This window comes from Streptomyces solicamelliae, assembly GCF_045348655.1.
In the GTDB taxonomy this organism is placed as follows: Bacteria; Actinomycetota; Actinomycetes; order Streptomycetales; family Streptomycetaceae; genus Streptomyces; species Streptomyces solicamelliae.
In genome coordinates this window covers 7,197,624-7,252,121 of sequence record NZ_CP160404.1, presented here as the reverse complement: position 1 = coordinate 7,252,121, position 54,498 = coordinate 7,197,624, and the positions used below count along the sequence as shown (strand labels likewise).

At 72.5% G+C, this 54,498-nt stretch carries 61 protein-coding genes (2 of these 61 running past the window's edge); 41 read left to right on the top strand and 20 right to left on the bottom strand.

Annotated elements, in window-relative coordinates; all coding sequences use genetic code 11:
- The 10 genes from ABZO31_RS33520 to ABZO31_RS33475 form a co-directional block, all read left to right on the top strand.
- A protein-coding gene (locus ABZO31_RS33520; protein WP_406865110.1) for a DUF1269 domain-containing protein crosses the window boundary here: on the top strand, positions 1-429 show its 3' portion. Its footprint begins 72 nt before the window's first position; 429 of the gene's 501 nt are visible here — the last part of the coding sequence; its start codon lies beyond the left edge, outside the window; its stop codon occupies positions 427-429.
- Between the two features lie 235 nt (positions 430-664).
- On the top strand, positions 665-1,021 hold the full coding sequence (locus ABZO31_RS33515; RefSeq protein WP_406865108.1) for an NADH-quinone oxidoreductase subunit A: 357 nt from the start codon (positions 665-667) through the stop codon (positions 1,019-1,021).
- Entirely contained in the window at positions 1,012-2,301 is a 1,290-nt protein-coding gene (locus tag ABZO31_RS33510) for a hypothetical protein (protein WP_406865106.1), read from the top strand. The genes ABZO31_RS33515 and ABZO31_RS33510 overlap by 10 nt, the downstream gene beginning before the upstream one ends.
- Positions 2,294-3,181 (top strand): NADH-quinone oxidoreductase subunit H, encoded by an 888-nt coding sequence (locus ABZO31_RS33505; protein WP_406865105.1) that lies wholly within the window; start codon positions 2,294-2,296, stop codon positions 3,179-3,181. Before ABZO31_RS33510 ends, ABZO31_RS33505 begins: the two co-directional genes overlap by 8 nt.
- Before the next feature lie 50 nt (positions 3,182-3,231).
- Positions 3,232-3,738, top strand: coding sequence for an NADH-quinone oxidoreductase subunit J (locus ABZO31_RS33500; RefSeq protein ID WP_406865566.1), 507 nt, complete (start codon positions 3,232-3,234; stop codon positions 3,736-3,738).
- Positions 3,735-4,040: an NADH-quinone oxidoreductase subunit NuoK gene (nuoK, locus tag ABZO31_RS33495; RefSeq protein ID WP_406865103.1), complete on the top strand. Its 306-nt coding sequence runs from the start codon at positions 3,735-3,737 to the stop codon at positions 4,038-4,040. Before ABZO31_RS33500 ends, nuoK begins: the two co-directional genes overlap by 4 nt.
- Positions 4,037-5,890: an NADH-quinone oxidoreductase subunit L gene (locus tag ABZO31_RS33490; protein WP_406865101.1), complete on the top strand. Its 1,854-nt coding sequence runs from the start codon at positions 4,037-4,039 to the stop codon at positions 5,888-5,890. The genes nuoK and ABZO31_RS33490 overlap by 4 nt, the downstream gene beginning before the upstream one ends.
- Before the next feature lie 3 nt (positions 5,891-5,893).
- Entirely contained in the window at positions 5,894-7,399 is a 1,506-nt protein-coding gene (locus ABZO31_RS33485; protein ID WP_406865100.1) for a complex I subunit 4 family protein, read from the top strand.
- On the top strand, positions 7,396-8,811 hold the full coding sequence (locus ABZO31_RS33480; protein ID WP_406865099.1) for an NADH-quinone oxidoreductase subunit N: 1,416 nt from the start codon (positions 7,396-7,398) through the stop codon (positions 8,809-8,811). Before ABZO31_RS33485 ends, ABZO31_RS33480 begins: the two co-directional genes overlap by 4 nt.
- Positions 8,812-9,179: 368 nt before the next feature.
- The gene (locus ABZO31_RS33475; protein WP_406865098.1) at positions 9,180-9,326 is read left to right on the top strand and encodes a hypothetical protein; all 147 of its coding nucleotides are present in this window, start codon (positions 9,180-9,182) and stop codon (positions 9,324-9,326) included.
- Here the strand turns inward: ABZO31_RS33475 and ABZO31_RS33470 are convergent.
- From ABZO31_RS33470 to ABZO31_RS33460, 3 genes are all read right to left on the bottom strand, one after another.
- The gene (locus ABZO31_RS33470) at positions 9,299-10,438 is read right to left on the bottom strand and encodes a serine hydrolase domain-containing protein (protein ID WP_406865097.1); all 1,140 of its coding nucleotides are present in this window, start codon (positions 10,436-10,438) and stop codon (positions 9,299-9,301) included. The genes ABZO31_RS33475 and ABZO31_RS33470 overlap by 28 nt on opposite strands.
- Before the next feature lie 293 nt (positions 10,439-10,731).
- Positions 10,732-11,352 (bottom strand): L-threonylcarbamoyladenylate synthase, encoded by a 621-nt coding sequence (locus tag ABZO31_RS33465; RefSeq protein WP_406865096.1) that lies wholly within the window; start codon positions 11,350-11,352, stop codon positions 10,732-10,734.
- A gap of 183 nt (positions 11,353-11,535) precedes the next feature.
- A complete protein-coding gene (locus ABZO31_RS33460; protein WP_406865095.1) occupies positions 11,536-12,456 on the bottom strand; it encodes a S1 family peptidase in 921 nt (306 codons plus the stop codon).
- A gap of 685 nt (positions 12,457-13,141) precedes the next feature.
- On the opposite strand from ABZO31_RS33460, the gene ABZO31_RS33455 reads away from it, so the two are divergent.
- Complete coding sequence (locus tag ABZO31_RS33455; protein WP_406865094.1) at positions 13,142-13,588, top strand: hypothetical protein; 447 nt, start codon at positions 13,142-13,144, stop codon at positions 13,586-13,588.
- Positions 13,589-13,715: 127 nt separating this feature from the next.
- On the opposite strand, the gene ABZO31_RS33450 is transcribed toward ABZO31_RS33455, so the two are convergent.
- Positions 13,716-14,171: a VOC family protein gene (locus ABZO31_RS33450; RefSeq protein WP_406865093.1), complete on the bottom strand. Its 456-nt coding sequence runs from the start codon at positions 14,169-14,171 to the stop codon at positions 13,716-13,718.
- A 130-nt stretch (positions 14,172-14,301) separates the two neighbouring features.
- Between ABZO31_RS33450 and ABZO31_RS33445 the strand changes: the two genes are divergently transcribed.
- Positions 14,302-14,568, top strand: coding sequence for a hypothetical protein (locus ABZO31_RS33445; RefSeq protein WP_406865092.1), 267 nt, complete (start codon positions 14,302-14,304; stop codon positions 14,566-14,568).
- Between the two features lie 57 nt (positions 14,569-14,625).
- Positions 14,626-15,129 carry a hypothetical protein gene (locus tag ABZO31_RS33440; RefSeq protein WP_406865091.1) on the top strand — a complete coding sequence of 168 codons (504 nt, stop codon included), beginning with the start codon at positions 14,626-14,628 and terminating at the stop codon, positions 15,127-15,129.
- A gap of 44 nt (positions 15,130-15,173) precedes the next feature.
- Here ABZO31_RS33440 and ABZO31_RS33435 read toward each other — a convergent pair whose 3' ends face one another.
- On the bottom strand, positions 15,174-15,419 hold the full coding sequence (locus ABZO31_RS33435; RefSeq protein ID WP_406865090.1) for a hypothetical protein: 246 nt from the start codon (positions 15,417-15,419) through the stop codon (positions 15,174-15,176).
- The gene (locus ABZO31_RS33430; protein ID WP_406865089.1) at positions 15,416-15,772 is read right to left on the bottom strand and encodes a hypothetical protein; all 357 of its coding nucleotides are present in this window, start codon (positions 15,770-15,772) and stop codon (positions 15,416-15,418) included. The genes ABZO31_RS33435 and ABZO31_RS33430 overlap by 4 nt, the downstream gene beginning before the upstream one ends.
- Before the next feature lie 66 nt (positions 15,773-15,838).
- Here ABZO31_RS33430 and ABZO31_RS33425 point away from each other — a divergent pair, with 66 nt between their 5' ends.
- The 13 genes from ABZO31_RS33425 (at position 15,839) to ABZO31_RS33365 (ending at position 24,345) form a co-directional block, all read left to right on the top strand.
- Positions 15,839-16,582: a class I SAM-dependent DNA methyltransferase gene (locus ABZO31_RS33425; RefSeq protein ID WP_406865088.1), complete on the top strand. Its 744-nt coding sequence runs from the start codon at positions 15,839-15,841 to the stop codon at positions 16,580-16,582.
- An 87-nt stretch (positions 16,583-16,669) separates the two neighbouring features.
- Complete coding sequence (locus tag ABZO31_RS33420) at positions 16,670-16,792, top strand: hypothetical protein (RefSeq protein WP_406865087.1); 123 nt, start codon at positions 16,670-16,672, stop codon at positions 16,790-16,792.
- A 15-nt stretch (positions 16,793-16,807) separates the two neighbouring features.
- Entirely contained in the window at positions 16,808-17,899 is a 1,092-nt protein-coding gene (locus ABZO31_RS33415; RefSeq protein ID WP_406865086.1) for a serine hydrolase domain-containing protein, read from the top strand.
- 56 nt (positions 17,900-17,955) lie between these two features.
- The gene (locus tag ABZO31_RS33410) at positions 17,956-18,312 is read left to right on the top strand and encodes a zinc ribbon domain-containing protein YjdM (protein ID WP_406865085.1); all 357 of its coding nucleotides are present in this window, start codon (positions 17,956-17,958) and stop codon (positions 18,310-18,312) included.
- Positions 18,313-18,482: 170 nt separating this feature from the next.
- A complete protein-coding gene (locus ABZO31_RS33405) occupies positions 18,483-18,824 on the top strand; it encodes an ArsR/SmtB family transcription factor (protein WP_406865084.1) in 342 nt (113 codons plus the stop codon).
- 56 nt (positions 18,825-18,880) lie between these two features.
- Positions 18,881-20,593 carry a SulP family inorganic anion transporter gene (locus tag ABZO31_RS33400; protein WP_406865565.1) on the top strand — a complete coding sequence of 571 codons (1,713 nt, stop codon included), beginning with the start codon at positions 18,881-18,883 and terminating at the stop codon, positions 20,591-20,593.
- Complete coding sequence (locus ABZO31_RS33395; RefSeq protein ID WP_406865083.1) at positions 20,590-21,003, top strand: pyridoxamine 5'-phosphate oxidase family protein; 414 nt, start codon at positions 20,590-20,592, stop codon at positions 21,001-21,003. The genes ABZO31_RS33400 and ABZO31_RS33395 overlap by 4 nt, the downstream gene beginning before the upstream one ends.
- Positions 21,000-21,422, top strand: coding sequence for an ATP-binding protein (locus ABZO31_RS33390; RefSeq protein WP_406865082.1), 423 nt, complete (start codon positions 21,000-21,002; stop codon positions 21,420-21,422). The genes ABZO31_RS33395 and ABZO31_RS33390 overlap by 4 nt, the downstream gene beginning before the upstream one ends.
- Positions 21,423-21,505: 83 nt before the next feature.
- Complete coding sequence (locus ABZO31_RS33385) at positions 21,506-21,919, top strand: STAS domain-containing protein (RefSeq protein ID WP_406865081.1); 414 nt, start codon at positions 21,506-21,508, stop codon at positions 21,917-21,919.
- A 148-nt stretch (positions 21,920-22,067) separates the two neighbouring features.
- Complete coding sequence (locus tag ABZO31_RS33380) at positions 22,068-22,418, top strand: ArsR/SmtB family transcription factor (RefSeq protein WP_406865080.1); 351 nt, start codon at positions 22,068-22,070, stop codon at positions 22,416-22,418.
- Positions 22,419-22,509: 91 nt separating this feature from the next.
- Positions 22,510-22,905: a hypothetical protein gene (locus ABZO31_RS33375; protein WP_406865079.1), complete on the top strand. Its 396-nt coding sequence runs from the start codon at positions 22,510-22,512 to the stop codon at positions 22,903-22,905.
- Positions 22,906-22,978: 73 nt separating this feature from the next.
- Complete coding sequence (locus ABZO31_RS33370) at positions 22,979-23,506, top strand: NUDIX hydrolase family protein (protein ID WP_406865564.1); 528 nt, start codon at positions 22,979-22,981, stop codon at positions 23,504-23,506.
- Between the two features lie 122 nt (positions 23,507-23,628).
- Positions 23,629-24,345, top strand: a complete 717-nt coding sequence (locus ABZO31_RS33365; RefSeq protein WP_406865078.1) for a carbonic anhydrase — start codon at positions 23,629-23,631, stop codon at positions 24,343-24,345.
- A gap of 18 nt (positions 24,346-24,363) precedes the next feature.
- On the opposite strand, the gene ABZO31_RS33360 is transcribed toward ABZO31_RS33365, so the two are convergent.
- On the bottom strand, positions 24,364-25,428 hold the full coding sequence (locus ABZO31_RS33360; protein WP_406865077.1) for a DUF2235 domain-containing protein: 1,065 nt from the start codon (positions 25,426-25,428) through the stop codon (positions 24,364-24,366).
- Between the two features lie 111 nt (positions 25,429-25,539).
- Between ABZO31_RS33360 and ABZO31_RS33355 the strand changes: the two genes are divergently transcribed.
- The 3 genes from ABZO31_RS33355 to ABZO31_RS33345 are packed head-to-tail and all read left to right on the top strand — an operon-like array spanning position 25,540 to position 29,119.
- A complete protein-coding gene (locus ABZO31_RS33355) occupies positions 25,540-26,751 on the top strand; it encodes a caspase family protein (protein ID WP_406865076.1) in 1,212 nt (403 codons plus the stop codon).
- Positions 26,748-28,079 carry a hypothetical protein gene (locus ABZO31_RS33350; RefSeq protein WP_406865075.1) on the top strand — a complete coding sequence of 444 codons (1,332 nt, stop codon included), beginning with the start codon at positions 26,748-26,750 and terminating at the stop codon, positions 28,077-28,079. Before ABZO31_RS33355 ends, ABZO31_RS33350 begins: the two co-directional genes overlap by 4 nt.
- The gene (locus ABZO31_RS33345) at positions 28,079-29,119 is read left to right on the top strand and encodes a ComEC/Rec2 family competence protein (protein ID WP_406865074.1); all 1,041 of its coding nucleotides are present in this window, start codon (positions 28,079-28,081) and stop codon (positions 29,117-29,119) included. Before ABZO31_RS33350 ends, ABZO31_RS33345 begins: the two co-directional genes overlap by 1 nt.
- A gap of 24 nt (positions 29,120-29,143) precedes the next feature.
- On the opposite strand, the gene ABZO31_RS33340 is transcribed toward ABZO31_RS33345, so the two are convergent.
- Together ABZO31_RS33340 and ABZO31_RS33335 are read right to left on the bottom strand one after the other, a co-directional pair.
- Positions 29,144-30,775: an ADP-ribosyltransferase domain-containing protein gene (locus ABZO31_RS33340; protein WP_406865073.1), complete on the bottom strand. Its 1,632-nt coding sequence runs from the start codon at positions 30,773-30,775 to the stop codon at positions 29,144-29,146.
- Positions 30,776-30,830: 55 nt separating this feature from the next.
- A complete protein-coding gene (locus tag ABZO31_RS33335) occupies positions 30,831-31,508 on the bottom strand; it encodes a macro domain-containing protein (protein ID WP_406865072.1) in 678 nt (225 codons plus the stop codon).
- Between the two features lie 137 nt (positions 31,509-31,645).
- Between ABZO31_RS33335 and ABZO31_RS33330 the strand changes: the two genes are divergently transcribed.
- Positions 31,646-32,392, top strand: a complete 747-nt coding sequence (locus tag ABZO31_RS33330) for a hypothetical protein (RefSeq protein WP_406865563.1) — start codon at positions 31,646-31,648, stop codon at positions 32,390-32,392.
- Positions 32,393-32,401: 9 nt separating this feature from the next.
- On the opposite strand, the gene ABZO31_RS33325 is transcribed toward ABZO31_RS33330, so the two are convergent.
- On the bottom strand, positions 32,402-32,740 hold the full coding sequence (locus tag ABZO31_RS33325; RefSeq protein ID WP_406865071.1) for a hypothetical protein: 339 nt from the start codon (positions 32,738-32,740) through the stop codon (positions 32,402-32,404).
- An 80-nt stretch (positions 32,741-32,820) separates the two neighbouring features.
- On the opposite strand from ABZO31_RS33325, the gene ABZO31_RS33320 reads away from it, so the two are divergent.
- A complete protein-coding gene (locus tag ABZO31_RS33320; protein ID WP_406865069.1) occupies positions 32,821-33,558 on the top strand; it encodes a transporter substrate-binding domain-containing protein in 738 nt (245 codons plus the stop codon).
- Positions 33,559-33,726: 168 nt separating this feature from the next.
- Here the strand turns inward: ABZO31_RS33320 and ABZO31_RS33315 are convergent, their stop codons facing one another.
- On the bottom strand, positions 33,727-34,077 hold the full coding sequence (locus tag ABZO31_RS33315; RefSeq protein WP_406865067.1) for a hypothetical protein: 351 nt from the start codon (positions 34,075-34,077) through the stop codon (positions 33,727-33,729).
- Positions 34,074-34,625 carry a GNAT family N-acetyltransferase gene (locus ABZO31_RS33310; protein ID WP_406865065.1) on the bottom strand — a complete coding sequence of 184 codons (552 nt, stop codon included), beginning with the start codon at positions 34,623-34,625 and terminating at the stop codon, positions 34,074-34,076. Before ABZO31_RS33310 ends, ABZO31_RS33315 begins: the two co-directional genes overlap by 4 nt.
- Before the next feature lie 95 nt (positions 34,626-34,720).
- On the opposite strand from ABZO31_RS33310, the gene ABZO31_RS33305 reads away from it, so the two are divergent.
- Complete coding sequence (locus ABZO31_RS33305) at positions 34,721-35,320, top strand: dihydrofolate reductase family protein (protein WP_406865063.1); 600 nt, start codon at positions 34,721-34,723, stop codon at positions 35,318-35,320.
- 17 nt (positions 35,321-35,337) lie between these two features.
- On the opposite strand, the gene ABZO31_RS33300 is transcribed toward ABZO31_RS33305, so the two are convergent.
- From ABZO31_RS33300 to ABZO31_RS33290, 3 genes are all read right to left on the bottom strand, one after another.
- Complete coding sequence (locus ABZO31_RS33300) at positions 35,338-36,603, bottom strand: serine/threonine-protein kinase (RefSeq protein WP_406865062.1); 1,266 nt, start codon at positions 36,601-36,603, stop codon at positions 35,338-35,340.
- Positions 36,604-36,675: 72 nt separating this feature from the next.
- Entirely contained in the window at positions 36,676-37,107 is a 432-nt protein-coding gene (locus tag ABZO31_RS33295) for a PaaI family thioesterase (RefSeq protein WP_406865061.1), read from the bottom strand.
- A gap of 99 nt (positions 37,108-37,206) precedes the next feature.
- Positions 37,207-37,836 (bottom strand): TetR/AcrR family transcriptional regulator, encoded by a 630-nt coding sequence (locus ABZO31_RS33290; protein WP_406865060.1) that lies wholly within the window; start codon positions 37,834-37,836, stop codon positions 37,207-37,209.
- Between the two features lie 103 nt (positions 37,837-37,939).
- Here ABZO31_RS33290 and rox point away from each other — a divergent pair, with 103 nt between their 5' ends.
- The 3 genes from rox (at position 37,940) to ABZO31_RS33275 (ending at position 42,035) form a co-directional block, all read left to right on the top strand.
- Entirely contained in the window at positions 37,940-39,370 is a 1,431-nt protein-coding gene (gene rox, locus ABZO31_RS33285; protein ID WP_406865562.1) for a rifampin monooxygenase, read from the top strand.
- Positions 39,371-39,453: 83 nt separating this feature from the next.
- A complete protein-coding gene (locus tag ABZO31_RS33280; RefSeq protein WP_406865059.1) occupies positions 39,454-40,791 on the top strand; it encodes a GH1 family beta-glucosidase in 1,338 nt (445 codons plus the stop codon).
- A complete protein-coding gene (locus ABZO31_RS33275) occupies positions 40,788-42,035 on the top strand; it encodes an MFS transporter (RefSeq protein WP_406865058.1) in 1,248 nt (415 codons plus the stop codon). The genes ABZO31_RS33280 and ABZO31_RS33275 overlap by 4 nt, the downstream gene beginning before the upstream one ends.
- Positions 42,036-42,088: 53 nt before the next feature.
- Here ABZO31_RS33275 and ABZO31_RS33270 read toward each other — a convergent pair whose 3' ends face one another.
- Positions 42,089-42,454, bottom strand: coding sequence for an MmcQ/YjbR family DNA-binding protein (locus ABZO31_RS33270; RefSeq protein WP_406865057.1), 366 nt, complete (start codon positions 42,452-42,454; stop codon positions 42,089-42,091).
- 109 nt (positions 42,455-42,563) lie between these two features.
- Between ABZO31_RS33270 and ABZO31_RS33265 the strand changes: the two genes are divergently transcribed.
- From ABZO31_RS33265 to katG, 3 genes are all read left to right on the top strand, one after another.
- Positions 42,564-44,618, top strand: a complete 2,055-nt coding sequence (locus tag ABZO31_RS33265; protein WP_406865056.1) for a DUF4139 domain-containing protein — start codon at positions 42,564-42,566, stop codon at positions 44,616-44,618.
- An 8-nt stretch (positions 44,619-44,626) separates the two neighbouring features.
- A complete protein-coding gene (locus tag ABZO31_RS33260) occupies positions 44,627-46,210 on the top strand; it encodes a DUF4139 domain-containing protein (RefSeq protein ID WP_406865055.1) in 1,584 nt (527 codons plus the stop codon).
- A 184-nt stretch (positions 46,211-46,394) separates the two neighbouring features.
- Complete coding sequence (gene katG, locus ABZO31_RS33255) at positions 46,395-48,587, top strand: catalase/peroxidase HPI (protein WP_406865054.1); 2,193 nt, start codon at positions 46,395-46,397, stop codon at positions 48,585-48,587.
- 46 nt (positions 48,588-48,633) lie between these two features.
- Here the strand turns inward: katG and ABZO31_RS33250 are convergent, their stop codons facing one another.
- The 4 genes from ABZO31_RS33250 to tap all read right to left on the bottom strand — a co-directional run bounded on the left by ABZO31_RS33250 (position 48,634) and on the right by tap (position 53,488).
- Positions 48,634-49,638: a Gfo/Idh/MocA family protein gene (locus tag ABZO31_RS33250; RefSeq protein ID WP_406865053.1), complete on the bottom strand. Its 1,005-nt coding sequence runs from the start codon at positions 49,636-49,638 to the stop codon at positions 48,634-48,636.
- A gap of 95 nt (positions 49,639-49,733) precedes the next feature.
- The gene (locus tag ABZO31_RS33245) at positions 49,734-50,702 is read right to left on the bottom strand and encodes a hypothetical protein (protein WP_406865052.1); all 969 of its coding nucleotides are present in this window, start codon (positions 50,700-50,702) and stop codon (positions 49,734-49,736) included.
- Between the two features lie 23 nt (positions 50,703-50,725).
- The gene (gene tpg / locus ABZO31_RS33240) at positions 50,726-51,280 is read right to left on the bottom strand and encodes a telomere-protecting terminal protein Tpg (RefSeq protein WP_406865051.1); all 555 of its coding nucleotides are present in this window, start codon (positions 51,278-51,280) and stop codon (positions 50,726-50,728) included.
- Between the two features lie 15 nt (positions 51,281-51,295).
- The gene (gene tap / locus ABZO31_RS33235; RefSeq protein ID WP_406865050.1) at positions 51,296-53,488 is read right to left on the bottom strand and encodes a telomere-associated protein Tap; all 2,193 of its coding nucleotides are present in this window, start codon (positions 53,486-53,488) and stop codon (positions 51,296-51,298) included.
- A gap of 192 nt (positions 53,489-53,680) precedes the next feature.
- On the opposite strand from tap, the gene ABZO31_RS33230 reads away from it, so the two are divergent.
- From ABZO31_RS33230 to ABZO31_RS33220, 3 genes are all read left to right on the top strand, one after another.
- Entirely contained in the window at positions 53,681-53,974 is a 294-nt protein-coding gene (locus ABZO31_RS33230; protein ID WP_406865049.1) for an ArsR/SmtB family transcription factor, read from the top strand.
- Positions 53,971-54,360: a VOC family protein gene (locus ABZO31_RS33225; RefSeq protein WP_406865048.1), complete on the top strand. Its 390-nt coding sequence runs from the start codon at positions 53,971-53,973 to the stop codon at positions 54,358-54,360. The genes ABZO31_RS33230 and ABZO31_RS33225 overlap by 4 nt, the downstream gene beginning before the upstream one ends.
- 80 nt (positions 54,361-54,440) lie before the next feature.
- Positions 54,441-54,498 carry the 5' end (the start) of a DUF6882 domain-containing protein gene (locus tag ABZO31_RS33220; protein WP_406865047.1) on the top strand. Its footprint extends 428 nt past the window's final position, so the window shows 58 of its 486 coding nt (coding positions 1-58); it begins with the start codon at positions 54,441-54,443; the stop codon falls past the right edge of the window.

Sequence of the window (54,498 nt, the reverse complement as noted above, 5' to 3'; positions counted from 1 at the left end):
CTCAAGAACGACCATGTCGTCGATCTGACCGGGCTGGCCGTCGTCTCGGTGGACGAGGACGGCAAGACCCATGTGGACACGCCGTCCAGGCTCGAGGAGGTCGCCCTGTCGGCGACCGCGGGTGCCCTGTGGGGCATGGTGCTCGGCATCATCATCCTCACTCCGGGCATCGGCGTGGTGGGCGCCGCCGTCGGCGGCCTGATCGGCAAGCTGAACCAGATGGGCGTCGACAACAAGTTCCGGGGCAAGGTGCAGGAGATGCTGAAGCCGGGTTCGGCGGCCGTCGTCATCATGGCGTCGAAGATCACGGAGGATCGGTTCGGCGCGGCGATGGGGCCCCTCGGCGGCACCGTGCTCAAGACCTCGCTCTCCGAGGAGAGCGAGCGCGAGCTCGCGGAGCAGCTGGCCGGTCCCGCAGAGGCGGCGTGATCCCCGGATCCGGACGACGGCAGCCCGAAAGATCCGCGCGACCGCAGTCCGAACGAGCGGCGCACGCGACGCCGCCGACTCCCCGCAGGAGTCGGCGGCGTCCTCCGTGCCGTCCCCTGCCGCCGGACTTCCTGCACGAGATCCCCGCGTTGCGGCTTTTGTCCCTGCTTTCGCGCTGACATGCTGCGTGCCCAGGACGGCCGATTCCTCGAGGGCCGTCGAGGAAGGGGATCACGTGCGGGGCGCGTCCTGGGAGCCGGTCGCGGTGCTCCTGGCGGTCGTCGTGGCAGGCGTTCTCCTTCTCCACGCCCTGGGATTCGCCGCCCGGTCCGAGCGTGAGCCGCTCGCCACGGGGCCCTTCAGCGGCGGGCTCGAGCCGCGCGAGCATCCGGTCTCACGGTTCCATGTGCGCTGGTACCCGGTGACGATGATCTTCCTGGCCTTCGACATGGAAATGCTCTTCATGTACCCGTGGACGAAGGTCGTCGGCGAGGTCGGCGCCCCGGCCGTCGTCGAGATGTTCCTCTTCCTGGGCATCCTGCTCGCCGGCGTCGGATACGCCTGGCGCGAGGGGGCGTTCCGGTGGACCTGAGGGCCCGGTTCGCCGGAGTGGCGCTGAGTCGGCCGGCCGTCCTGCTGGTGGCCGCTCCCGGCGCGACGCGCGAACGGCTCGCCGTCGAGGCCGAACTCGTACGGCGGGGCTGGCCCCGGGCGGCCGGGCCGGCGGCGGCCGACCTCGTCGTCTTCGCGGGCCGGCCGCTCCCCCTGGCAGGGGACGACTGGGCGGAACGCGTGTGGGGTGGCGTACCGGCACCGAGGGCGCGGACGGCCGTGACGGATGCCGGACACGCCGCCCACGCGCTGGATGGCGCGCATGCCGCGCTCCTGCGAGGAGGCGAGGGCGCCGCGCAGCACGACAGTACGCACGAGAGCCACAGCCACGGTTCCCTGCCGGGCGGCATGGAGCACGGCTCCTCGCCCGGCGGCATGGACCACGGGCACGGACACGACCGCGGGCACGGACGCGACCACGGGCACGGGCAGGGGCACAATCACGGGCACCACATCGGGTCCGTCGCCGGGTTCCCGATGGCCGAACGAGCTGACGACCGCGACGGGTTGAGGCTCGACCGGCTGCATGTCCCGTTCGGTCCCGTGCTGCCGGACTGGCCCGCCGGGCTCGTGCTGCGGACGGAGCTCCAGGGCGACGTCGTCCGGCGCGCCGCGGTCGAGACGGTGCCCGCGCCGCCCGGATCCCGGCCCGCCTTCTGGAGCGAGCCGTGGGTCGGGGCGGCGGCCGGGCAGGCGGTGACGGTCGGCGAGGCGGCCCGTCGGCGGTGCGCGGCGCATCTCGACAGCGTCGGCAGGTTCCTGGCCGTGGCGGGCTGGCCCGCGCCGGCGGCCGAGGTCCGCCGCGCCCGCGACAGGGCGCTCGACGGTGCGCCGGTCGCCGAACTCCGCACCCTTCTGCGTCGGCCGGTGCGGCAGGTGCGCCGGTCGTGGACTCTGCGGTGGCTCATGGCGGGTGTGGGCGTCCTGACCGTGGAGCAGGCGGACCGGCACGGGGTCGGGGGGCCTGCGCGGCTCGCCGGTGGCGACGCGTACAGCCGGCTGCTCGTGTGGCTGGACGAGATCGAGCGCGCCCTCGACGCGTGCGACGACCCCGGCCCGCTCCTCTCCGCCACGCTCGACGGCCCCCGGGGCCGCGTCGACCCTGATCGTCCGGCGTCCGCCGGGCTCCTCGACGTGCTGCCCGGGCTGCTCGAAGGCGTCGAGCTCGCGTGCGCGCGGCTCATCGTGGCGAGCCTCGATCCCGATCTCGACGAGCCGGTGTCGCGGCCCGCCGTGCGAGGAGGCCACGCGCATGGCTGAGGACACTCCGCTGTGGGCCGTCGCCGTACTGCCGGCCCTCCTGCCGGCGGCGGCGTGGGCGGCGGCGAGCCTCGGCGCAGGACCTCCCGGCCCGGGCCGGGAGGTCCTGCGGCTGCTGGTGCAGCAGCGGCGGGTCACGCGGGCCTCCGACATGCTGCTCGTCCGAGTGGGGACGGCGCTGCTCCCGGTCGCCGCGGTCCTGGCCGCCGCGGTGCTTCCCCTCGGCTTCCGGCCGGTGTCCGATCTGCCGGACGGGATCGTGTGGTTCAACGCCCTGGAGGCGCTGGCCTGGGCCGCCGTGTGGCTGTCGGGCTGGGGGCCGAACTCCACGTTGTCGCTGGTGGGCGGGTACCGCTTCCTCGCACAGGGGCTGGCGTACGAGCTGCCGCACATGCTGGCCATCACGACGGCGGCGCTCGGCGGAGAGTCGCTGCGGGTGGGGGCGGTCGTCGACGCCCAGGCGGGGCTGTGGTTCGCGGTGTGGATGCCGGTCGCGTGCGGGATCTATCTGCTGAGCGCCCTGGCCATGGCCTTCTGGGGGCCGTTCGACCAGCCGGTGGGGGCCGATGTGGCGGGCGGGGCGGCGGCCGAGTTGTCCGGCGTGGACCGGTTGCTGTTCCTCGGCGGGCGGTGGCTGCTGCTCGTGGTCGCCGCGGCCTTCTCCGTACCGCTGTTCCTCGGCGGCGGGCACGGTCCGCTGCTTCCGCCCTGGGCGTGGACGCTGGTGAAGACGGCGGCCGTGCTCGGGCTGCTCCTGTGGGCGCGGCGACGGCTGCCGACCGTGCGCATGGAGCGGTACGTGGAGTCGGCGTGGGTCGTTCTGACGCCGCTGGCGATCGCGCAGGCGCTGGTGGTGGCTCTGGTGGTGCTGGGACGGTGACGACGGCGGCGTTCTGGGTCCTGTCCGTGCTCGCGGTGGCGGGCGGGGTGATGGTGTTCCGCTTCGACTCGATGGCGCGGGCCACGTTCTCGCTGCTCACCTCGCTGCTGTGCGTGGGCGGGCTGTTGATCGTGCTGGGGCTCGAATACCTGGGGATCGTCACCGTGCTGATGATGACGATCGAGATGGCCCTGATGGCCGTGTTCATGATCATGTTCATGATGAATCCGGCTGGACTCGTCCCGATGAGCATGGTGCACAACAAGCGGGGAGCGGCGGTCGTCTGCGGTGCGGCGTTCGTGCTGCTCGTCGCGGGGATCCTGCTGGTCCGCCTGCCGACGCGGCGGGGCCGGGCGCCGGCCGATCCGACCATGGACCTCGGGATGTCCCTGATGGGGCCGCAGATGCTCACCATGATGACGCTGGGGATGGCGCTGTTCGCCACGATCGTGGCCACCGTCGTGCTCGCCACGCGCCGCGGCCGGTACGACCGTCTGGGTGACGACCTGCGGGCGGCCGGGCCCGACGACCCGGTCCGGGGCGGGGTGGGCCGATGACGCCGGAACTCTTCCTGATCGTCGCCTCGGCGCTGTTCTGCATCGGTCTGTTCGGCGCGCTGACGCAGCAGTCGATCGTCATGCTGATGATGGGGCTGGAACTGATGCTGGGCGGGGTGATCCTGGCCGCCGGCGCGATCTGGCGCCACATCGCCCCGGCGTCGGCGGACGGGCAGGTGCTCGTCGTCGTCGCGATCACGGCGATGGCGGTGGAGATGGCCGTCGGATTCGCGGTCGTCACCGCGCTGTTCCGGTCCCGTGAGGTCGACATGACCGACATGGCGGCGGAGTTGAAGGGATGAGCCCGCTGCTGTGGACCCTGGTCGGGCTGCCCCTGGCCTGCGGAGTCCTGCTCGCCGGAGCCGGCCGCAGGGCGGACCGGTGTGCTCCCGGGGTGGCTGTGACCGTCGCGGCCGCGGCCCTCGGGCTCGCGGTGACGGCCGCGCTGCGGCATCCGGCCGCCACGGCGCCGCTGCTCGACGGCCTGCCCCTCGGGCTGGCCGTGGACGGACTCTCCGGGATCCTCGTCGTCACCGTCACCGCCGTCACGCTCGCCGTACTGCTGTGCAGTGCGGTGGAGTTCGGCGTCGAGGAGGCGCGGGCGCGGTTCTTCGGGCTGATGCTGGTGTTCGCGGGGAGCATGCTCGTCACGGTGACCGCGACGACCCTGCCGGCCCTGCTCATGGGCTGGGAGGTCATGGGCGCCACGTCATGGGCCCTGATCGGCTTCTGGTGGCGCGATCCCGTCCGTACGGCCGCGGCCGGGACCGCGTTCCTCGTCACCCGCACCGCCGACCTCGGCCTCTACCTCGCGGCGGGCGCGGCCCTCGCCGCCGCGCCCGGACCGCTGACGCTCGACGCGCTCGCCGGTGCGGAGGAGCCGTGGCGGTCGTTCGTCACGGCCGGGATCCTGGTGGCCGCCCTCGGCAAATCCGCCCAACTGCCGTTCAGTTACTGGCTGTCGCGGGCCATGCAGGGTCCCAGCCCGGTGTCGGCGCTGCTGCACTCGGCGACGATGGTGGTCGCCGGCGCGTATCTGCTGCTGCGGACGGGGCCGCTGCTCGACGCCTCGGGCTGGGGTGCGGACACCGCCGCGTGGGCCGGTGCGGTGACGGCCGTCGCCCTCGGACTGGTCGCGGTGGCGCAGGGCGACGTCAAGCAGCTGCTCGCCGCGTCGACGTGCGCACAGATCGGGTACATGGTGCTCGCCGCCGGCGTGGGCGCGCGCACGGGCGGGGCGCTGCAGCTGATGGCCCATGCCGCGGCGAAGAGCCTGCTGTTCCTGGTGGCGGGTGCGTGGCTGACCGCCTGGAGTACCCGGCTGCTCGCGGAGTTGCGCGGTGCGGCGCGCGCCCGTCGGGCGGTCGGCGTCGTCGGCACGGTGGGTGCGCTGTCCCTGGCGGGGCTTCCGCCGCTGTCCCTGTGGGCGGCGAAGGACGTGCTGCTCGCCGGGGCGTTGGAGGAGGGGGTGCCGCTGTACGTGGCGGGGCTGGTCGCGGCGGTGCTGTCGGCCGTCTACAGCGTCAAGATCCTCTGGTTCGTGTGGCGCCCCCTCGCAGCACCGGCCGAGGGAACGCGCCCGACCCCGTCGGGCGTCGTACCCCCGCTGGCACTGCTCGCCCTCGCGTGCGTCGCGCTCACGCCCGTGGCGTTCCCGCCGGTACGGGACGCGCTCGCCTCGTACCTCGGCTCGGCTGATCAACCGGAGCCGCATGTGTGGGAGTTCGCGCTGTCCGGGGCGCTCGCGTTCGGTGCGGCGGCCCTGGCGTGGACGTGGCCCTGGGGTACGCGCACGGTCGCGGCGCCCGCGCGGGCGAGGCGGCTGTGCCGGGAGTGGCTGGGCCTGGAACGGGCCGCGCACGTCCTGCTCGTGTCCCCCACTCTCCGTCTGGCCCGTGCCGCCGCCGCGTTCGACGACCGGGTGCTGGACCGCGCCGTGGACGCCACGGCGACAGGGGCACTGCGGCTGGCCCGCTGGACGGACCGGTTCACCGAAGCGGCGATGGACGCGGCGGTGGAGGGCCTCGCCACGGCCTCCCGGGACCTGGGGCGTCGGGCCCGCCGCCCGCAGACCGGTCTGCTGCACCAGTACCTCGCCCAGGCCGTCGCGGCCTTCTCCGTCCTCGCCGTCGTGCTCGTCCTCGTGAGGTGACCCGTGCTCACCGTGCTCGTCTTCGCCCCGACCGCCGTCGCGCTGCTGCTTCTGGTCCTGCCGGCCCGGACTCCGCTCCGGGCGCTGCGCGCCGTGTGGGTGGCGACGACCGTCGCCGAACTCGCCCTGACCGTCGCCGTCTGGGCCGGGTACGCGGCGGGCGGCGGCCTGCAGTACGAGGTGCGGGCCCGGTGGATCCCGAGCGCCGGAGTCGGGTACCACGTCGGCGTCGACGGGCTGTCCCTGCCGCTCCTCGCACTCACCTGCGTGCTGTTCCTGGCCTGCGCCGTGTACTCGCTCCGTGACCACCGCCGGTTCCGCGCGTTCGCCGCGCTCTTCCTGTTCCTCCAGAGCACCTGCCTCGGGCTGTTCGTCTCCCTCGACCTGATCCTGTTCTTCGTCTTCTTCGACCTGTCGATCGTGGCGATGTACTTCGTCATCGCCGGGTGGGGGCACGCCGGAGCCAAGCGGGCCGCGCTGAAGTTCTTCCTGTACACCTTCGTCGGCTCGCTCGCGCTGCTGCTCGGCTTCATCGGCCTGTACCTCGCGGCCGACCCGCACACCTTCGACATCGTCGACCTGACCCGCCAGAACCCCCTGGCCGGGCGCCGCACCTACGCGGGCCTCGTCCTGCTCGCCATCGGCGTCGGACTCGCCGTCAAGACGCCCACGGTGCCGTTCCACACGTGGCTGCCGCCGGCCCACACGGAAGCACCGGCCGCCGGGTCCGCCGTCCTCGCCGGAGTGCTCCTGAAGATGGGCACGTACGGGTTCCTGCGCCTGGCGATGCCACTGCTTCCGGACGCGTGGCGGCAGTACGCGCTCGTCCTCGTCGTGATCGGTGTCGTGTCCGTCCTCCACGGCGCGCTCGTGGCGCTCGCGCAGACCGACTTCAAGCGCATGATCGCGTACACGTCGGTCAACCACATGGGCTACATCGTCCTCGCGGTCGGCGCCGCCGCCGCGACCGCCGACACCTCGCTGCAGGCCCGCTCGCTCGCGGTCACCGGCGCGGTCACGCAGATGGTCAGCCACGGCCTGATCACCGGCGCGCTGTTCCTGCTCGCCGGTGTGCTCCACGCGCGCGGCAGGACGTACGAGATGGGCGCGTACGGCGGGCTCGCCGCACCCGCCCCGGTCTTCGCCGCGCTGACCGGCGTGGCGGCGTTCGCGTCGCTCGGGCTCCCCGGCTTCTCGGGCTTCATCGCCGAGTTCCAGATCTTCACCGGGTCGCTCGGGCCGCGCCCGCTGGCGACCGCGCTGTCCGTGCTCGGCATCCTGCTGACCGCAGGGCTGTTCCTGCGCGCCCTGCGACAGCTCCTCATGGGCCCGCTGCGCCTGCCCGACGCACCCGGCACACCGCGCGTCTTCGCCGATCTGCGGGTCCACGAGAGCGCGGCCATCGTCCCGCTCCTCGCGCTGGCCGTCGTCCTCGGCGTCGCGCCGCGCTTCCTCCTGGACGTCGTCGAGCCCGCCTCCCGCACGGTCCTGGAGCTGCTCGCACGATGACCGAGATGAACGAGAACCCGCTCGACCTGCTGCCCGAGGTGCTCCTCGCCGCCTCCGCCGTCCTCGGCGTGCTGTGCGGCGCGTGGCTGCCGCGCCGGCGGCAGTGGCTCGTGGGGCTGCTCGCCGCGGGCGCGGCGCTCGCGGGCATCGCGGCGGCGGGCGTGGCCGCGGCGGGCCCCGATCTCACCGCGTTCGGCGAGGCGTTCACCGTCGATCCCGTCACCAGCGCCTCCCGTGTGATCGTGCTGGGTGCCGTGCTGCTCGTCCTGGCGCTGTGCGCCGTGCCGTTCCGTGCTCATCCGCGCGAGGCGGAACTGTACGTCCTGGTCCAGCTGTCCGCGCTCGGCGCGCTCGTCATGGCCGGCACGCAGGACCTGCTGCTGCTCGCCGCCGGCTACCTGCTGGCGAGCATCCCCGCGTACACACTCGCCGGCTTCCGCAAGGACGGGCCGGGCACGGAGGCGGCGCTCAAGTACTACGTGACCGGCGCGCTGCTGGGTGTCCTCATGCTGGCGGGGATCACCGTGCTGTACGCGGCCGGGCGGACCACCGGGTACCCGCGCCTCGGGCCGGCTCTGCCCGAGGCGCCGGAGGCGCTGGTCGCGGCCGGGGCGGTCGGTCTGCTCGCGGGGGTGCTGTTCAAGGCGGGCGCCGTCCCCGCGCACTTCTGGGTGCCGGACGCCGTCCAGGGCAGTACCGCCCCGGCCGCCGCCTTCCTGACCACGGTCCCGAAGATCGGCGCCCTCGCGGCACTGCTGCGCCTCGGCGAGGCGGCCCTGGCCGGCAGCGGCATGCCGTGGGCGGCGGTCGTCTCCGTGATCGCCGCCGCCTCGATGACCCTGGGCAATCTCGCCGCCTTCTTCCAGACGGACGTGAAGCGGCTCCTCGCCTACTCGACGATCAGTCAGGTCGGTTACCTGCTGCTGCCCGTCGCCGTCGCGGGCCGCTCGGAGCTCGCCCAGCCGGCGCTGCTGTACTACGTGGCCGCGTACGCCGTCACGAACCTGGGCGCGTTCGCGGTGGTCTGCGCCCTCCCGCGGGCCGGCGGGGTCGAGGACTACCGGGGGCTGCTGCGGCGGCGCCCGCTGCTCGCCGCGAGCCTCGTCGTGTGTCTGCTGGGCCTGGTGGGCACGCCGCCGACGGCCGTCTTCGTGGGCAAACTGGAGGCGTTCAGCTCCGCCTTCGACGGCGGCTACGCCTGGCTCGCGGTCCTGGCGGCGGTGAACACGGTGGCCTCGCTGTTCTACTACCTGCGCTGGATCGTGCCGTCGGTGTCGGGCGGCCCCGGGGACGCGCTCGGCGACAGCAGCCGCGCCGCGCGGACGGTGGCCCACACCGCGGCGGCCGTGTCGGCCGGGCTGGGCGTGGCGGCGGGTCCCGTGCTGTCGGTGCTGGACTCCCCTGCCGCCTAGGGGGTGTCTGACAATTCCCCGTGGAAGAAGGAGCGGCGTCCGGTGCGTGCGATCGCAAGGCGCCGGAGAGCCCTCGTAGCGGAGCTACTAGGGCTTTTCGGCAACGCGGCGAGCGTGCGTGCCGGGCGTCGCGACGCCGCGGGGAATTGTCAGACACCCCCTAGGGGCGGTTCCGCGGGGCTCGCCGGTCCGGTCTGGACGGCCTGGTCGCGGCGGCTCGGGAAGCAGCGCGGACTGCTGTGGTCCCAGGCCGTGTTCGCGACGGGGTCGCTGGCGCTGCTGCCGGGCGCGGCGCTCGACGGGGCGGTGGGTGTCGCGGTCACCGCGGGTGTCGTGAGGGTGATGGGGGTGGCGTCCGCGGGGCTGCGGTGTCCAGTACGGCGGGCGAGGCCGTCGCCCAGTCCGGTACGGCGCTGAGCGCGCCGCTCGCCGGCTTCACCGCCGTACCGGCCGCACTGATGGCGATCGCTCTGTACTGCCGGCGGCGTTACACGCCGGACGGCGCGGCCTCGTGATCCGCGGCCGCCGTCCGACCGCCGCGGAACACCTCGTCGACGAGCCTCTTCTGCGCCGTACCGAACAACTCGGCCGTCTGCGCATGGTCGAGCCGGGCGTCCCCAGTCGTCAGCGAGGCGGTCAGCGTCGTACGGCCGTCGGGCGAGCCGTACATCAGCGCCGCCCAGCCCCAGAAACCACCGTTGTGGGTGTAGATGGTGTCGCCGTGTTCCGTCTCCTGGACGAACAGTCCCAGGCCGTAGTTGAGCTTGGGGTGCGGGGAGCGCATCTCCGCCAGCAGCGGGGCCGGAAGGAGCTTGCCGCTCATCAGGGCGGAGAAGAACGTGTGCAGGTCCTGGGTCGTCGAGATCATGTCGCCGGCCGCGGAGATCCAGGAGGCGTTCATGCGGGTGACGTCGACCGTCCTCCACTCGCCGTCGGTCTCGTAGGTGTAGCAGGCGTGGGCGTGCGGTTCGGGGATCTCCGGTGAGGCGTCCGGGACGAAGGTGCCGGACAGGCCGAGCGGGCTCAGGATCCGTCGCCGCATCTCCTCGGCGAAGGGGCGGCCGCTGGCCTTCTCGACGAGCAGCCTGGCCAGGACGTAGTTGGTGTTGGAGTAGCTCCAGTCCGTGCCCGGCTCGAAGCGCGCCGGCTTGGAGAGGGCGAGGCGTACCAACTCCTCGGGCCGGTAGGTGCGGAACAGGTTGTCCACCCATTCCTGCCCCTGCCAGGGGATCCCCGGCACGATCGTGCCGTCGTCGTAGTACTCGCCGGTGTGGCTGAACAGGCCGCTGGTGTGCTGAAGCAGCATCCGTACGGTGATCCGCCGGTCCAGCCCGAACTCGGGCAGGTGGTCGTCCACCGGGCTGTCCAGGCCGAGCAGGTCGTCGGCGACCAGTTGCAGGACGAGGGTCGCGGCGAACGTCTTGGCATTGCTGCCTATCCGGAAGTGCCCGTCGGTCGGCGGTCGGGTGTCCTGGCCGAGCTCGCTCGCCCCGGCGCTGCCGACCCACTCCCCCCGGTCGTCGTTCACGCGTAACTGCACGCCGGCCCAGCCGGACTCGACGAGCTCTTGGAGGGCCTTCTGGAGCTCGGGACGATTCTGGGTGGTGGCGGTGTGGGTGACGGGCATGGTGGCGCGCTCCTTCGATCCGGGTCGGTGGTCGGTCTCCGTTCCGATGGGCACCATCATGGCACATAAATGGCACCAAGTAGAGCCACTAATGGCATCACGACGGCACTTCCAGCGCCAATAGCTGGCTCAGCCTCGTGAAATCGCTGGTCAGAGGCGACGCCCACGAGTGCCAGTGCCGCCACAGATCGACCCTGGCGCGGGAGATCGTGGACATGACAAGTACTCGCCGACGCCTGGGTGGGCCGGTGGTGGATCACCGGCGCTCGCCTACAGGTCGACCCGGGGATCCCTCACTCGAAGCGCGTCGGGTCGCCCGCGCCGTACCGCACGATCTCGGGCTCGCCGCCGGAGAAGTCGACGACCGTGGTCGGTTCCGTGCCGCAGTCGCCGGAGTCCACCACGGCGTCCAGGACGTGGTCGAGCCGGTCCTTGATCTCCCAGCCCTGCGTCATGGGCTCGGGCTCGCCGGGCATGAGCAGGGTGCTCGACACCAGGGGCTCGCCGAGTTCGGCGAGGAGGGCCTGGGTGACGACGTGGTCGGGGATCCTGACCCCGACCGTCTTCTTCTTGGGGTGCATCAGACGGCGCGGGACGTCCTTGGTGGCGGGGAGGATGAAGGTGTAACTCCCCGGCGTCGACGCCTTGACGGCGCGGAAGACGTCGTTGTCGACGTGCACGAACTGGCCCAGCTGTGCGAAGTCCTTGCACACCAGGGTGAAGTGGTGGCGGTCGTCGAGGCTCCGGATCGACCGGATCCGCTCGAGGCCGTCGTGATTGCCGAGCCGACAGCCCAGCGCGAAGCAGGAGTCCGTCGGGTACGCGATCAGCGCACCGGCCCGGAGGCTGTCGGCCACAGTGCCGATGATGCGCGACTGAGGGGTCTGGGGGTGCACATCGAAGTACTTCGCCATCCGGCGACCTTAAGGGATCCTGCGCGTGCTGTGGGGTCCGAGCGCGATCGAGGTACCCGAACGAATGCATTGTCGCCGTGTTCGCCCGGGGCGAGGGGCCGGGATACCTGTCGACGGGTTTCGCCGCAACGAAGGTGGGGCGGCTCCCGGTCGCGGAGCCGCCCCATGGTTACGGAGTGAGGATCAGAAGACGCTCACGCCGTACGCGCTGAGCGCCTCCGTGACGGGCTGGAAGAACGTGGTGCCGCCGGAGGAGCAGTTGCCGCTGCCGCCCGAGGTGAGGCCGAGCGCCGTGCTCCCGGAGAAGAGGGCGCCGCCGCTGTCGCCGGGCTCGGCGCAGACGTTGGTCTGGATGAGGCCGTAGACGACGTCGCCGCCGCCGTAGTTGACGGTGGCGTTGAGGCCGGTGACGGTACCGCTGCGCAGGCCGGTGGTGCTGCCGCTGCGCTGGACAGACTGGCCGACGTAGGCGTTCGCCGCGCCGGTGATGTCCCGGTAGCTGCCGTTGTAGAGGTAGACGCGTCCGTCGGCGGCGGAGGCGTTGGAGTGACGGATGATGCCGTAGTCGTTGGTCGGGAAGCTGGTTCCGGCACGGGTGCCTAGCAGGGTGGTGTTGGAGGAGTTGGTGTACCACGTGCTGCCGATGTTGGTGCAGTGGCCCGCGGTCAGCGCGTAGTACGTGCCGCTGCCGCTGCGGACGTTGAAGCCGAGCGAGCAGCGGCCGCCGCCGGCGTAGATGGCCTGGCCGCCCGCGATCAGCTTGTTGATCTTGCCGTTGGTCCGCTGGATCTTCAGGTCGCCGGCGCGGGTGCCGGCCGCCTTGCGGAGCGTCCCGATCTCCGCCTCCGAGACGGTGGAGTCGACGGTGACGATGACCTTGCCGGTGGCCTGATCGGTGTACCAGGCCGTGCCGGCCACGTCGGCGTCGAGCACGGCGTCGCTCGCGACGGCCAGGTCGGCGGACGTGGCCCGCGCGGAGTCGGCCGAGACCGCGGACGAGGTGGGCGCGGCCAGCGCCGAGGCGGCCACGAGGGCGCCGACGACGGCCATCACGCGGGTGGCTTGCGCGAGCTTGCCATGACGAAGCGGGCGCTTCACGTTCACTGCATCCTCCGGTGGGGGTCGTGGGCCGCTGGGTGGGCGGCCCTCGAATGCGGTCGATCCGCGGCGGTGTATGCCATGGACCTGTCAACGAGTTGCGAGAGGAATCCTCGACTCCGCACATGGAGCGGGGCAAGGTCGCCTTTCAGTCGCTCTACGCGCGTCCAGCGCGGACTTCACTGGACGGTGAGGCGCGGCGGCGGAAGGGGCGGTGGCGACGGTCACCTGAATGAGTGTCAGCAACTTTCAGGAAGTGATTGCGGACGGAATCCGACGGCGGGGGCTGCGGGCCGCGCGGGGGTGGCCGGAGACAGGGTGCACGCAGCTCCTGACGCAGGTACGGAAGGCTACATTCCCCTTGTTCGAGGGCTGTCGGGGGGCGAGATCCGATGAACGGCCTCGCAAGAGATCGCGAGGTCCCGCATCGACCGGCACTCTCCCGCATTCGCAGCATGCACGAGCAACGGCAGCACCGGCGAGTATCCACCCACGCGTCGGCCGGAGTTCGCCGGCAACGAGCGCCCGCGTTCACCCGCCCCTCTCTCCAGAGGAGTCACCCCGCGACGCCGAACATCGCAATCGCCCCGTCTCGATACGGTTCGCTGCCTGGCCGGATCAGGAACGGAACGACCGCCCCGGCGGTGCCGGCAGGGCCGAGCTGCTGTCCGCGAATGCCAGAATCGGCGGCATGCCGCTGTGTGACTACTTCGCTGCCGCCGACGACCAAGCCGCCGTCGCGGTCCTCCAGACTCCGGGAGGCCCAGGGCAGGCGGGACTCGACGTGGTCGCCCTCAAGAACATCGATCCCGTCGTCGCGATCGTCCAGCTCGAAGCCATCATGACCGGCTGTACTTACGAGGAGGCCGGCGAACGCCCGCGGTCCGGGCTACTGCTCTCCGAGCCGGAGGACGGCCCGCCGTTCGTGGTGAGCCTGTCGGGCACCCTGATCCACGCTCTTGCCACGGCGACGCAGGACGACCTGGTTCGCTATGCCGAGCCGTGGTCGATGACCGATGAACTCCGGCAGTCGGGAATCAGCGTCGAGGACACGACCACTGTCCTGGAGGTCCTGGCAGGACTGGCTCGGCGTGCTCAGGCTTCCGGGCTGCTGCTGTACTGCTGGTGGGCCCTGTGACTCACCGGTGCCGGGTGCGGGGTGCCAGGTGCCGGTGTCCGAACCCCATCCCTCCGTCCGCTACGAGGCGACGGTGCTGGTCACAGCCGTGATGGCGCGACTGTGACCAGCACCGTCGCAACGATCCTCAGGCGACGTCGAATTCGTTGCCCTCGGGGTCCTGCATGGCGGCGGCGTAGAACCCCGTGTCCGGCTCGTCCTTGATCCGCAGCACGGTGGCACCGGCTTTGACCAGCCGTTCCACCGTCGCCTTGACACGTTGCGCGCGGACGTCCAAGGGGACGTCACGGCCCCCGCCGACCTTCAGGTCGAAGTGCCACCGGTTCTTGGCGACCTTCGGCTCCGGCACCTGCTGGAACCACACCCTCGGTCCCCGCCCCGACGGGTCGATGATCGACTCCGGAATGTCCCCGGCACCGGCCGGCAACTCCTCCTCGGGCACGCCCACCGCCACCCAGTAGGCACGCCACGTGGCGTGCCCGTCCGGCGCAGGCTCAGGCACGTACCCCAGGGCCTCGGCCCAGAAGGCCACCATCCTCTGCGGATCGGCGCAGTCGATCGTCAGCTGCACGGTCATCTCCATGCTCGGAGCATCCCAGGCAGGTCTGACACCCGGTCCCCGGGTTGATCCCCCTGCGGCGCGCTCGTCGGGAGTCGGCAGGACGTCAGAGTCGACGAGTGGCAGCCCTTCGCCCGGCCGGTATGGTCGCGGCATGGGTGACAGTGGCCGGCCGACTCTTGATCAGATCGAGGATCGCTTCGTCGAGCTTGTCGCGGGTCGGTTGTCCCGGGACGAGGCCGACCGCTGGGCGGGCAGGTGGGTGCTGGAGGAGGGGCTCGTCTGGGACGACCTCTCCTGGTGGGCGCTGAACCTTCTCTACGGAATCGACCTCCCTGCGGATGAGAACGGTGCCTTCCTGCACGATGACGAACAGGTTCGGGCGTGGCTGTCCGAGCTGAGGGACCGCCGAGGGGCGTGAGCCGGCCGTAGTTCTGCAAGTCGGCGGTGTCAGTGGTCCCGGCTACGGTTCCTGGTCATGGGGTTCTCAGGGTCCTTCATCGTGGCGCGAGCCGGCCATGCACTGGCCGAGTTGGGGGCGCTGCGGGCCCTGGACTGTGAGTCGCTCTGGTGGGGGCAGGACGGCGCGTGGCAGATTCTGCAGGTGTGTCCTGTCGCCGATCCGGATCCTTCGATCATTCGTGAGACCGGGGCTTTTCTTCTGGTCGCTCACGTCGTGGACAGCGACTTCGCCACCGTTCAGGGAGCTGGTCCCGATGGCCTGTCATGGCAGTGCGTTCTGTCTCCGGAGATGGCGCGGGATTACGGCGTTCCCGGTGACTGGATCGGTGATTCCGCCGAGGTGGGAGAGCGCGCTGTGGCTTGGGCCCAAAGGGCCGGCCTTCAGCCGGATTCGGGGGCGCTGGCGGCTGCCCTGGCGGCTGAGTGTGATCCGCTGGCGGAGGACTTGGTCTTCGCCCTCGTGCACGCCTTGGGGTTCCGGTTCCGTGGCACGGTCGAGCCGGAGCCGGTAGCCGTGTGAGCGCACTGCGTCCGACCGAAAGCTGCGGTGAGTCTGTCCGTCCCTCAATCCCCGCCCACGCCGCCGCAGGACGACGACGAGTCGCGGTCCGTCCCGCTGCTCGATGAGCCGCCTGCGCAGGAGAAGGGGCTGTTCCCGCCGGCCCACCAACTGTCGTTGGCAGGCCCGCTCGGGGCGGGTCCGCCGCTGTGCGGCTCAGTGCCGGCGGGTGCGGCGATGATCACCAACACGATCAGGCCCAGCGCGGCCAGTGCCACGAGGATCACGATCCCTCCTACCACGTAGCTCATCGTCGCCCTGCCCCCTGCCCCTGACGGGATTTCGGCACCCACGCACGCTTCGTGCGTGGTGCCCACAGGATGCCCGCTGCATCGAAAACTGAAGCACCGGTCAGGACGCGCCTCAGCCCTTCGTCCGACAGGCCGTCCCAGCCTGCGTCGGAGCGATGGACGATTCGGCGCAGTTCGCGGGCGGTGCGAGGTGACATCGCCTGCATCACGGCGCCGAGGAGCACGCGGGCCTCGAGCGGATCGCCGCAGCAGTACCAGTGGGCGTTGCCCCACTCGTAGTCGTCCCAGAGCCGGCGCTCCGGGCGGTGGACGTCGTCCATCCAGAGGCGCACGGCCGCGCCGATGTCGTCCATCGTGCCACGTGCCGTCGGGCGGAAATGCTTCGACAGCGTCCCGCCCCGCCCGGCAGAGTGGATCCCGTGACGAGTAGTGAACTGTGGGGCCGTGCCGCCGCCGAGCGTTACGACGTCGAGGAGACCGAGATGGGGTCGGCCGCCGTCGTCGGGGCGACGGTCGACTTCCTTGCCGAGCTTGCCGGTGACGGGCGGGCGCTGGAGTTCGCCATCGGGACCGGGCGCGTCGGTGTGCCGCTTCGGGAGCGGGGCGTACCGGTCGTGGGGATCGAGCTGTCCGAGCACATGGCGGCGGTCCTGCGGCGCAAGGTCGACGAGGAGACGCTCCCCGTCACCATCGGCGACATGGCCACGACCGTCGTCCCCGGCGAGTTCGCCGTCGTGTACCTCGTCTACAACACCATCTCCAACCTGCTCACGCAGGACGAGCAGGTCGAGTGCTTCCGCAACGCCGCCCGGCATCTCGCGCCCGGCGGCCGGTTCGTCATCGAGCTGAACGTGCCGCCGTTGCGGTTCCTGCCGCCCGGTCAGGTCGCGGTGCCGTTCGACGTCTCCGAGCGGCATCTCGGATTCGACACCTTCGACCTGGTCGAGCAGGTTCTCGTCTCGCACCACCTCACGCGCGACGGCGACGACGGTCGCTACCGGCGTGGCAGTTCCCGGCACCGGTACGCCTGGCCGGCCGAGCTCGACCTCATGGCGCGGCTGGCCGGGCTCGAGCTGGAGCGTCGCGTGGCGGACTGGAGCGGGGCGCCGTTCACCCAGGACTCCGGGAAGCACGTCTCCGTGTGGCGGAAGACGGGCCGATGACGGGCCGCCGGGCCTGACGGGTGATCTTCGGGCGGGTCGGGCGGCGGGCGCGACTTCGGGTGGTAAGGCGCCGTCGATACTCCGGGCATGAGACTCGCCCGCTCCACGTCGCGCTCGCGCCACCTCGCCGCGGCGGTCACCGCGGTCGTCGCCCTCACCGCCCTCGGCGCCCCGGTCGAAGCCACCGCCACGGCCGCCGCCGGTGACTAGGGACAGCGACGTTGCGTGCCCTCCCGCGTGCCCGGGCACGGGCCGGCGCGGGACGTGCTGCGGATCGCCGAGCAGGCCAAGGACGAGATGGGCCTCAAGTCCGTGATCCTGCGGGTCACCGTCGACGGACGGAACGTCGTCACCACCGCGCTCGGCGAGTCGATGACAGGGGTCCCCGCCGACCCCGCCATGCACTTCCGCAACGGCAACATCGCCATCAGCTACATGGGCACGGCGCTGCTGCGGCTGGTCGACCAGGGCACCGTGCGTCTCGACGATCCCGTCGCGCGCTGGCTGCCGGATCTGCCGCAGGGCGAGCGGATCACTCTGCGCATGCTGGGCGCCTCCACGACCGGCCTCGCCCACTACGTGCCCCTCCCCCGGTTCCAGCAGGCGGTCACCGCCGACCCGTACCGCCACTGGACGCCCCAGGAGCTCGTGGCCCTGTCCACCGGTCAGCCCCGGTGGTACGAGCCGGGCACCAACTGGAGCTACTCGCACGCCAACTTCGTCCTCCTCGGCGCCGCCCTCGAGAAGATCACCGGCACCCGGCTCGACCACCTGCTCCAGCGCGAGGTCACGGGCCCCCTCGGACTGCGCGAGACCCGCAACAGCTTCACCCCCGGACCCGTCCTGCACGCCTTCTCACCCGACCGCGGGCTCTACGAGGAGTCCACCTTCTGGAACCCCTCCTGGACCACCGCTCCGGGCGCTGTGCAGACCACGGACATCTGCGACCTCGCCCGCTCCGCCGCCGGCATCGGCTCGGGGCAGCTGCTCTCCCCCGCCGGCCACCGGGAGCTGCTGGATCCGGGGGCCGTGGGGCTGGGCACACCGACCCACACGTGCCCGGCGACGGTCTGCCTCCCGAACACCGAGGCCACGCACTACGGCATGGGCGTCCTCGTACTCGGTGACTGGATCTCCCAACACCCCCTGTTCTTCGGCTACTCCGCCTCCCAGAACTACCTGCCCGAAGAGCGCCTCGCCATCGCCGTCTCCACCACGCAGGGCCCGGACACCCCCGACGGACACACGGCCCACACCATCGCCCAGCGCATCGCCGCCGCGCTCACGCCCGAGCACCCCATCCCCGAATACGGGTGAGCCGGGGGGCCGCGGGGAGCGCCGGGAGGCTGCGGAGCGCGACGTAGACTCGGGGGGTGAACGAGAATCTTCCCCCTTGCCCCGAGTGTTCCAGCGCCTACACGTACGAGATGGGCGCGCTGCTGGTGTGCCCCGAGTGCGGGCACGAGTGGTCCGCCGCCCCCGCTTCCGCCGCCGAGAACGGTGGCGGCGAGAAGGTGATCAAGGACTCCGTCGGCAATGTGCTGGCCGACGGCGACACGGTCACCGTCGTCAAGACCCTCAAGGTGAAGGGCAGCCCCACCGGGATCAAGGCCGGTACCAAGGTGCGCAACATCCGGCTCGTGGACGGTGTCGACGGGCATGACATCGACTGCAAGATCGACGGCTTCGGGCCCATGCAGCTCAAGTCCAGCGTGGTGAAGAAGGCCTGAGTCGGGCCTGATCACCGTCCGCTCCCCCTCTGATCTCCCCTCCTCCGCGGCTTCATTTATCCGCGAATTGCAAAAAATGGCAATTCAATACATGCTGGGTTCGCTGCGCTCGTAGGTTGCCGCGGGCGCAGCGCTCAGCCTGTCCGTTGCCTCGAGGAGGGTGCGCGAGCGTGTCCGTGCCGCTGTACCAGGCCAAGGCCGACTTCTTCCGGATGCTCGGTCACCCGGTTCGGATCCGTGTGCTCGAGCTGCTGCAGGACGGGCCGAAGGCGGTACGGGACCTGCTGGCGGAGATCGAGATCGAGCCGCCGGCGCTGTCGCAGCAGCTCGCCGTCCTGCGGCGGTCCGGGATCGTGTCCTCGACGCGGGACGGGGCCACTGTGGTGTACACCCTCGCGGGCGGTGACGTCGCCGATCTCATGCAGGCCGCGCGGCGCATCCTCACCGAGATGCTGGCCGGACAGAACGAGCTTCTTGCCGAGCTCCGGAAGGCCGAGGTCGGCTCCCGGTGAACCGTGTCGTGGAGCGTCTGCGCTCACTGCTGCCCCGGCGTGCCGATCTCGCCTTCATGGGCCGGAACCCGCGACGGGATCTCGTCGCAGGGCTGACCGTGGCCGTCGTCGCGTTGCCGCTCGCCCTCGGGTTCGGAGTGTCCTCCGGGCTCGGTGCGCAGGCCGGGCTCGCCACCGCCGTCGTGGCCGGTGCGGTCGCCGCGGTGTTCGGCGGCTCCAACCTTCAGGTGTCGGGGCCCACCGGGGCCATGACCGTCGTCCTCCTCCCCATCGTCGCCCGGCACGGGCCCGGCGGGGTCCTCATGGTCGGGCTGATCGCCGGACTGATCGTCGTCGGACTCGCCGTGGCGCGGGCCGGGCGGTACATGGCGTACATCCCGGCCTCCGTCGTGGAGGGTTTCACGCTCGGCATCGCGCTCGTCATCGGCCTCCAGCAGGTGCCGAACGCCCTGGGCGTGCCCAAGCCCGAGGGCGACCGGGTCCTCGAGGTGACCTGGCGGGCGGTCGAGGCGTTCGCCGGGGCGCCCGACTGGACGGCTGCGGGGCTCGCGGGCGGCGTCGCGGCGGTGATGCTGATCGGCGCCCGGCTCAAGCCCACCGTGCCCTTCTCGATCATCGCGGTGATCGGCGCGACGCTCGTCGCCCAGCTGTTCCGGCTGGACGACGCGACGCCGATCGGCACCCTGCCGGCCGGTCTGCCCGCCCCGTCCCTCGGCTTCGTGGACCTGTCGCAGCTCGGCTCGCTGATCGCGCCGGCCATGGCGGTCGCGGCGCTCGCGGCGCTGGAGTCCCTGCTGTCGGCGCAGGTCGCGGACGGCATGACCGTGGGCCAGAAGCACGACCCGGACCGCGAGCTGTTCGGGCAGGGCCTGGCCAACCTGGCCGCACCGTTGTTCGGCGGCGTGCCGGCGACCGGCGCCATCGCCCGTACCGCGGTCAACGTGCGCACCGGGGCCTCGTCGCGGCTCTCGGCCCTCACCCACGCCGCCGTCCTCGCCGTCATCGTCTTCGCCGCGGCGCCGCTCGTGTCGAGGATCCCGCTCGCCGCGCTCGCCGGCGTGCTGCTCGCCACGGCGGTCCGGATGGTCGAGGTCGGTTCGCTGCGCGCGATGGCGAGGGCCACCCGCTCCGACGCCGTCGTCCTCGTCCTGACCGCCGTCGCCACCCTCGCCCTGGACCTCGTGTACGCGGTGGTCATCGGCTTCGTCGTCGCGGGCGGCCTCGCGCTGCGCGCCGTGGCGAAGCAGGCGCGGCTCGCCGAGGTCGACTTCCGCGCGGACCTGCCGGGCGAGCACGGCGAGGAGGAGCATGCGCTGCTCGCCGAGCACATCGTGGCGTACCGGATCGACGGTCCGCTCTTCTTCGCCGCCGCGCACCGGTTCCTCCTCGAACTGTCCGAGGTCGCCGACGTCCACGTGGTGATCCTGCGCATGTCCCGCGTCACGACCGTCGACGCCACCGGCGCCCTCGTCCTGAAGGACGCGGTCGAGAAGCTGAACCGGCGTGGCATCGCCGTGATGACCTCGGGCGTGCGGCCGGAGCAGCGGCAGGCGCTGGAGGCCGTCGGCGCCCTCGACCTGCTGCGGCTCGACGGGCGGGAGTTCGCCACGACGCCGGAGGCCATCGCCGCCGCCCGCGCCCATCTGCACGGCGCCGGTGTGGTGCTGCCGCCGCCCCGGCAGAAGGTACACCCGGGGCTCGCCGAAGAACCCCGCACGCCGTTCACCGAAGAATCCCGTCCGCAGTCCTCCCAGGAGTCGCTTCGATGACCACTGCCGCACATCGCCGGATGGCCGAGGTGTCCGGGGCCGAGGCGCTGTGGCTGCTCGAAGGGGCCGCACACGGGCACCTGCTCCACACGCGTCGTGACGCCCCCGTCGTCCGGCCCGCCTCCCACGTCCTCTCGTACGGTCGGCTCGTCGTCCGCTGCCCCGTGCAGGCGGACCTGCTCGACGGCCGGCCCACGCTGAGCTACCAGGCCGACGACATCCGGATGCCCGGCGGCACCGGCTGGAGCGTCACCGTCTCGGGTCCGGCGGAACGCGTCACGGACGCCGCCGAGGCCGCGCACTACCTGCGGACGCTGCCGGGCTGGGCGTACGGGCCGCACGACACGCTGCTGCGCATCACCCCGCAGACCGTCGTCGGGTACCGCCTGAGCGCGGCGGGGCCGGCGTGAGCGGACGCGACGACACGCTGCCCCTGCGACACGTACTGACCGTGCCCACCGTGCCGGCGTCGGTGCGGCTCGTGCGGGAGACGGCCGAGATGACGTTCGCCGAGTGGGGCATCGGCGCGTCCCATCCCGCGGTCGGGCCCGCCCTGCTGGTCCTGAGCGAGCTGGTCACCAACAGCGTCCGGCACGCCGCCGTCACGTCGGCCAGTCTCACCGTGACCTTCGCCTCCGGCACGTCCGCGCTCGCACTCGCCGTGCACGACCGGCACCCGTACCACCCGGGCATCTGCGCCGTCCCCGGCGACGACCGGGGCGGACTGGCCGCCGTCGCCGAGGTGACCGCCTCGTCGGGCGGCACCTGCGTCGTACGGCGGGACGCGGACGGCGGGGGCAAGGCCGTGTGGATCACGCTGCCGCTGTGAGAACCGACCGACGACGACCCGGGGCCCTGAGAGAGCCCGGACCCGACACACCTGAGCCAGAGACTGCGACAGAGGCAAGCACGATGACCATCGAATGGCGCTACACCACCCACCCCGGCCTGAGCGTGCTCTCCCTGGCCGGCTACCTCGGAGCCGACGCGGTCCGGCGCTTCGACGGCGCCGTGGGCTGGGTGCTGGCCCGCGGCACCGGGCCCGTGATCCTCGACCTGACCAGCCTGCGCGGCTGGTCGGCCGGCGGGCAGCTGGCGGTCGCCTCCGCCGCACGCCGGCTCGCGGACGAGGGACGGAGCCTCGAACTGGCCGCGATTCCGGCCGACGGCTCCCTCGTACCGACCGGCGACCAGCCCGACATCCTGGTGCACTGCGATCTGCGCGCCGCCTTCGCCGCGCACCACAGCGACGGCCGGGAGCAGCGCGAGTGGTGCAGCGACGAGTGGCCGGGCGCCCGGAGCGCCGAGCGGGTCGCCCGGGGCTGACGGCCGAGCTGATGTACGAAGCGCCCCTGGTGCCCTGCGAAGATGGCCCCATGGCGCAGAGTTCTTCCTGGACGCGATGGACGCGGCGGGCACGGCGGTGTCCGGCCGCCGCCCCGACGACCCTCCTGTCGGGCGGGCGGTGGGCCCGGTGAGTACGCCGCTGTACCAGCTCAAGGCGGAGTTCTTCAAGACGCTCGGGCATCCCGTGCGCATCCGCGTCCTGGAGCTGCTGAGCACGCGGGAGCACGCGGTCTCCGAGATGCTCGCCGAGATCGGTGTCGAGCCGGCGCACCTGTCCCAGCAGCTCGCCGTGCTGCGCCGGTCGAACCTGGTCGTCGCGCGTCGCGAGGGCTCGGGCGTGTACTACTCGCTGACGGATCCCCAGGTGTCCGAGCTGCTCGCCGTGGCGCGAGGCATCCTGTCGGGCGTCCTCGCCGGACAGGCCGAACTGCTCGCCGACCTCCGCGCCACCACGTCGGAGCCCTCGACGCCCGCCTGACAGCGGGTCCCCGATGTCTCTTTCCTGCCGTGGTGCGACCGGCGCGGGCGTGGTGGGATCGGACGGTGAGTTCGGCGAGGAAGGTGCCCGCATGCTGGTGTGGAAACGGATCGGTTCCGGTGTCCGTCCCGTGCCCCCGCCCGTGGCGACGGCCTTCGTCTGGGCGGTCACGGCCGGGATGGCGTTCGCGGTGGTCACGGCCTTCAATCTGCTCGACGGCCAGGGGAATCCCTCCTTCGACCTGCTCACCCTGTCCCTCACGGTGGCGGCCGTGAGCACCAGCGCCCGTCTGGCCGCGGCGCCGGGGACGGCGCTGCTGTGCTGGCTGATCCTGAACGTCTTCGCCACCGCGCCGATCGGCGAACTCACCTGGGAGGCCTCGTACGACCTCGGCCGCATCGCCTGCCTGTTCGTCGCCGCGAGCGCGGGCACCTGCGCGGCCCGCCTCGTCCACGCCCGCGCGGCCTACCGCCGCCTGAGCCCGTGATCACGACGGTCCCCGTGCGGTGCGGCGCTGCGACCCGTGTCGTCGCGGAAAGTATCATCAAGTGATGTCTGACATGACTGAGACCACGCCCGGTTGGCTGACCACGGACGAGCTCGACGCGGCCAGGGCCCGGATGCCGATCCTGTACGTCGAGGCCGTGCCCGTGCGCGTGGACGAGAGCGGTGAAGTCACCAGTATCGGGCTGCTGCTGCGGATCGGCGCGGACGGCACGATCAGCCGGACGCTGGTGTCCGGGCGGGTCATGCACCACGAGCGGGTGCGTGACGCGTTGCTCCGGCACCTGGAGAAGGACCTCGGGCCGGTGGCCCTCCCCCGCGTACCGGCGTCGCTGCAGCCCTTCACGGTCGCCGAGTACTTCCCCACGGCGGGGATCACCCCCTTCCACGACCCTCGCCAGCACGCGGTCTCGCTCGCGTACATCGTGCCGGTGACCGGGGACTGCCGGCCGCGGCAGGACGCCCTGGACCTGGTGTGGTTCAGCCCGCAGGAGGCCGCCTCGCCGGCCGTGCAGGGCGAGATGCCGGGCGGGCAGGGCATGTTGCTGAAGCAGGCGCTGGCTCATGTGGGGCTCACGTACTGACGCCGGTGCAGCGGCCCGTCTTCTCGTTCTTGTCCAAGAGTCGTTCAAGAGTGGTCAAAGACGGGCTGCGCGTTCGGTAATTCCGGTCGGTCGCACGGTGGTTCGGGTTCTACGTTCGTCGCGTGACTCTTCCTTCGACCTCCCGCCGCAGTCTGCTGCGCGCCACGGTCACCGGCTCCGCCGTGGCCGCAGGCGCGTGGGTGCTCGACGTACCGGGTGCGGCCGCGGCACCCGCCACGGCCGCCAGGCCCCGGCCCACCACCCCCGACGCCGCGCTGCGGGAGCTGGAGTCCGGGAACCGGCGGTGGCGGACCTTCCGCGAGCGGCACCCGCACGAGACGCGCAGGGTCCGGCGCGACATGGTCTCCGGACAGCACCCGTTCGCGGTCATCCTCGGCTGCATCGACTCCCGCGTACCGCCGGAGCTGGTCTTCGACCAGGGTCTCGGCGATCTGATGACCGTGCGCTCCGCGGGCGAGGTCCTGGACGAGGCGGTGCTGGGCAGCGTGGCGTACGGCGTCCTGGAGCTGGACATACCGCTCGTCTTGGTGCTCGGGCACCAGTCGTGCGGCGCCGTGTCCGCGGCGGTCCACGCGGAGGAGTCGGGCGAGGAACTGCCCGCGCACATCCGGTACATCGCCGACCAGATCGAGCCGGCCATCGACCACTCGGTCGAGGGTGCCGCACGGATCGACGCGACCGTCACCGCCCAGGTGCGGCTCGTCCGGTCGCGCCTCGCCGCCGAGACCGATCTCGCCGCCAGGATCGCGGCGGGGCGCCTCGCGATCGTCGGCGCCCGGTACGAGTTGACCAGCCAGCTCGTGCACCGCATCGACTGACGGGGCGCGGGCTGTTCGCTACGCGTGGGGGCTCTGGGCGAGCCACGTCCGGTCCGTCCACTCCACGCCGGCCGGAAGGCGTGCGCCGTAGGCCGGGTCGGACTCCGTGCGGAGGCGGACGGTCTCGTGGACCCGTGCGGTGGCCGGGACGCGCCGGCGGCGGTAGGTGAGCAGGGCCCAGACGCGGCCCATGCGGTGGACGGTGCCGTAGGCGTGGTCGGGGGCCAGGGTGAGGTGCTTGACGTACGCGCCGGGCTTCAGGAGCAGGCCGGACTCCAGGGCGCCGTCGACGACCCACTTCAGGGACACGGCGGGGAGTCTCGGGTCGTCCTCGAAGGTGCCCCCCACGTCGGAGTGGACCCCGGCGAACCAGACCTCGTCGATGTGCGGTCCTCGGCCGCCCGGCTCCTCCGGGGGCAGGACCAGGTACTCCTCGTAGGGCCGGCGTTTCTCGTCGATGGAGACGGCGTGGCGGACGCGCGCCACGTTGGGGATCCGGCGGGTGAAGAGCCAGCGCAGGTTCCAGCGCAGGAGGCCGGCGGCCTTCACCGAGTCCCACAGACCCATGAACGCCACGGGAATCCCGGTGCGTTCGTCGACCTTGCGGCTGAACGCGTCGGCGAACTGGTGCAGTTGATCCCAGTCGTCGTCCGTCCACGTGCGGTTCTTGGCGTAGACGGCGATGGCGTACGGGACGAGGTTCTCGGAGCCGGGGCGGAGCAGGCCGACCGCCTTCAGCATCCCGGCGAGGGCCCTCGCCGTGTACGCGCCGCGGCTGAAGCCGAAGAGGTGGATCCGGTCGCCGGGCTCGTAATGGTGCATCAGATACGTGTACGCCTCGCCGAGGTTCTGTTTGATGCCGGCGCCGAAGGCGAGACCGAAGAGCTTGGAGAGCTTGCGCGAGGGCGCCGTCCACGCGCCGGCCGCGGAGAAGGTGCCGACGCCGGGGTCGTAGTAGGCGATCTGCGCAGCGGGATCATGGAGGTCGAGCATCTCGTAGAGTTTGACGACGTTCGTGTTGCCGCGGGCCTTGAGCTGATTGCCCGTCCCGTCCAGGCACATCACGATGTTCTTCCCCATCATGGCCTCCGGGCTCCGGACTTCCGAGGGGCACATACCAGAGCAATTCCTATAATAGTGGTGAAGCCTCACCTCGGCCTGCCTGCCCGTTCCGTCACGCGGAGGTCCGGTTCCATGGCCCGCTTCACCGTGCACCTCGACGAGCACGCGGGGCCCTCGTCCACCCACGCCCTGGTCATCGGCGTCGGAGCGTACGCGCACCTGGGCGGCGGGGCCGATCCCACGGACCACCCCGGCGCCACCGGGATGCGTCAGCTCTCCTCGCCGCCGCTCTCCGCGCGCGCGTTCGCACGCTGGATGATCGAGCAGTACCACGGCGGCACGCGGCCGTTGGGCAGTCTCGCGCTGCTGCTGAGCGAGCCCGCGCCCGCGCCCTTCGTCCACCCGGGAACGGGCGCGCAGCACGACGTGGAGGCCGCGACGATCGACAACATCGTGGCCGCGGTGACCGAGTGGAAGGACCGCGGGGACCACGACGAGGCGCGGCTGGTCTTCTACTTCTGCGGTCACGGTGTCTCGCTGGGCTTCGACACCTCGCTCCTCGCCGCGGACATGTTCGCCGACCGCAACAGCCCGCTGAACGGCGCGCTGCACTTCGAGGCCCTGGCCCGGGGGCTCAACAGCTGCCGCGCCGGGCAACAGGTCTTCTTCGTGGACGCCTGCCGGGCCGGCTCCGACGCACTCGTCAGGCTGGTGGGGCGCGACACCCTCGGGCGGGTGCCGGTCGCCGGGAACCTGCGGCCCGACGGCTTCGTGGCGCGTGAACACGCCGTCTACTTCGCGACCCTGCACGGCGAGGAGTCCTTCGCCCGCGCGGGCAGCGTCAGCCTCTTCACCGACGCGCTGCTGCGCAGCTTCGACGGCGCGGGCAGTGAGAACACCGAGGGCCGGGTGTGGCGGGTGACCACCGGCACGCTGATGCACGCGATCAGCCGCTTCATGCGCGAGCCGCCGTTCGCGGGCGTGCTGGCGGGCGGCGCGGTGCCGGTGAGCCCGGAGTCGTTCGACTTCGACTTCCACGAGCTGCGCGGAGACCCGGTCGTCCCGGTGTACATCGGCTGCCGGCCGCGGGAGGACAACGCGCTCGCCGAGTTCGTCTGCCGGCGCGCCGCAGCGGACGGCGGGCCGACGCCGGACGGACACGAGGAGCAGCGGCGCGCGCCGCTCGCCCCGGGGCCGGACGACGAGCCCGACCTGGGCGAATGGGCGCTGTTCCTGCCCTTCGGGCGCTATGAGGTGGAGGCCGTCCTCGGCCCCGAGGACGTACGCCGTCAGGAACTCGACGCCCGGCCGCCGCTGTTCCGTGTCGGATTGGCCCGGCCATGAGCACCACCGCACTCGCCGTCAGGCTCTTCCTCTCCTCCGCCGGGGAGTCCAACGACGCCGTGATCGTCGGCGACATCCACTCGGCCGACCTCGGCGGCGACACCCTGCGCGGCATCCTGATCCCCTGTGGTACGGCTCCGCAGCCCGCGTCGTACCCGGTGGCGCCCGGTCGTTACGTCGTGTCGGCCACCCTGCCGTCCGGGATGGTGCTGACGGAGGACGCGGTGGCGGAGGCGGGCCGGGAGACCGCCGTGGACTTCGTCATGACGGACTCGCCGTACGAGTCGCACTCCTGGCAGTACCTCATGGGCAACATCGAGCCGGAGAGCGTGTACCGGAGCTCCGCCACGATCCCGCTCGCCGAGTCCGTCTCCTCCCGTTCGATGGTCGCGCCCGCCGCCGGACCGGACGGTGCCCTGCCCGAGACGCCGTTCGCCGACCCGAGCCCGCACGCCACGTGGATCGGCGACGCACCGCCGGAGAGCTGGTCCTTCGCGTCGATGCTGGCATTGGACCAGGACGACGGCGCGCTGGAGCGGTTCGTCGCGGAGGGCCGGCCTCTGACGCTGACCGGGCCCGACGTGGCCGGGGGGCTGGTGACACCGCTGTACCGGTTCGGGCCGGGCGGTCCCGTCGGGACCCCGGGCTCGCCGTCGGGCCGGAGGCAGTTCCTGGTGGTGGAGGCGGCCGGGGCGGTACGGCTGGTCACGCTGCCGCTGCCGTGGGGCCCGCACGAGGTGGAGGTGCTGGTGAACCTGCGGCAGAGCCCGACCGGGAGCGCGGTCGCCGTGACGGTCCGCGACCCGGTGCGCGGGGCGGGGCTCGCGTACATGGCGCAGGGCGCGCTGGACACGGCGGCGCGGCTGTTCACGGACGTCGAGGCGATGCTGTTCTCGAAGTCCGCGAACCCGCTCGCGGCGGCGGCCGGGGCGTACGTGCTGATCGGCACGGACCACTCGGCGACGGAGACGTACTGGGATCCCTGGCTGGACCGACTGGCCACGGAGTTCCCGTGGCTCGCCGACGGGGCGATCCTGCGCTCCGTACGGCTGCTGCGCCGGGTCGCGGCGGCCGGGCGGCCGGGGGCCGGGACACCGGTCTTCGACCGTGACCTGGCCCGGGAACAAGCCCGGGCGGGGCTGATCGAGGCCGTCGACCGCGGCATCCCGTACTACATGCTCGGGCTCGCCTGGCTCGTGGAGGGGCTGTCCGCCTTCCCCGACGACCCCGTGTGCGCGCTCCGGCTCGACCAGGTGCGCCGGCTGTCCTGGCTGGCGGACATGCGCGAGCCGTTCCTGATTCTCGACCTGCGGCAAAGGAGTACGTGATGCTCCGGCTCACGATGCTGCCCGCGGAGGACGGCGACTGCCTGCTCCTCGAATACGGCAATGACGAGTTCACCCGGCGCGTCCTCCTCGACGGGGGCCGGCGCGGCACCTACGGGCGGATCAAACCGCTGCTCGCCGGACTCGACGGGCCGATCGACGTCCTGGTGGTGACCCATGTCGACCAGGACCACATCCTCGGGGTGCTGGCGCTGCTCGACGACCCGGAGCGGCCCGTGGACATCGGGGACGTGTGGTTCAACGGCTTCGACCATCTCCACGACCGGGAGATCTTCGGGGCGGTGGACGGGGAACTGCTCACCTCCGCGCTGATCGCTCAGCACCTCCCGTGGAACGCGGCGTTCGACGGGCGCAGCGTCGAGATCGGTCATCCGCTGAGCTGGTTCGACGACGGTTCCACGATGGAGGTGCTCGCGCCGGACCGCCGGCTTCTCGAGTCCCTGATCGGGGAGTGGAAGGCGAAGTGCGAGCAGGCCGGGCTGATTCCCGGCGTGGATCCGGTGGAGCGGGAGGCCATGCCCGGGATCGAGCGGTTCGGCGCGATCGACGTGGACGAGCTGGCCGCCGTTCCGTTCAAACGGGACCGCTCCCCCACCAATCCGACCAGTATCGGCCTGCTCTTCGAGTTCGACGGTACTCGGATCGTGCTGACCGGAGACGCGGACGATCCGCGCCTCGTCGCGTCGCTCCGGCCGCGAGCGGAGGCCGAGGGCGGGCGACTGCGCGTCGACGCGCTGAAGGTCGCCCACCACGGCAGCGAGAAGAACATCTCGAACGACCTCCTCGGCCTCCTCGACTGCGGCCGCTATCTGATCTCCACCAACGGGAAGGTCCACGGCCATCCGAACGACGTCGCCATCGCGCGGATCCTCAAGAACGGCGGGGAGTCGAAGGAACTGGTCTTCAACTACCGTGAGCGGGCATCGAACTGGGAGGAGTCGAGCCTGCAGGAGCAGTTCGGCTACCGTGTCTCGGCGCCCGCGGAGGGCGCCGAGGACGGGTTCGTCACCGTGGAGTTCTGAACGGGAACGCCACCGGTAGGGAGGTCAGGTGAGGACGGGCTCGGCCGTCTCCACCTCGGACAGCTTGACCGTGCACAGGCCGCCGCGTTCGGTCGTCACGTCGGTCACCTTGAGCTGGGTGCCCGGCGCGAGGATGTACTCCTCCTCCCCGGTGAACGCGGAGAAGCTGCGGATCCCGACCGCCCGTGCGGGCGTGACCTCGAAGAGGGTCCGCTTGCCTCGACTGCCCAGGAAAGCCCGGGCGACGTTCAGCTCGGACGTGCACGAGGACACGCCCCACCAGGTGACGGTCTCCCCCACCGGGTACTGCCGGCGCAGGTCCAGCGACACACCGCGCCACAGCGGCGCGGTGCGGACGGGGAGGTCCGATACCGCCGAGAACAGCAGGCGCAGGTACGGGAGATAGGGCACGACCTTGCTACGGTCCGGGGAGCGCAGCACGGCGTTGATGTCGCGGTAGAAACCGGACTCGCAGGTGTAGAGGTACAGCGCCGCGATCGCGTCGGCGGACAGGCCGCCGGCCGTCTCGTCCGCCCGCCGCTTGCCGAACTCGCGGGACCGGTCGATGTGCCGGCCGAGCCCGGAGAGGACCTGGGCGACCGGGGCGACGGCGTCCTCGAAGCCCATCAGCGGGGTGTCGAACACGCCCGTGATCGCGGGCAGGATCCGGCCCTCGTCCTTGACGCTGGTCAGCCGCTCCAGATACAGCTGGTGCAGTTCCATCGTCGAGGCGATGAAGGCGCCCATGCGTGCCGCGACGTCGTCGTCCGCGCCCCCCGAAGTGCCGCCTGCCGGCCCGTCGTTCCAGCCCTTGCTCGGCAGCCAGTCGATCTCGTCGGCGCCCAGTGACGCGAGGGCCGCGTTGACCGTGGCGAAGTGGTCGCCCTCGCAGAATATGTCGCCCTGGGCGGCGGGGTTGGCGTGGTCGATGTGGCGGACGTCGACGCCCGGGTACTTCTTCTCGAGCCGCTGGACGATCTTCTTCAGGCTGCGGGCGTGGGCGCCCCACCAGGCGAAGACGACGCCGCGGTCCTCCTCGTCGGCGTCCTGCTTGGCCTTGAGGATCTCCTCGACGATCCGCTCGGCGACGGGCCGCCAGAACTGGGTGTGCCGGTCGGTGCCCATCGCGCCGTCGCCGCTGGCGGTGAGCGAGGCGTTGAGGAGCAGGACGCCCTGGGTCAGCATCGCCTGGAACCACTCCGGCGGCTGGACCGTGTCCCGCTCCTTCAGCAGGGCGCGGACGTCGGCGATGGGCGTCTTCTTGATGATGCCGTACTTCCACATCGCCGCCGCCTTGATGATGCAGCGGATGCTGACGACCCTGCCGAACTGGCTGTCCTTCCAGTCGTTGAAGGTGTTGTCGAACATGGCGATGCCGGTGGCGCTCTCCGGCCGCGGGTAGGGGTTCTGGCCGAAGACGACGACCTTCCACTTGTGCGGCGGATGGGGCTTGAGCGCCTGGAAGGTCAGCTCGCGGACCGGGACGACCTCCGGGCTACGGCTCTGGCCGATGAACTGGTCGGCGCCGGACTGGGCCTCGATGACGGGCTTGAGCAGCGGCAGCCAGGGTTCCCCGCCGCCCTTGAACAGCTCGGTGAGGGCCAGCGGGTCGTTCGGGTCGGGCTGCGGGGCGGACTGGGTGGGGGCTTCGCTCATCGGGGCGCTTCCAGGGTTCGTGGTGGAGGGCGTGGCGTCAGGGACGGGGGCGGCGTCAGGGACGAAAGGAATGCCCTTTCGGCGGCATGATGCGCACCCTCTTCTCGACCGGCTCGTGCTCGATGCCGGCCAGCTGGGCGGTGATCGTGGAACGCAGCTCGTCGTCGTCCTCGAACCAGTGGTCGTGGAAGAGCGTGTAGCCCGTCCACATCAGGTTGGCGCAGACCCGGGCCGGCACCCGGCCGGTCTGCGCGCCCATTCCGACCAGGGCCACCGAGCGGATGCTGCCGGGCGCCTTGCGGTTCTGCCGGTGGATGGCCTGGAACGCGGCGGCGCACGCCAGGGCCACGTTGAGCGTGGCACTCACGTTCTGCGAGGACTGCACCATGGTCGGAGTCGATATCAGGTACCTCGGGATCGTCGCCCCGGAGGAGACGCAGACGGCGCTGCCCACGGGAAGGCTCCCGGCGAACCGGTCGCGGATCGCCCGCTGCACGCGGACCTGGATGCCCGCGCCGAGGTACCGCTTGATGACGGCGTCGACGCCGCCGTCCATCCGGCCCCGGGAGTTGGTCGGGGTGACCCAGGCGTCGACGTCCTCGTCGAGGATCGAGCCCCGCCGGATCTCGATGCCCGGCGTGTCGGCGAACGCCGCCCGCCACGCCTCCACGACGCCCTCGTTGACGTCGGTCAGCACAACCCTCAGCGCGGTCTGCGCACGGCTCTCGGTCATCGTCCACTCCTGTCGGGAATCGGCCCTTCCAACACCCCCGACGCTATCGGCCACCACTGACAACGCCCTGGTGAGGCAGCAGCGGTGACCTGCCGTCACGCCGACATGGACCTGTGCGCCACACTGCCCTCGTGGAGATGCACGACAGGGAAGCGGCGCGGCGTTGGCTGGCTGATCAAGGTGTCCGCGAGGTGCGCGGCGGATGGGTGAGGGACGAGGCGCCCGACGTCCTCCTCACGGCCGACCAGGTGGCGCATGGCTGGGCCGCCGACGTGTTCGCCGAGGACGTGGACGCGGCCGACCAGGTACGGCTGGCCTTCGGGCTGCTCGACCTTCTCGACGAGTACTGGGTCACGTGCGAGATCCGGTTCGCGGACGACTCCCCCGAGGGACCCCTGCCGGCCGGCGTCCTGTGGGACGGCTACCGCCGGCGGCTGGAGGCGGACCGGGACGTCGAGGCCGTCTGCTACTCGCTGTGGGTGGACTGGTTCGAGGACCGCGCCACGTCCGCGACCGCCTTCGCCGAGGTACTCGGCAACGACATCGACCGCGTCGTGACCGAACCCTCGGACGCCCTGCTCCGCAGGGCCCGCCGGGTCCTGGAGTGCTCGGGCCCGGTGCCCTGGACGGTGAAAGAGCCCGCCTACCGCACCGCCGCACGCCTCCCCGCCCTCCACCCGGCCGTGTTCCTCGGCCTCCGCGCGAGCTACCACGACCTCTACGGCGACCTGGACCCGCCCGCCGCCCTGTCCCTCCTCGACCGCCTGGACCTCCCGCCGGACACCCGCCACCTCGCGCCCCTGCGTCACGTCCTCGCCGCGGGGCACAGGAACCACCACCGCAGCCCCGGCGCCTGGGACGACGCGGTGCGCGCGGGCTCCTGACGATCCCGGCTACTCGGACAGGACGTAGCCCTCGGCCTCGTCCCACGGAACGTCGTCGTCCTCGATGTGCACACGCCACTCCGCTCCGGGAATCGCCCGGCGCAGCGCCGTCACCGACGCGAGCACATGGTCGAGGACGGGCATGACGCGCTCCCATTCGTAGGGGAGCTTCGTGGAGCCGTCGAGGATGTCGTCCGGTTCGGTCGTCCGGTCGTAGAGGTAGAGGGACTCCTCGTCCTCGAAGGGGAAGGCTTCCAGGTGCCCCGCGACGATGCGTCCGACCTCGGCGGTCTCCGCCTCGGTCAGCGGTAGGGCGCGTGCCGCGCTGTAGTAGAGGGAAACGCTCATGGTGGGAGCGTATGCGGGCACGCGGGAAGGGCGGTGGGTGCTCGCTCCCGGTCCGTGAAGGCGCGCCTAGACTCCGGGGCATGAGCGATGACCACTCTCCCAGCCCGGATCTCGTCTCCGGTCTGGCGCCGACCGGTGTTCTGCGGGCCTCCATCAACCTCGGCAACCCGGTTCTCGCCCAGGGCGGTCCGGACGCGCCCTCCGGGATCACCGTCGATCTGGCGCGCGAGTTCGGGGCGCGGCTCGGGGTGCCGGTGGAGTTGCTGTGCTTCGACGCGGCGCGCAAGTCGTACGAGGCGATGGCGGCCGGGCGGGCCGACCTCTGCTTCCTGGCCGTCGACCCGGCGCGGGAGGCGGAGGTGGCGTTCACGGAGCCGTACGTCGTGATCGAGGGCGTGTACGCGGTGCCTCGCGAGTCCGAACTGCAAACGCCGGACGACGTGGACGCGCCCGGTGTCCGGATCGGCGTCAAGGCGGGCTCCGCGTACGACCTCTTCCTCACCCGGACCCTGCGCCATGCGACGCTCGTACGGGGCGAGGAAGGTGTCGACACGTTCGCCGACCAGGGGCTGGAGGCGGGCGCGGGGATTCGGCAGCCGATGACGGCGTACGCCGCCGCGCACCCCGAGGTCCGGCTCGTCGACGAGCGGTTCATGCAGATCCGGCAGGCCGTCGGGACGCCCGTCACGAGGTCCCCCGAGACGGTGGCGTTCCTTCGGTCGACGGTGGAGGAGCTGAAGGCGAGCGGATTCGTCGCCGAGTCCCTGCGGCGCGCGGGGCAGGACGAGACGCTGCTGGCGCCGCCGGCGGCGGTCTAGGGGGTGTCTGACCATTCCCCGTGGAACAAGGAGCGGCGTCCGGTGCGTGCGATCGCAAGGCGCCGGAGAGCCCTCGTAGCGGAGCTACTAGGGCTTTTCGGCAACGCGGCGACCGTGCGTGCCGGACGCCGCGACGCCGCGACGCCGCGGGGAATTGTCAGACACCCCCTAGGACTCGATCGCGCGGGCCCAGCCCTCGGGGTCCGCGTCGTGGCGTTCGCACATCCGCTGCCAGTGGGCGAGTCCGGCCGCGACGGCGTCGTCCGCGTGGTACCACTCGCCCTCGCCCGCCTCGCCGTGCCAGAGGACGGAGGGGCGGGCCGGATCCCGGCACAGGTCGAAGCCGTGCAGATACTGCAGGCCCGTCTCCACCAGGGGTGCGAAGTCGGCGAACGCCCCTTCGCCCTCGACCCAGTGGACCGTCCAGGCGTGCACGGCCTCGCGGGTCGTCTCGCCCCGCACCAGGGCGTGCCATCGCGCGGCCACGTCCGCTCGGGTGGGCGGCTTCGGGTCGGTCACGAGTCCGTCGCCCGCGGCTCGGCGTCCGTGGCCAGTCGCGCATGGCGCTCGACGTCGTAGCGCGTGCCGTCGTACTCCAGCTTCTGGCGTTCGACGCCTTCCGCGGTGAAGCCCGCCGCCCGGGCGACGGTGCAGGACGCGGGGTTGTCGAGGCGGTGGCCCAGTTCCAGCCGGTACAGCCCGAGGTCGTCGAAGCACCAGCGGGCCAGCGTCCGGCAGGCGCGCGACGCGACGCCTCGGCCGCGGACGGCCGGCGTCGTCCAGTACGACACCCAGCCGGTCCCGTGACGGTGGTTCACCGCACCGACCGCCACCTGGCCCAGGACGGTGTCCGCCGCGTCCACGACGGCGAAGGCGTAGGCCGTGCCCGAGGTCCATTGGTCGGTACGGTCCGTCAGCCACCGTTCCGCGGCGCCGGGCGAGTCGATCGGCTCGGCCGCCTGTCGGCTCATCATCGGGTCCTCGAACGCCGTCAGCACCGCCCGGACGTCCTCGGACGACCAGCGACGCAGCGACAGGCCCCCCGACACTTCGCAATGATCACGCATGGTCGGGAGTGTCCCCCTCGCGGCGGTCCCGCCGCCAGCGGTTTCCTGTGGGCAGACTGAACAGTCCGAACCCCCGGAGCAACGAGGAGAGCAGGATGGGCAAGGTCATCACCGGCGCGACGATGTCCCTCGACGGATTCATCGCCGGGCCCGAGGAGACGGGCTTCGACCTGCTGTTCCAGTGGTACGGGAACGGGGACGTCGAGATCCCGTCGGCGAGCCCCGACGTGCCGCCGTTCCGCATCTCCGCCGCGAGCGCCGAACTTGTCAGGCACGAGTGGGCGGACATCGGCGCGCTGGTCGTCGGCCGGCACCTCTACGAACTGACGAACGCCTGGGGCGGGCGGCATCCGCTGGACGTGACGACCGTCGTCCTCACCCACCGGCGCCCGGAGGACCGGCCGGAGGACGACGAGAACTTCGTCTTCGTCACGGACGGCATCGAGGCCGCCGTCGCCCAGGCGAAGGAGCTGGCCGGCGACCGGAACGTGGTGGTCAACGGCGGGCAGATGGCGCGGCAGTGCCTGGAGGCCGGGCTCCTTGACGAGGTGGGCGTCGAGCTGGTGCCGGTCGTCCTGGGAGGCGGGAAGACGCTGTTCGGGGAGCTCGCCGGCACGCCCGTGCAGTTCGAGGGGCCCGTCGCCGTCGTCCAGGGCACCGGCGTCACGCATCTGCGCTACCGGGTCCGGAGATAGCCCCGCGTCCGGCACGCCTATGCGTAGTACTCCAGCACCAGCGGCAGGTCCTCCAGCCACTCGCGAAGGAGGGAACGCCGGCGCGCCTCCAGGTACCACTGGTGGACGGCTCCGTCGTGGAGACGGACGGTGACCGTGAGCACCTTGGGGCCCAGGGCCGCGTACTCCACGGCCGCGATCGTCGGCCACGGGAACTCCAGGTCGCCGGTGTCCGATCCCAGCGCGACGCCCGCGGCGTCGATCACGACGGAGCGCCGCGCGGTGACCGCCGTGAAGACCAGGTCGCCGTCGGGGACGCCGGCGATCGCGGTCGGCGCCTGGTGCAGCGGGACGGCGGCGCCGGAGGGCGCGTACGCGGGCGGCGGGGGCGCCACGAACGCGGGTACCACGGGGGTGACAGGTGCGACGGACACGGCGGGGACCACGGGGGCGACCGGCACCGTAGGCGTCTGCGGCGGCGCCGTGTCCGGTACGAACAGGTCCAGCAGCCGGGCCGGTGTGGGCCGCTCGGCCGGATCCTTGGCCAGGCACGACGCCAGGACCGGCCGGAGGCCGTCCGGAACGGCGCTCAGGTCCGGCGCCTCGTGGACCGACCGGTACATCAGGCCGATCGGCGTACCGCCGCCGAAGGCGCTGCCGCCGGCCGCCGCGACGAGGACGGCGCCGAGCGCGAAGACGTCGGCGGCGCCGTCGACCTCCTGGCCGAGCGCCTGTTCCGGCGCGAGGAACCCCGGCGTGCCGAAGGCCGTGCCGGTGGCCGTCAGACGGGTCGACTCCAGTGCCCGCGCGATGCCGAAGTCCAGGACCCGCGGACCGTCCGAGGCCATGATGATGTTGCCGGGCTTGAGGTCGCGGTGGACCAGGCCGCAGCGGTGGATCGCCGCCAGCGCCTCGGCGAGCGCCGCGCCCAGCTGCCGCAGCGCCGCCTCGTCCCGCGGTCCCTCGGCCTCCAGTAGACGGGCCAGCGTGGGCCCGGGGATGTACGCGGTGGCCAGCCAGGGCGCCGCCGCCTCGGGGTCGGCGTCGACGACCGGGGCGGTGTGGAAGCCGCCCACGCTGCGTGCGGCGGCGACCTCGGCCCGGAACCGTTCACGGAAGTGCGCGTCGCCCGCGAGTTCCGGCCGGGCCACCTTCACGGCCACCGCGCGTCCGCCGCGCGAGCGCGCGAGGTAGACGGTGCCCATGCCGCCGGCGCCGAGTTCCCGCTCGACGGCGTACCCGCCGATGCGCGCGGGCAGGCCCGTCGCCCCCGTACCGTCCGCCCCGACCGGCCCGTGCCCCATGAACTGTCCGCCTCCCCTGTGTTCCGGCGCATCAGTATGACGCAGGTTCACCGGGCGGATTCACGGCGTCCGTCAGCTCCGCCCGGCGCGGTCGCCCGCGGCCACGATCGTGCCCTGGGCGACGGCGACCAGGCGTTCCTCGCCCTCGGCCGACACGGTGTGGAGGGTGCACTGGCAGACCGACTGGCGACGGGTGGTGACGAGCGCCTTGGCGCGGGCGATCACCGTCTCGCCGGTGGCCGGCTTCGCGTAGTTGACCTTGTACTCGGCCGTCAGCGCGTCGCCGCCGAGGGCGAGGCCGCCCGCGAACGTCAGGGCGTTGTCCGCCAGGTAGCTGAGCACGCCGCCGTGCACGAAGCCGTGCTGCTGCAGGAGTTCGGGGCGGATGCGGACTCGGATCTCGGCCGAGTCCGGGCCCACCTCGGTGAGCTCCGCGCCGAGGAACCTGCTGAACGGCTGGGCGTCGAAGAGGCCCTGGGCGAGGGCCATGAGTTCGTTCGTCATGCGCGCTCCCGAACTAAGAACTGAACCGCTGTTCATTTCATGGTACGAGCGAGACCGGTACGGTGCAATGATGTTCGACCGCAGTCGGGTGACAGTCCGTCAGAGGGAGTCGTCGCTCTCCGCGCCCAGCGCGCGGAAGCAGAACGCACGGATCTCCGACACCAGTTGGGCGTCGGCTTCCTCCGAGCCGTCGGCCGTCGGGGCGAGCCGGCCGACCAGCGCCTCGGAGATCGCGCCGATGACGGCCGACGAGGCGATCCCCGGGTTCTGCCGGGTGAAACGACCCTGTTCGATGCCGTCCCGGATGACGCGCTCCCCCAGCTCCGCGTACGCCCGGCGGTACACCAGCCGCTCCCCCTCGACCTGCGGGGACACCGGCTCGAAGAGCAGCGACCAGGCCATGCGGCGGCCCTGCAGGGCGCGCCCGGTGAAGGTGTCGATCAGCGCGCCCAGGCGGGCGGTACCCGTCGCGGGCGCCGCGTCGACCGCCGCGCGCACGACGGTCAGCTCGCGGTCGGCGGCGCGGCGGAACACCGCGGCGAGGAGCTCGTCCCGGCTGCCGAAGTACGAGTACAGCGAGCCGGTGCTGGCCCCGCAGGCACGGGCGATCGCGCTGACCTTGGCCCCGGCGAAGCCCTCCCGGGCCACGACGTCGTGCGCGGCCTCCAGGAAGGCGATCTGCTTCTCCTGGGCGTGCCGCCTCGTCCGTTCCGTCTGCCGATATGCCATCGCCGTGCGGGCCCCTCCGTGTAGAGCCGTCGAAACCGGCCCACACCAGAATAGGCAAGGAGTCACAGTGAGCGAGATCGATGGGGGTTCGATGAGTGAGGTCATGCGGGACGTGATCGTGGTCGGTTCCGGGCCGACCGGTCTGATGCTCTCCGCCGAGCTGCGGCTGCAGGGCGTGGACGCGGTCGTCCTGGACAAGGCGGCGCGGCCGGCCGCGGAGGTCCGCGCGCTGGGGCTGCACGCGCGCAGCGTGGAGATCATGGACCAGCGCGGGCTGCTCGACCGGTTCCTCGCGGAGGGGCAGCAGTTCCGGGTCGGCGGGTTCTTCGCGGGCCTGGGTCGCTCCTGGCCCGACGGGCTGGACACGGCCCACTCCTACGTCCTCGGCATCCATCAGAACGTGACCGAGCGGCTGCTGACCGAGCACGCCACCGGGGTCGGCGTGGAGTTCCGGCGCGGCAGCGAGCTGGTCGGGCTGAGCCAGGACGAGGACGGGGTCACCGCGGAGCTGGCCGACGGCACGCGGCTGCGCTCGCGCTATCTCGTCGGCTGCGACGGGGGCCGGAGCACGGTGCGCAAGCTGCTCGGCGTCGGCTTCCCCGGCGAGCCGGCGCGGGTGGAGACGCTGCTCGCCGCGGTGCGCGTGGGTGTGCCGCCGGAGGAACTGATGGCGCGGATGGCCGAGGTCCGCAAGACCGTGATCCGGTTCGGCGCCGTGCCGATGGGGGACGGGGTGTACCGCTTCGTGGTACCGGCCGAGGGGCTGACGGAGGACCGCAGCGCCCCGCCCGGCTTCGAGGAGTTCAAGGAGCGGCTGCGAGCGGTCGCCGGTACCGACTTCGGCGTGCACGCACCCGAGTGGCTGTCGCGGTTCGGCGACGCCACGCGCCAGGCCGAGCGCTACCGGGTCGGCCGGGTGCTGCTGGCCGGCGACGCCGCGCACATCCACCCGCCGACCGGCGGGCAGGGGCTCAACCTGGGCATCCAGGACGCGTTCAACCTCGGCTGGAAGCTGGCGGCGACCGTGAGCGGCTGGGCACCGGAAGGGCTCCTGGACACGTACGAGAGCGAGCGGCATCCGGTGGCCGCGGCCGTCCTCGACAACACCCGGGCGCAGATGGAGCTGATGTCCCTGGAGCCCGGCCCGCAGGCGGTGCGGCGGCTGCTGGCGGAGCTGACGGAGTTCGAGGAGGTCAACAGGTACCTGATCGAGAAGGTCACCGCGATCTCGGTGCGCTACGACGTCGGCGAGGGGCACGAGCTGCTCGGGCGGCGGCTGCGAGACGTGCGGCTGAAGGGCGGCCGGCTGTACGGGCTGATGCACGGCGGCCGCGGACTGCTGCTCGACCAGACGGGCCGGCTGTCGGTCGCGGGCTGGGAGGACCGGGTGGACCACGTCGCCGACGTCAGCGAGGAGCTGGACGCTCCCGCGGTGCTGCTGCGGCCGGACGGGCATGTGGTCTGGGTGGGCGAGGAGCAGGAGGGGCTGGCCGGCGCGCTGCCGAGGTGGTTCGGGAAGGCCGCCGCGCACTGAGCCGGTTGCTCAGCCCACCAGCAGCCGGCAGTGGTCAACTGCCTCTTCGTGCACCGCCATTGACTTCCTACTGGCCGGTATCGATGATCGCGGGCATGGCTGACACCACGGACCGTCTTCCCGATTTTCCTCGTGACTTCCTGTGGGGCGTCTCGACGTCCGCCCATCAGATCGAGGGCGCCGTCGACGTGCGCGGCCCGTCCGTGTGGGACCTGTTCACCGCGGAGCCGGGGAACGTCCGGGACGGGTCGACGGCCGTGGTGGCGTGCGACCACGTCGCCCGGTACCGGGAGGACGTGGCGCTGATGCGCGAGCTGGGTGTGGGGGCGTACCGCTTCTCCGTGTCCTGGCCGCGCGTCCAGTCGCCGGGCGGGCTGGACTTCTACGACCGGCTCGTCGACGAGCTGTGCGCGCAGGGGATCCGGCCGGTGCCGACGCTGTTCCACTGGGACCTGCCGGCGGATCTCGACTGGCTGGAGCGGGACACCGCGTCCCGCTTCGCCGACCACACGGCCGTCGTCGCCGACCGCCTGGGCGACCGGGTGACGAAGTGGATCACGCTCAACGAGCCCGCGGAGCACACGCTCCTCGGCCATGCGCTGGGCACCCACGCGCCGGGGAAGAAGCTGCTGTTCGACGCCCTGCCCGTCGCCCATCACCAGCTCCTCGCGCACGGACTGGCGGCGCGGGCGCTGCGGGCGGCCGGCGTGCGGGACATCGGCATCGCCAACTCGCACGGCCCGACCTGGCCGGCGTCGGCGGAGCCGGCCGACGCGGAGGCCGCGGAGTTCTACGACGTGATCCTCAACCGGCTCTTCTCCGACCCGCTGATCCTGGGTGAATACCCCGAGGGGCTCGCGGAGTTCATGCCGGGGGACGTGGCGGCCGATCTCGAGATCATCTCGGGGGACACGCTCGACTGGTACGGGATCAACTACTACCAGCCCACCAAGGTCGGCGCCCCCGGCGGTGCGGACGAGAGCGCCACCGAATTCTCCGGGATCTCGCTGCCGCCCGGCCTGCCGTTCTCCGTCAAGGAGATCGAGGGCTATCCCGTCACCGACTTCGGCTGGCCGGTCGTGCCGGAGGCGCTGACCGAGCTGCTCGTGGGCTTCCGCGAGCGGTACGGGGACCGGCTGCCCCCGGTGGTGATCACGGAGAACGGCTGCGCGTACGAGGGCGTCGACGACCAGGGGCGGATCGCGTACCTGGACGGCCATCTGCGGGCGCTGCACCGGGCGATGGAGGCGGGTGTGGACGTACGCGGCTACTTCGTGTGGTCGCTGATGGACAACTTCGAGTGGGCGGAGGGGTACACGAAGCGTTTCGGGCTCGTGCACGTCGACTACGACACGCTGGCGCGCACCCCGAAGGCGTCGTACCACTGGCTGCGCGACGCGCTGCGGGCGTACCGCCCATGACCGTGGCCGCCGCGGCGTTCGCGGAGCCGGCGGAGCGGGTCGGCGGCGGGTGGACGACCGCGCTGTCGCTGGCCAACGGGGCGATCTGGGTCGGCTGGTACGGGCCGCTGCAGATCCTGCTGGCCAGGCAGGCGGAGCTGTTCGCGCCGGCCGCCGGGATGTCGAAGGAGTCCCTGCTCGCCTGGGTGACCGGGGTGGGGGCGGTGGTGTCGCTGGTGGCCAACCCGCTGTTCGGCGCGGTGTCGGACCGTACGGTGTGGCGGCACGGCCGGCGTACGCCGTGGATCGTCGCCGGTTCGGCCGGCGGGGCGCTGTCGCTGCTGCTGCTCGCGGGGGCGGACGGGCCGGCCATGCTGTTCGTGGGCTGGGGGCTGGTCCAGCTGACGCTCAACGCGGCGTTCGCGGCCGTGACGGCCGCCGTGCCGGACCGTGTGCCGCGCGCGCAGCGCGGGGCCGTGGGCGGCTGGCTGGGGGCGGCGCAGCTCCTGGGCGTGGTCGTCGGGACCGGGCTCGCGACGGCGGTGGGCGGGGTCGGCGGCGGGTACGCGGCGTGCGCGGTGTTCACGCTGGTGGGCGTCGCGCCGTACGTCCTGCGGTATCCGGACCTACGGCTCGCCGCGGCGGACCGGCCGGCGTGGTCGTGGCGGGGGTTCCTCGCGGGGTTCTGGCTGAGCCCGCGCCGGTACCCGGACTTCGGGTGGGCGTGGCTGACGCGGTTCCTGATCAACCTGGGGAACGCGTTGGTCCTGCTGTACCTCTTCTACTACCTGCGGGACGGGCTGCGGTACGAGGATCCCGGTTTCGGCGTGCTGGTCCTGACCGCGGTCAACGGGGCGACGCTGCTCGCGACGGTCGTGGTCGGCGGCATCTGGTCGGACCGGGTGGGCAGGCGCAAGCCGTTCGTGCTGTGGTCGGGCGTGCTGATGGCCGTCGCCACCGGGCTGCTGGCGGTCTGGCAGACATGGCCGGGGGCGATCGTGGCGGCGGCGGTGCTCGGCATCGGGTTCGGCGTCTTCACGTCCGTCGACTTCGCGCTGATGACGGACGTGCTGCCGGAGGCGAAGGACCGGGGCAAGGACCTCGGCGTCATCAACGTCGCCAACTCCCTGCCGCAGGTCGCGGCGCCCGCCCTGGCCGCGCCGCTCGTGAACGAGCTGGGCGGCTACCCCGTGCTGTTCCTGACGGCGGCGGGGGTGGGCCTGGCGGGCGCGCTGCTGGTCCGGCGGATCCGCGGGGTGGCCTGAAGCTGAGGGCGAGGGTCAGCCTGAACCTCGACTAGAGGTTGAGGTCGCCCGCGTCACACCGGCCCGTCGGCGGGGGCGGCCAGTTCGGGGTGGGCACCCAGGAGCCGGGGCGGGGCCGCCTGTCTCCAGGAGTCGACGACGATGGCGCGGAGTTCGTCCGCGTCGTCGAGTGCGGCCAGGCGCACCCGTACCCACGCGAACGCGGCCTCGTGGTCGGCGACCCAGAACTTCTCGGGCTCGGCGAGGACCAGTTCGTCGCGCTCCAGCTTCGGGCAGCGCACGGCCATCGACGTCTCGTCCTCGGGCAGGGTCAGGAACATCTTCCCGGCGACCCGGAAGGTGGGCATGGACCATGCCTCCTTCTCCGTCGTCCCCGGCAGGGAGAGGGCGAGCGTGCGGACCTCGTCGGAAGTGCTCATGATCCGACCGTACGCCGTGCCGCTGACAGCGGGCGTAGGCTTCCCCCAGCACGGACGATGTGGGGGGCGGGAGCACATGGCGGCTGGGGCGGGGTACCGGTGGGAATCGATGCTCGACTCGGTGGTGGTGTACGCGCAGGGCGCGGTCTGCCGCCGGGTGGCGCGGGGCACCGTGCCGCAGGACGGCCGGGTCAGGGTGACGGGGCTGCCCCGCACGCTGGACGCCGGTTCGCTGCGGGCCCGTGTCCTGGAGGGCGCCGAAGTACGTGTCACCGAGGCGCGGGTCGAGGTGGAGGCGGAGCCGCTCGACGGTGAGGACTCCGGCGCGCTGCGGCGCGAGGCGGAGCGGCTGCGTGAGGAGCACGCGGCGGCGCACGCCCGCCGGGACCGGCAACTGGCCCTGATCAAGGAGGTCGCCGCCCTGCAGCCGGTGCCCCCGGGCCGCAAGCGCGAGGACCCGCCCCGGGTCACCCCGGTCGAGGCGTGGCTGGAACTGGCCGACTTCGTCGACGAGCGGCTGACCGGCCTGCACGCCCGGCTCGCCGAACTGGAGACGGAGCTGCGCGACCTGCAGCACGCCCTGGACATCGCCGAGGACCGGCTCGCCCGGGCGTCCACCGACGCGCCGTCGGCTCACGTGGAGAGCGCGGTGAGCGCGGTCGTGGCCCTCGACGGGCCGGCCGGCACAGAGGTCGGGCTCGAGGTGGAGTACGGAGTGCCCGGTGCCGTCTGGGTCCCGGCCTACCGGCTCACATACCGTCAGGGCGACGGCGCGGGGCGGCTGGTGCTGCGTGCCTCGGTCGCCCAGCGCACCGGCGAGGACTGGACGGGCGTGCAACTGGCCCTGGCCACCGCCGATCTGGGCCGCCGCACCGATCTGCCGCGCCTGCGCTCCGTACGCATCGGGCGCCGCCAGCCGGCGCCCGAGCCGTCCGGGTGGCGGGAGCCGCCCGCCGGGCTCGCCGATCTGTTCGCCGGGTACGAGGCGGCGGGCCCCCGGCCCGTACGGCCCGGCCCGGTCGCCGTCTCGGCCGGCGAGACGCTGGTGGGCGGCCTCGTTCCGCCGCCCCCTCCCCCGATGCCCACGCCTCCGCCCGCTTTCGGCGGACCACCCCCGCCGCTCCCCGTGCCCGGTGCCGCGTACGGCGGGCCGCCCCCGCCCGCACCGGCGGCGGCCGCTCCGCCCGCGATGCGCTCGCGCCCCGGAGCTGGCGGCAGCAGGTCGGCGAAGGCGAGGCCCGCTCCGCCCGCGGCCCCGCAGGCGCCCGGCGGCCCGGCCGCCGCTCCGCCCATGGCCGTGCCGCCCCCGCCGCCGGAGCCCGTGCTCGGTCCGCCGCGGCCGTCCGGTGCCGAACTCGACTACGCGGCCCTGGTCCTGGGCGGCGCCGACGACCGGCCGGGCCGACGCGGCCTGCTGTCCCCCGCCGCGCCGTTCGACGCCGTGGCGGAGGAGTACCGGCGGCGAGCCGAGTCGGTGGCCGGTCTCGCGCTGCCCGGGCACGCCGTACGGCCGCGCCGCTCGGCCGGGTCGTTCGACCACCGTTTCGACGCCGCCGCCCGGGTCGACATCCCGTCGGACGGTGTCTGGCACACCGTCACCGTCGGCGAGATCCCGATCGGGCTGCGCACCGAGTACCTCTGCGTGCCGTCCGTGGAGCCGACCGTCTACGCGACGCTCGTGCTCTCCAACGCCACCGACCAGGCGCTGCTCGCGGGCCCGGTGGAGGTCTCCGTGGACGGTGACTTCCTACTGACGGCCGCCCTGCCGACGCTGGCGCCCGGTCGTGTCCGCCGGGTGGGCCTCGGGCCCGCGGAGGGCATCCGCGTGACCCGGCGCACGCAGGTGAACGAGTCGACGGCGGGGCTGCGGAGCAACGTCACCGTGCTCGACCACAAGGTCCATGTGGAGCTGGCCAACGGGCTCGCCCGGCCGGTGACGGTGGAGGTGCACGAGCGGGTGCCGGTCAGCTCGGAACCGGACGTGAGGATCGAGGAGCGCGCCGACTGGGCGACGCCTCCGGAGGCAGGCGCCGAGCACCACGCCCCCGGCACCCGCCTGTGGCGGGTCGAGCTGCCCGCCGGCGGCACGACCGCCCTCGACGGCGGCTACGAGATCCGTATCCCGGCCGGCAAGGCCCTCGTCGGCGGCAACCGCAGGAGCTGAGACACATCATGTCCGTCATCACCACGCCCGCCGCCGCGACGGCCGCGCCGCCGCTCGCCCTGCCCGTCACCGCCGTCACCTGCCTGGAGGACCGCGCCCACGTCGAGCGCAGCGCCGTGCTCGACCTGGCGGCCGGGGTGCAGCGGCTCCGGCTCGGTCCGGTCAGTGCCCTCGCCGTCGACCGCACCCTGCACGCCGAACTGACCGCCGAGCACCCCGCGACGGTGCTCGACGCGCGCCTCGTGCGGACCTGGACACCGCACGGCCCTCGGCCGTCCGACGACGACTCGGCGCTGCTCCGCCGGGCGCACGCCCTCGAGGAGGAGCGCGAGACGCTCGGCCTGCGGTGCGACCGGCTGCGCGGCCGGCTCGAGCTGCTCGGCCGGCTCGCCGCCGACCTGCTGCGGGAGATCGGGGAGGGCGCCGGCGCCGGGGAGACCGACCGGGAGCACTGGACCCGCGAGCTGGACCGGGTGGACGGCGAGCGGGACGCGTACGGCGAGCAGCTGCGCGCCGCCGAGGCCCGCCGGGTCGCGCTGCACGCCGAACTCGCGGACGCGCAACGGGCACTGGACGCGGCCGGGGAACGGCCCGCCGAGCTGGTCGCCCACCTCGAACTGACCGTGGAGGCGGCCAAGGCCGGACCCGCCGGGCTGCGCGTCGGCCACCTCACCCCCTGCGCCCTGTGGCGGCCCGCGTACCGGGCGGTGCTCGACGGCGACTCGCTGTCGCTGGAGACCGATGCGGTGGTCTGGCAGCGCACCGGCGAGGACTGGTCGGACGTACGGCTGACGCTGTCGACGGCCCGGTCGGCGCTGGCCTCCGATCCGCCGCGGCTCGGCGAGGACCGGCTGACGCTGAAGGACCGCACAGCGGCGGAGCGCCGTACGGTCGACGTCGAGCTGCGCGAGGAGGAGATCGGGGACCTGGGTCCCGCCCCGGTGGAGGGTCTGCCGGGCGTGGACGACGGCGGCGAGACGCGCGTCCTCGTCGCTCCCGCACCGGTCTCCGTGCCCTCGGACGGGCGCGCCCACCGGGTGCCGGTGTCGGCGTTCACGACCGCCGCGGGCAGCGAGTACGCCTGCTCGCCGGAGCTGTCGCCGCTGGTCACACGGGTGGTACGGTTCGACAACCGGTCCGGGCACGCGCTGCTCGCCGGTCCGGTGGACCTGGTCCGGGACAGCGGGTTCGCGGGGCGCGGCACGCTGGACTTCACGGCCCCGGGCGCACCGGTCGAGCTGGCCTTCGGCAGCTGTGACGACCACCGGGTGGTGCGGGAGACGGAGGAGTCCCGGGACACCGGCGGGATCATGCAGCGCACGGTGGTCACGCGGACGGTGACGCTGCACCTGTCCCGGTTCTCGGCCCCCGGCGAGCAGGGCGAGCGGACGGTCGTGGTCCGCGAGCGGATCCCGGTCTCCGAGGTGTCGGCGGTGGAGGTGCGGCTGCGCAAGGAGGGCTGCTCGCCGACGCCCGACGCGGTCGACGCGGAGGGGATCGTCCGCTGGGACGTGCCGCTGACGCCCGGCGGCCGTCGCACGCTCACGCTCGTGTACGAACTGTCGGCGAGCGCCAAGGTCGCCGGTCTCTGACCCCGGCGGCGACCCGGCCCACGGGCTCGGGTCGCCGCCGGACTCCGTCGTCTTCACCCCGCGTGTTCTCTCTGCGGTCCGCGCTGCCCTGCGCGACGATACGAAACGGACAAGAAAGACTTTGTCCGGCACGGCAGCCGCCGCAAGAAGCACCGAGAGCACCGCGACAGGAAGAAGGTCGGACGTGTCCGGCAGCGACAGCGAGAACCCGGCGATCGACTCCCCCAGCCGCCAGACGGGGACGCGCCCCATGACGAATCGGGACTGGTGGCCGAACCAACTGGACCTCCAGGTCCTCCATCAGTACTCGCCCCACGCGGATCCGATGGACGAGGACTTCGACTACGCGGCGGAGTTCGCGACCCTCGACGTCGACGCGCTGAAGCGGGACGTCACGGAGCTGATGACGGCCTCCCAGGAGTGGTGGCCGGCCGACTACGGCCACTACGGGCCGCTGTTCATCCGGATGAGCTGGCACGCGGCGGGCACCTACCGCATCGCCGACGGCCGGGGCGGCGCGGGCAGCGGCGCGCAGCGCTTCGCCCCGCTGAACAGCTGGCCGGACAACGCGAGTCTGGACAAGGCGCGCCGGCTGCTGTGGCCGGTGAAGCAGAAGTACGGTCGGAAGATCTCCTGGGCCGACCTGCTGGTCCTCGCCGGCAACGTCGCGATGGAGTCGATGGGATTCCGGACCTTCGGCTTCGGATTCGGCCGCGAGGACATCTGGGAGCCCGAGGAGATCTTCTGGGGGCCCGAGGACACCTGGCTGGGCGACGAGCGCTACGCCGGGGACCGTGAGCTGCAGGGTCCCTTCGGCGCCGTGCAGATGGGGCTGATCTACGTCAACCCGGAGGGGCCCAACGGCAACGCGGACCCGATCTCCGCGGCGCGGGACATCCGCGAGACGTTCGGCCGGATGGCGATGAACGACGAGGAGACCGTGGCGCTGATCATCGGCGGCCACACCTTCGGCAAGTGCCACGGCGCGGTCGACCCGTCGATCATCGGCCCGGAGCCGGAGGCCGCGCCGATCGAGCAGCAGGGCATCGGCTGGCGCAACCCCCACGGCACCGGCGCCGGCGCCGACGCGCTGACCAGCGGCCTCGAGGGCGCGTGGACGAACGAGCCGACGAAGTGGGACAACGGCTATCTCGACAACCTGTTCGGCTACGACTGGGAGCTGACGACGAGCCCGGCCGGGGCCAAGCAGTGGACCCCCAAGGACCCGGCGGCGCAGGGCACCGTCCCCGACGCGCACGACCCGTCGAAGCGGCACGCCCCGATGATGCTGACGACGGACCTGTCGCTGAAGCTGGACCCCGTGTACGGGCCGATCTCGAAGCGCTTCCACGAGCACCCGGAGGAGCTGGCGACGGCGTTCGCCAAGGCCTGGTACAAGCTGCTGCACCGTGACATGGGCCCGCTGTCGCGCTACCTCGGCCCGTGGGTTCCGGAGCCGCAGCTGTGGCAGGACCCCGTGCCGGCGGTCTCCGACCCGCTGGTCTCGGACGCGGACGTGGCCGCGCTCAAGGAGACCGTGCTCGGCTCCGGGCTGTCGCTGCCCCAGCTGGCCACCACCGCGTGGGCGGCGGCGGCGAGCTTCCGCGGCACGGACAAGCGCGGCGGGGCGAACGGGGCGCGGCTGCGGCTGGCGCCGCAGAAGGACTGGGAGGTCAACGACCTGCCCGAGGTGGCCGACACGGTGGCGGCGCTGGACCGGATCCGGGACGAGTTCAACCGGGCGCACGACGGTGGTGCGCAGATCTCGCTCGCCGACATGATCGTGCTCGGCGGCTGCGCGGCGGTGGAGCGCGCGGCGAAGAACGCCGGGGTCGACGTCACGGTGCCGTTCGCGCCGGGGCGCACCGACGCGTCGCAGGAGCAGACGGACGTCGAGTCGTTCTCGGTCCTGGAGCCGCGGGCGGACGGCTTCCGCAACTATCTGCGGGCGAACGAGAAGCTGTCGCCGGAGACCCTGCTCCTCGACCGGGCCAATCTGCTGACGCTGTCGGCGCCGGAGATGACGGCGCTGGTCGGCGGCATGCGCGCGCTGGACACCGGTTTCAGGGGCACCCGGCACGGCGTGTTCACGGAGCGGCCCGGGGCGCTGACGAACGACTTCTTCGTCAACCTGCTCGACATGGGCACGGAGTGGAAGACCTCGGTCGACGACGAGAACGTGTACGAGGGCCGGGACCGCGCCACGGGTGACGTCAAGTGGACGGCCACTGCGGTGGACCTCGTCTTCGGCTCGCACTCACAACTGCGTGCGCTGGCGGAGGTGTACGCGTCGTCGGACGGGGGCGAGAAGTTCGTCCGGGACTTCGTCGCCGCGTGGGACAAGGTCATGAACCTGGACCGGTTCGACCTGAGCTGAGGCAGGGTGAGGCGCTCCGGGGCCGCGGCCCCGGAGCGCCTCGTGCTCAGCTACGGGGCGAGAGCGGCTCGTCGACGGGGTAGCGGACGCCGATCCGCTCGCGTACGGCGTCGAGGGTGCCCATGACGGCGAGGGTGCCGTCCAGCGGAACCAGGGGCGACTCGGTCTCGCCGGCCCTGAGGCAGCGCATCACCTCCGCGGCCTCGTGCTGCATGCTGTCGCGGCGGCCGGCGACCGTGAACTCCTCGGGCTCACGGCCGGGGCGGTGCAGGACGAAGCCCTCCGGGTAGAAGAAGCCGCGCGGGAACTCGATCCGGCCGGCGGTGCCGGACACCGACGCCGTCAGGGGCGTGTCGGCGGTGATCGAGCAGGACAGCTGGGCGATCGCGCCGGAGTCCCAGCCGAGCAGCACGCCGGTGTTGAGGTCGACGCCCTCCGGCGACAGCAGCGCGTCCGCCTGGACGCGGTCGGGCTCGCCGAGCAGGAGCTGGGCGAAGGACACGGGATAGACGCCGAGGTCGAGCAGCGCGCCGCCGCCGAGGGCCGGGTCGCGCAGCCGGTGGGTGGCGTCGAAGGGACCCGCGATCCCGAAGTCCGCGTGCACGGACCGGATCTCGCCGACGGCTCCGTCCGCGACGAGCTCGGTGAGGCGGCGGATGACGGGGCTGCAGTACATCCACATGGCCTCCATCAGGAACAGCCCCCGCGCACGGGCGAGTCCCACCAGCTCCTCGGCCTCCCGCACGTTGAGCGTGAACGCCTTCTCGCACAGGACCGGCTTCCCGGCCTCCAGGCACAGCCCGGCGGCGGCGCGGTGGGCGGAGTGCGGGGTGGCCACGTAGACGACGTCGACGTCCGGGTCGGCGGCGAGCGCGGCCCAGTCCCCGTAGGCACGCGGGATGCCGAACCGCTCGGCGAACTCCTTCGCCGAGGCGTCACTGCGCGAGGCGACGGCCACCACCTCGGCGTCCGGCAGTTGCAGCACGTCGGTGGTGAACGAGGCCGCGATCCCTCCCGTCGCGAGGATCCCCCAACGCACGGTCTTGCTCATGCCCACTCCCCTGTTCACAGTTCGTCTCATATTCAACGAACAGTGGGGGTCCAGGCAACCCCTCTCAGGGCGGACCGTGCGTCCCTCGGAAGGAGTCAGTCCACGCTGCCCGGCGCCCACGGAGCCCCCGGACGACGCACGGGATGACCGTCGGGGTCGGCCGTGAGCCAGGTGCCGTCGCCCAGGGGGACGAGCCCGTAGGGGTCGGTCACCTCGGCGCCGGCCTCGTCGGCGGGCGCGCCCGTGCGCACGTCGACGAGGTGGCAGCGGAACCACTCGTCGCCGTCCTCGGTCTCACCGCCCAGCGTGACGGCGGCCAGCTCCGGTGAGAGGTAGCCACCGCCCCACTCCACGAAGGTCTCCTCCGGGTCGTATCCGAAGGCTTCGACATCCAGGGTGAGGACCACGTCCCCACTGGGGTGCTCGTGGAAGGCGACGTCCGCCTGCCCGTGGTCGACGGTCATGAACTGCCGCCCGTCCGGCGCCAGGTCGATCAGGATGCGGTCCGACCACGGGTACGTCACGAACTCCGGCTCGCCGTCGGCGCCGGCCGTGGCCCTGACGATGACGGAGCCGTCCTGGCCCTCACCGATGTCGAGGTAGACGCTGCCGTCCGCCGGGTGCACATGGTGCTCGGCGCCGTGCCCGACCGTCTCCAGCTCCCGGCGGCCGACGACCGCCCCGCTGTCGGCGTCGTACGCGACCCACTGGTCCCCACGCTCGCGTCCCGCCATCGCGTCCGGCCGGTAGACCCACACCTTCCGGCCGTCCAGGGAGAACGCGCAGCCGGGCCGGTGGCCGAGGCGGACGTCGGAGTGCGGCTCGAAGTCCGACGCCCACACCACGTCACCGACGCGGGTGAGGCAGACGACGCGGTTCAGCGTCGCGTACACGACCCGCTCCAGATCGGCCCGGACCGCCGACGCCACGACCTCGTCCCCCGGCTGCGGCCGGAACACCGCGGCGGGCTCCAGCGCGCCGAAAGCGCCAGAGTCCATCACGTAGGCGGAGATCCGCCCGTCGCGGTGGCGGGTGATCATCTTCGGCTGTCGCACAGGAACCATCCGGCGAGGCTAGCAGCGAGCCCCTACAGGTCGAACTCGACGTGTTCCAGGTCGGTGTACTCCACCGTCAGGCCGTGGGCGCGGCGGCCGTTGTCGCGGAAGTAGACCTCGCCGAGCGCCTCGGCCGTGATCTCCCGCAACTCCCGTTCGCTGGCGCCCTGTTCCTGCGCCTCGAAGAGGCGGGCGGCGTAGTGGGGCGGGAGGGCGACGGTGAGGTGGCGGAGGCGGGCGTCGTCCGTGGTGCCGGGGGCGGCGGTGTAGCCGAAGCGGGCGCGGGTGTCGACCATGATGCCGTCGGTGGTCGTGGCCGTCTTCCTCGCCTTCGCCCGCACCTGCGGCTGCCACCGCTTGCGCACCTCGCGCTCCATCGCGGCGGCCAGCTGCGGGCGGGGCCTGCGGATCTCGTCCTTCACATACCGCTCGACGGTCCGCTGGCTGATGCCCAGCAGTGCGGCCACGGCCCGCGTGCCCTTGTACTGCTTGACCAGGTACCGCATCTGCGCGCCCGCGCTCTTCGGGATCGGGCGCGTGAACGTCCGCTCCAGGGCCTTGTCGAGGCCTTCGCCGAACGACACCATCTCCGCCGCCCTCCCCTACTGTCCGTCGTCGTGGGCCGTGACCTCGCCGGTCTTGATGTGGCGGGCGAGGTTGAGCTCCGGGGCGTCCAGTTCCTCTCGCACGCCCTCCGCCCACAGGACGGTCTGGGTGCCCTCGTGCTTGACCATGCCGGGCGACACCCCGATCCGGAACGAGCCGGGCGCCGTTCTGCCGTCGGGCCCGTACGGCAGGACGTCCAGGACGCCCGGCCCGTCGGCCGCGTACACGGCGCAGTCGGACAGCACCGCGACGGGGTAGCGCCCGGTCGCCGCCGCGAGGGCGACGATCTTGCGGTGCATGCCGACCCGAGCGCGGGAGATGACCGTGGCGCGGATGTCGGGCCGCCAGGTCGGACGGAGCAGCGCGGGCCACGGCCGGCCGGGCCGCCAGCCGCCGCCCCGGGGGCGCTCGCGGAGCTTGCCGATGCCGCCTTTGACGGTGGCCTTGATCGCCGAGAGGACGACGGCGAGTTCGGGGTCCTGCTGCCGGGCGGCGGCCATCGCGTCCAGGAGCCGGGCCGGCGTCAGGTCGTCGGTCACGCCCAGTTCGGCCATCGTCGTCACGTACGCGTCGCGGAGCCGCTTGTACCAGGGGTCCAGGTACCGCCCGGACTCCGGGCGCACCCACGCCTCGGTCGGCGCGACGTCGTAGCCGAGCTCCTGCGCGTACGCGAGGGTCGGGGTGGCGTACCAGGCCGGGCCCTCGGGGCGTTCGCCGGTCGGTGTGAACGGACTCGGCAGCAGGCTGGGGTCCAACTGGGCCCACTGCTTGCCGGACTTCACGCGGGACAGGTCGACGTGGGACAGGTCGACCAGCCACGAGCCGGGGGTCTTCGGGTCGAAGACGGGGTCGGTGACGTGGACAGGGGGCTGGGCCAGGCCGACGAGCGCGCCGTTCGCCGCCGCGGCGAAGGCCATGTTGACGTCGAGGCCGACCACATGGCTGCGCATGCACTCGTCGTCCGTGAGCGGGCGGGCCCAGTCGTACGCCTCCTCCAGGAGCATCTCGGCCGGGCCGCGCTGGTGGAAGCGGGGCAGGTCGGCGAGGAGCGGGTGGCCGTCAGGGGCCTCGCACGGCGCGCAGTCGACCGGCTCCGTGCCGAGGCTGCCGGGGTTGTGCTCGCTGTGCCGGACGCCGCGCGCGTCGGGGGCGGAGGCGCGGGTCGGGGGGCGCAGGGCGGTCATCAGCTCCAGGCCGGTGACCGCCGTGGAGCCGCGCGGGGTCGTCACGCGTGTCGCGTACGTGCCGAGGAGGCGCGCCAGTTCGGGCGCCGGGAGGCCGGCGGTGTCTCCCCAGTGGCGGGCGTCGAGGGCCTGCCAGCCCGGGACGCACAGCTGGACGCACTGGCGACGACCGCCCTGCGCGGGGCGGTAGATGCGCGCCCACGGGCCGAGGCCGCGCTGGGTGAGCCGCCATCCGGCCTGTTCGATCGCCCGGGCGGCCGGGTGGTCCTCGGGCAGCCGGCCGGCCCGCCGCTCCTCGTCGGAGAGGTGCACAGGCAGGCCGTAGCGCTCGCAGGCGGCCGCGGTGAGGACGACGAGCGGGTCGGCGTCCCGGCCGGCGCCGTCCAGGCGGGGTGCGCCGATCCGGGCCTCGGTCAGGGTCCACTCGACGAGTTCGGGGAGGGTCGTCGCCGGGACGTCGAGGACGAGGCCGCCGACGCAGTACGCCAGGAGCCCGCCGTCGGCGTCCACGTCGAGGACCGCGAGGGGACCGTGGGCGAAGCGTGCGTCGGGGGCGGCCGCCGCGGGGCGCGCGCCGGAGCGGGGCGCCGTCGGGGCGTGACGCCGGGGTTCCGGAGCGGTGGGCTGTGGGGCCGGCGGCTCGGGGAGGTCCGTGGTGCGTGCGCCGGGGCCGGACGCCGACGCGGCGGGGTGCCGGGGCTCGGGGGCGATGGGCTGCGGGGTGGGGGGCTCGTCCGGGGTGGCCGGCGGATAGCGGCTGGCCAGGCCGTCGAGGAGTCTGCGGTACGCCTCCAGGCGCTCGCCCCGCGGCTCGGCGCGGCCGTCCTCCCATGCCTCGATGCTCGGTACGCGGACGCCGAGGGCCTGTGCGACGGCGGCCCGGGTCAGGCCAGCCGCCTCGCGGAGGCGGACCCGCTCGGGCGGTACGGGCAGGACACTGCCGTCGTCGACGGCGGCCAGGAGGGCGTCGACGGCGGCGAAGGACTCCGGCGGCTGGTGACTCACGATGCTCTCTTTCTACCGGACGCCCTGGCGGATCCTTTCGAGGCGCGTCACCGGGCGCCGACGGCGCCGCGATGCGTCCCGGGGACCTCGATCACGACGTGATCACCCTACTCCAGCCGTGGGACGGGGCGGCGGGGACTGCAGGGTCCGCCCGAGTTGTCATGCAAGTCGTTGCTTGCCTATCGTGGAGTCGTGACGGACGATGTCTTCAAGGCCCTGGCCGACCCCACCCGACGGACCATCCTCGATGAGCTGGCGGAGCGGGACGGGCAGTCCCTGTTCGAGATATGCGTGCGGCTGACGAACCGGCACGGCATCGGGCTGTCCCGGCAGGCGATCAGCCAGCACCTCGCCGTGCTCGAAACCGCGGGCCTGGTCCGGACGCGGCGGGAGGGCCGCTACAAGTTCCACGATCTGAACACCGAACCGCTCGAGCGCATCGTGACGCGTTGGCTCGGGCCCCGAGCTCCGGAGAGCACCCCATGAAGATCAACCTGGCCAGCGTCTTCGTCGACGACCAGGACAAGGCCCTGCGCTTCTACACCGAGGTGCTCGGCTTCGTGAAGAAGCACGAGGTGCCGATGGGCGAGCACCACAAGTGGGTGACCGTCGTGTCGCCGGAGGAGCCGGACGGCACGGAGCTGGTCCTCGAGCCCGACGTGCACCCCGTGGTGAAGCCGTACCAGACGGGGCTGGTCGCGGACGGCATCCCGCACACCTCCTTCGCGGTGGAGGACGTGAAGGCCGAGTTCGAGCGGCTGCGCGGCCTCGGTGTGGTCTTCACCCAGGAGCCGCTGGACCTGGGCCCGGTGATCACCGCGATCCTCGACGACACCTGCGGCAACCTGATCCAGATCGCGCAGTACAAGTAGCGCCGGGCACGCCCCCGGCACGCGCCCGTCTCACCGGATGCGAGGATCGTGCGGATCCGTTCCGTACGAGGAGGCGCCCCGTGGACGACCGTTCGACGCACGACCACTCCGACTGGGAGGCGGTCGTGCTCGCGGCCC

Coding starts and splice junctions, on each gene's coding strand:
- ABZO31_RS33505 (WP_406865105.1), top strand. CDS start 2,294: ATGGCTGAGGACACTCCGCTGTGGGCCGTCGCCGTACTGCCGGCCCTC.
- ABZO31_RS33500 (WP_406865566.1), top strand. CDS start 3,232: ATGGTGTTCCGCTTCGACTCGATGGCGCGGGCCACGTTCTCGCTGCTC.
- nuoK (WP_406865103.1), top strand. CDS start 3,735: ATGACGCCGGAACTCTTCCTGATCGTCGCCTCGGCGCTGTTCTGCATC.
- ABZO31_RS33490 (WP_406865101.1), top strand. CDS start 4,037: ATGAGCCCGCTGCTGTGGACCCTGGTCGGGCTGCCCCTGGCCTGCGGA.
- ABZO31_RS33480 (WP_406865099.1), top strand. CDS start 7,396: ATGACCGAGATGAACGAGAACCCGCTCGACCTGCTGCCCGAGGTGCTC.
- ABZO31_RS33470 (WP_406865097.1), bottom strand. CDS start 10,438: ATGCCCGTCACCCACACCGCCACCACCCAGAATCGTCCCGAGCTCCAG.
- ABZO31_RS33465 (WP_406865096.1), bottom strand. CDS start 11,352: ATGGCGAAGTACTTCGATGTGCACCCCCAGACCCCTCAGTCGCGCATC.
- ABZO31_RS33455 (WP_406865094.1), top strand. CDS start 13,142: ATGCCGCTGTGTGACTACTTCGCTGCCGCCGACGACCAAGCCGCCGTC.
- ABZO31_RS33450 (WP_406865093.1), bottom strand. CDS start 14,171: ATGGAGATGACCGTGCAGCTGACGATCGACTGCGCCGATCCGCAGAGG.
- ABZO31_RS33445 (WP_406865092.1), top strand. CDS start 14,302: ATGGGTGACAGTGGCCGGCCGACTCTTGATCAGATCGAGGATCGCTTC.
- ABZO31_RS33440 (WP_406865091.1), top strand. CDS start 14,626: ATGGGGTTCTCAGGGTCCTTCATCGTGGCGCGAGCCGGCCATGCACTG.
- ABZO31_RS33435 (WP_406865090.1), bottom strand. CDS start 15,419: ATGAGCTACGTGGTAGGAGGGATCGTGATCCTCGTGGCACTGGCCGCG.
- ABZO31_RS33430 (WP_406865089.1), bottom strand. CDS start 15,772: ATGGACGACATCGGCGCGGCCGTGCGCCTCTGGATGGACGACGTCCAC.
- ABZO31_RS33420 (WP_406865087.1), top strand. CDS start 16,670: ATGAGACTCGCCCGCTCCACGTCGCGCTCGCGCCACCTCGCCGCGGCG.
- ABZO31_RS33400 (WP_406865565.1), top strand. CDS start 18,881: ATGGGCCGGAACCCGCGACGGGATCTCGTCGCAGGGCTGACCGTGGCC.
- ABZO31_RS33395 (WP_406865083.1), top strand. CDS start 20,590: ATGACCACTGCCGCACATCGCCGGATGGCCGAGGTGTCCGGGGCCGAG.
- ABZO31_RS33385 (WP_406865081.1), top strand. CDS start 21,506: ATGACCATCGAATGGCGCTACACCACCCACCCCGGCCTGAGCGTGCTC.
- ABZO31_RS33375 (WP_406865079.1), top strand. CDS start 22,510: ATGCTGGTGTGGAAACGGATCGGTTCCGGTGTCCGTCCCGTGCCCCCG.
- ABZO31_RS33370 (WP_406865564.1), top strand. CDS start 22,979: ATGACTGAGACCACGCCCGGTTGGCTGACCACGGACGAGCTCGACGCG.
- ABZO31_RS33360 (WP_406865077.1), bottom strand. CDS start 25,428: ATGATGGGGAAGAACATCGTGATGTGCCTGGACGGGACGGGCAATCAG.
- ABZO31_RS33355 (WP_406865076.1), top strand. CDS start 25,540: ATGGCCCGCTTCACCGTGCACCTCGACGAGCACGCGGGGCCCTCGTCC.
- ABZO31_RS33350 (WP_406865075.1), top strand. CDS start 26,748: ATGAGCACCACCGCACTCGCCGTCAGGCTCTTCCTCTCCTCCGCCGGG.
- ABZO31_RS33345 (WP_406865074.1), top strand. CDS start 28,079: ATGCTCCGGCTCACGATGCTGCCCGCGGAGGACGGCGACTGCCTGCTC.
- ABZO31_RS33340 (WP_406865073.1), bottom strand. CDS start 30,775: ATGAGCGAAGCCCCCACCCAGTCCGCCCCGCAGCCCGACCCGAACGAC.
- ABZO31_RS33335 (WP_406865072.1), bottom strand. CDS start 31,508: ATGACCGAGAGCCGTGCGCAGACCGCGCTGAGGGTTGTGCTGACCGAC.
- ABZO31_RS33330 (WP_406865563.1), top strand. CDS start 31,646: ATGCACGACAGGGAAGCGGCGCGGCGTTGGCTGGCTGATCAAGGTGTC.
- ABZO31_RS33325 (WP_406865071.1), bottom strand. CDS start 32,740: ATGAGCGTTTCCCTCTACTACAGCGCGGCACGCGCCCTACCGCTGACC.
- ABZO31_RS33320 (WP_406865069.1), top strand. CDS start 32,821: ATGAGCGATGACCACTCTCCCAGCCCGGATCTCGTCTCCGGTCTGGCG.
- ABZO31_RS33310 (WP_406865065.1), bottom strand. CDS start 34,625: ATGCGTGATCATTGCGAAGTGTCGGGGGGCCTGTCGCTGCGTCGCTGG.
- ABZO31_RS33305 (WP_406865063.1), top strand. CDS start 34,721: ATGGGCAAGGTCATCACCGGCGCGACGATGTCCCTCGACGGATTCATC.
- ABZO31_RS33300 (WP_406865062.1), bottom strand. CDS start 36,603: ATGGGGCACGGGCCGGTCGGGGCGGACGGTACGGGGGCGACGGGCCTG.
- ABZO31_RS33295 (WP_406865061.1), bottom strand. CDS start 37,107: ATGACGAACGAACTCATGGCCCTCGCCCAGGGCCTCTTCGACGCCCAG.
- ABZO31_RS33290 (WP_406865060.1), bottom strand. CDS start 37,836: ATGGCATATCGGCAGACGGAACGGACGAGGCGGCACGCCCAGGAGAAG.
- rox (WP_406865562.1), top strand. CDS start 37,940: ATGCGGGACGTGATCGTGGTCGGTTCCGGGCCGACCGGTCTGATGCTC.
- ABZO31_RS33280 (WP_406865059.1), top strand. CDS start 39,454: ATGATCGCGGGCATGGCTGACACCACGGACCGTCTTCCCGATTTTCCT.
- ABZO31_RS33275 (WP_406865058.1), top strand. CDS start 40,788: ATGACCGTGGCCGCCGCGGCGTTCGCGGAGCCGGCGGAGCGGGTCGGC.
- ABZO31_RS33270 (WP_406865057.1), bottom strand. CDS start 42,454: ATGAGCACTTCCGACGAGGTCCGCACGCTCGCCCTCTCCCTGCCGGGG.
- ABZO31_RS33265 (WP_406865056.1), top strand. CDS start 42,564: ATGCTCGACTCGGTGGTGGTGTACGCGCAGGGCGCGGTCTGCCGCCGG.
- ABZO31_RS33260 (WP_406865055.1), top strand. CDS start 44,627: ATGTCCGTCATCACCACGCCCGCCGCCGCGACGGCCGCGCCGCCGCTC.
- ABZO31_RS33250 (WP_406865053.1), bottom strand. CDS start 49,638: ATGAGCAAGACCGTGCGTTGGGGGATCCTCGCGACGGGAGGGATCGCG.
- ABZO31_RS33245 (WP_406865052.1), bottom strand. CDS start 50,702: ATGGTTCCTGTGCGACAGCCGAAGATGATCACCCGCCACCGCGACGGG.
- tpg (WP_406865051.1), bottom strand. CDS start 51,280: ATGGTGTCGTTCGGCGAAGGCCTCGACAAGGCCCTGGAGCGGACGTTC.
- ABZO31_RS33225 (WP_406865048.1), top strand. CDS start 53,971: ATGAAGATCAACCTGGCCAGCGTCTTCGTCGACGACCAGGACAAGGCC.